Annotated in this window: 56 protein-coding genes and 1 pseudogene; 28 read left to right on the forward strand and 29 right to left on the reverse strand. The window is 72.1% G+C overall.

Going from position 1 to position 54504, the window contains the following annotated elements:
* Positions 1-229 (forward strand): annotated as a pseudogene (locus ABWI04_RS13905) (hypothetical protein); the annotation flags it as partial.
* A gap of 35 nt (positions 230-264) precedes the next feature.
* On the opposite strand, the gene ABWI04_RS13910 reads toward ABWI04_RS13905, so the two are convergent.
* The 3 genes from ABWI04_RS13910 to ABWI04_RS13920 all read right to left on the reverse strand — a co-directional run bounded on the left by ABWI04_RS13910 (position 265) and on the right by ABWI04_RS13920 (position 1950).
* Entirely contained in the window at positions 265-486 is a 222-nt protein-coding gene (locus tag ABWI04_RS13910; RefSeq protein ID WP_353832640.1) for a hypothetical protein, read from the reverse strand.
* A gap of 132 nt (positions 487-618) precedes the next feature.
* On the reverse strand, positions 619-1308 hold the full coding sequence (locus ABWI04_RS13915) for a hypothetical protein (RefSeq protein ID WP_345186057.1): 690 nt from the start codon (positions 1306-1308) through the stop codon (positions 619-621).
* A 102-nt stretch (positions 1309-1410) separates the two neighbouring features.
* Positions 1411-1950 (reverse strand): hypothetical protein, encoded by a 540-nt coding sequence (locus ABWI04_RS13920; protein WP_353832641.1) that lies wholly within the window; start codon positions 1948-1950, stop codon positions 1411-1413.
* A gap of 168 nt (positions 1951-2118) precedes the next feature.
* Here ABWI04_RS13920 and ABWI04_RS13925 point away from each other — a divergent pair, with 168 nt between their 5' ends.
* Positions 2119-2907: an ABC transporter ATP-binding protein gene (locus ABWI04_RS13925; RefSeq protein WP_353832642.1), complete on the forward strand. Its 789-nt coding sequence runs from the start codon at positions 2119-2121 to the stop codon at positions 2905-2907.
* Positions 2908-2934: 27 nt separating this feature from the next.
* Here ABWI04_RS13925 and ABWI04_RS13930 read toward each other — a convergent pair whose 3' ends face one another.
* From ABWI04_RS13930 to ABWI04_RS13970, 9 genes are all read right to left on the reverse strand, one after another.
* Complete coding sequence (locus tag ABWI04_RS13930; protein ID WP_353832643.1) at positions 2935-4296, reverse strand: AAA family ATPase; 1362 nt, start codon at positions 4294-4296, stop codon at positions 2935-2937.
* Complete coding sequence (locus tag ABWI04_RS13935; protein ID WP_345186048.1) at positions 4293-5765, reverse strand: hypothetical protein; 1473 nt, start codon at positions 5763-5765, stop codon at positions 4293-4295. The genes ABWI04_RS13930 and ABWI04_RS13935 overlap by 4 nt, the downstream gene beginning before the upstream one ends.
* Before the next feature lie 7 nt (positions 5766-5772).
* Entirely contained in the window at positions 5773-6867 is a 1095-nt protein-coding gene (locus ABWI04_RS13940) for a hypothetical protein (RefSeq protein ID WP_345186045.1), read from the reverse strand.
* A complete protein-coding gene (locus ABWI04_RS13945) occupies positions 6864-7703 on the reverse strand; it encodes a hypothetical protein (RefSeq protein ID WP_353832644.1) in 840 nt (279 codons plus the stop codon). Before ABWI04_RS13945 ends, ABWI04_RS13940 begins: the two co-directional genes overlap by 4 nt.
* A gap of 67 nt (positions 7704-7770) precedes the next feature.
* Complete coding sequence (locus ABWI04_RS13950; protein ID WP_345186040.1) at positions 7771-8373, reverse strand: class I SAM-dependent methyltransferase; 603 nt, start codon at positions 8371-8373, stop codon at positions 7771-7773.
* A gap of 13 nt (positions 8374-8386) precedes the next feature.
* On the reverse strand, positions 8387-8776 hold the full coding sequence (locus tag ABWI04_RS13955) for a VOC family protein (RefSeq protein ID WP_345186038.1): 390 nt from the start codon (positions 8774-8776) through the stop codon (positions 8387-8389).
* An 80-nt stretch (positions 8777-8856) separates the two neighbouring features.
* Complete coding sequence (locus ABWI04_RS13960) at positions 8857-9723, reverse strand: NAD(P)-dependent oxidoreductase (protein ID WP_353832645.1); 867 nt, start codon at positions 9721-9723, stop codon at positions 8857-8859.
* Between the two features lie 152 nt (positions 9724-9875).
* Entirely contained in the window at positions 9876-11006 is a 1131-nt protein-coding gene (locus ABWI04_RS13965) for a phosphotransferase enzyme family protein (protein ID WP_353832646.1), read from the reverse strand.
* A 105-nt stretch (positions 11007-11111) separates the two neighbouring features.
* Entirely contained in the window at positions 11112-11513 is a 402-nt protein-coding gene (locus ABWI04_RS13970; protein WP_345186030.1) for a nitroreductase family deazaflavin-dependent oxidoreductase, read from the reverse strand.
* Between the two features lie 91 nt (positions 11514-11604).
* Between ABWI04_RS13970 and paaI the strand changes: the two genes are divergently transcribed.
* Positions 11605-12045, forward strand: coding sequence for a hydroxyphenylacetyl-CoA thioesterase PaaI (gene paaI, locus ABWI04_RS13975; protein WP_378191194.1), 441 nt, complete (start codon positions 11605-11607; stop codon positions 12043-12045).
* Between the two features lie 10 nt (positions 12046-12055).
* Here paaI and ABWI04_RS13980 read toward each other — a convergent pair whose 3' ends face one another.
* Positions 12056-12922, reverse strand: a complete 867-nt coding sequence (locus ABWI04_RS13980) for a Sco1979 family transcriptional regulator (RefSeq protein ID WP_345186073.1) — start codon at positions 12920-12922, stop codon at positions 12056-12058.
* Between the two features lie 581 nt (positions 12923-13503).
* Here ABWI04_RS13980 and ABWI04_RS13985 point away from each other — a divergent pair.
* Positions 13504-13812 carry a hypothetical protein gene (locus ABWI04_RS13985; protein ID WP_345186027.1) on the forward strand — a complete coding sequence of 103 codons (309 nt, stop codon included), beginning with the start codon at positions 13504-13506 and terminating at the stop codon, positions 13810-13812.
* Between the two features lie 79 nt (positions 13813-13891).
* Here the strand turns inward: ABWI04_RS13985 and ABWI04_RS13990 are convergent, their stop codons facing one another.
* Genes ABWI04_RS13990 through ABWI04_RS14000 form a run of 3 tightly spaced genes read right to left on the reverse strand, consistent with a single transcriptional unit; the run spans position 13892 to position 16349 of the window.
* On the reverse strand, positions 13892-14674 hold the full coding sequence (locus ABWI04_RS13990) for an ABC transporter permease (protein ID WP_353832647.1): 783 nt from the start codon (positions 14672-14674) through the stop codon (positions 13892-13894).
* On the reverse strand, positions 14671-15447 hold the full coding sequence (locus ABWI04_RS13995) for an ABC transporter permease (RefSeq protein ID WP_353832648.1): 777 nt from the start codon (positions 15445-15447) through the stop codon (positions 14671-14673). The genes ABWI04_RS13990 and ABWI04_RS13995 overlap by 4 nt, the downstream gene beginning before the upstream one ends.
* Positions 15444-16349, reverse strand: a complete 906-nt coding sequence (locus ABWI04_RS14000) for an ABC transporter ATP-binding protein (RefSeq protein WP_345186019.1) — start codon at positions 16347-16349, stop codon at positions 15444-15446. Before ABWI04_RS14000 ends, ABWI04_RS13995 begins: the two co-directional genes overlap by 4 nt.
* Positions 16350-16507: 158 nt before the next feature.
* Between ABWI04_RS14000 and ABWI04_RS14005 the strand changes: the two genes are divergently transcribed.
* Both ABWI04_RS14005 and ABWI04_RS14010 read left to right on the forward strand, forming a co-directional pair.
* Positions 16508-17644 (forward strand): sensor histidine kinase, encoded by a 1137-nt coding sequence (locus ABWI04_RS14005; RefSeq protein ID WP_345186017.1) that lies wholly within the window; start codon positions 16508-16510, stop codon positions 17642-17644.
* Positions 17645-17652: 8 nt separating this feature from the next.
* Positions 17653-18309, forward strand: a complete 657-nt coding sequence (locus ABWI04_RS14010) for a response regulator (RefSeq protein WP_345186014.1) — start codon at positions 17653-17655, stop codon at positions 18307-18309.
* Between the two features lie 42 nt (positions 18310-18351).
* Here the strand turns inward: ABWI04_RS14010 and ABWI04_RS14015 are convergent, their stop codons facing one another.
* Positions 18352-19248 (reverse strand): TIGR03620 family F420-dependent LLM class oxidoreductase, encoded by an 897-nt coding sequence (locus ABWI04_RS14015; RefSeq protein WP_353832649.1) that lies wholly within the window; start codon positions 19246-19248, stop codon positions 18352-18354.
* Positions 19249-19335: 87 nt separating this feature from the next.
* Here ABWI04_RS14015 and ABWI04_RS14020 point away from each other — a divergent pair, with 87 nt between their 5' ends.
* Both ABWI04_RS14020 and ABWI04_RS14025 read left to right on the forward strand, forming a co-directional pair.
* A complete protein-coding gene (locus tag ABWI04_RS14020; protein WP_345186005.1) occupies positions 19336-20040 on the forward strand; it encodes a TetR/AcrR family transcriptional regulator in 705 nt (234 codons plus the stop codon).
* A 35-nt stretch (positions 20041-20075) separates the two neighbouring features.
* On the forward strand, positions 20076-20669 hold the full coding sequence (locus tag ABWI04_RS14025; protein ID WP_353832650.1) for a DUF4291 domain-containing protein: 594 nt from the start codon (positions 20076-20078) through the stop codon (positions 20667-20669).
* 58 nt (positions 20670-20727) lie between these two features.
* On the opposite strand, the gene ABWI04_RS14030 is transcribed toward ABWI04_RS14025, so the two are convergent.
* Complete coding sequence (locus ABWI04_RS14030; protein WP_353832651.1) at positions 20728-21411, reverse strand: alpha/beta fold hydrolase; 684 nt, start codon at positions 21409-21411, stop codon at positions 20728-20730.
* 159 nt (positions 21412-21570) lie between these two features.
* Here ABWI04_RS14030 and ABWI04_RS14035 point away from each other — a divergent pair, with 159 nt between their 5' ends.
* On the forward strand, positions 21571-21801 hold the full coding sequence (locus ABWI04_RS14035; protein ID WP_353832652.1) for a hypothetical protein: 231 nt from the start codon (positions 21571-21573) through the stop codon (positions 21799-21801).
* Positions 21802-22503: 702 nt separating this feature from the next.
* Positions 22504-23661, forward strand: a complete 1158-nt coding sequence (gene bioB, locus ABWI04_RS14040; protein ID WP_353832653.1) for a biotin synthase BioB — start codon at positions 22504-22506, stop codon at positions 23659-23661.
* A 966-nt stretch (positions 23662-24627) separates the two neighbouring features.
* On the opposite strand, the gene ABWI04_RS14045 is transcribed toward bioB, so the two are convergent.
* Complete coding sequence (locus ABWI04_RS14045; RefSeq protein WP_353832654.1) at positions 24628-25278, reverse strand: nucleoside triphosphate pyrophosphohydrolase; 651 nt, start codon at positions 25276-25278, stop codon at positions 24628-24630.
* 11 nt (positions 25279-25289) lie between these two features.
* Positions 25290-26204 carry a hypothetical protein gene (locus ABWI04_RS14050; RefSeq protein WP_353832655.1) on the reverse strand — a complete coding sequence of 305 codons (915 nt, stop codon included), beginning with the start codon at positions 26202-26204 and terminating at the stop codon, positions 25290-25292.
* 126 nt (positions 26205-26330) lie between these two features.
* Between ABWI04_RS14050 and ABWI04_RS14055 the strand changes: the two genes are divergently transcribed.
* The 5 genes from ABWI04_RS14055 to ABWI04_RS14075 all read left to right on the forward strand — a co-directional run bounded on the left by ABWI04_RS14055 (position 26331) and on the right by ABWI04_RS14075 (position 32288).
* Complete coding sequence (locus tag ABWI04_RS14055) at positions 26331-27269, forward strand: aldo/keto reductase (protein ID WP_353832656.1); 939 nt, start codon at positions 26331-26333, stop codon at positions 27267-27269.
* A gap of 89 nt (positions 27270-27358) precedes the next feature.
* Complete coding sequence (locus ABWI04_RS14060) at positions 27359-28261, forward strand: serine/threonine-protein kinase (protein ID WP_345185978.1); 903 nt, start codon at positions 27359-27361, stop codon at positions 28259-28261.
* A gap of 439 nt (positions 28262-28700) precedes the next feature.
* Positions 28701-29984, forward strand: coding sequence for a citrate synthase (locus ABWI04_RS14065; protein WP_353832657.1), 1284 nt, complete (start codon positions 28701-28703; stop codon positions 29982-29984).
* Between the two features lie 144 nt (positions 29985-30128).
* Complete coding sequence (locus ABWI04_RS14070; protein ID WP_353832658.1) at positions 30129-31352, forward strand: cytochrome P450; 1224 nt, start codon at positions 30129-30131, stop codon at positions 31350-31352.
* A gap of 153 nt (positions 31353-31505) precedes the next feature.
* Positions 31506-32288 carry a hypothetical protein gene (locus tag ABWI04_RS14075; protein WP_353832659.1) on the forward strand — a complete coding sequence of 261 codons (783 nt, stop codon included), beginning with the start codon at positions 31506-31508 and terminating at the stop codon, positions 32286-32288.
* Between the two features lie 133 nt (positions 32289-32421).
* Here the strand turns inward: ABWI04_RS14075 and ABWI04_RS14080 are convergent, their stop codons facing one another.
* Positions 32422-33216, reverse strand: coding sequence for a hypothetical protein (locus ABWI04_RS14080; protein WP_353832660.1), 795 nt, complete (start codon positions 33214-33216; stop codon positions 32422-32424).
* 1024 nt (positions 33217-34240) lie between these two features.
* Between ABWI04_RS14080 and ABWI04_RS14085 the strand changes: the two genes are divergently transcribed.
* Positions 34241-34477 carry a carboxymuconolactone decarboxylase family protein gene (locus ABWI04_RS14085; protein WP_353832661.1) on the forward strand — a complete coding sequence of 79 codons (237 nt, stop codon included), beginning with the start codon at positions 34241-34243 and terminating at the stop codon, positions 34475-34477.
* Positions 34474-34596, forward strand: coding sequence for a hypothetical protein (locus tag ABWI04_RS14090; protein ID WP_353832662.1), 123 nt, complete (start codon positions 34474-34476; stop codon positions 34594-34596). Before ABWI04_RS14085 ends, ABWI04_RS14090 begins: the two co-directional genes overlap by 4 nt.
* A 744-nt stretch (positions 34597-35340) precedes the next feature.
* On the opposite strand, the gene ABWI04_RS14100 is transcribed toward ABWI04_RS14090, so the two are convergent.
* Entirely contained in the window at positions 35341-36300 is a 960-nt protein-coding gene (locus ABWI04_RS14100) for a hypothetical protein (RefSeq protein ID WP_353832664.1), read from the reverse strand.
* 414 nt (positions 36301-36714) lie between these two features.
* On the opposite strand from ABWI04_RS14100, the gene ABWI04_RS14105 reads away from it, so the two are divergent.
* Positions 36715-36927 (forward strand): helix-turn-helix domain-containing protein, encoded by a 213-nt coding sequence (locus ABWI04_RS14105; protein ID WP_021594883.1) that lies wholly within the window; start codon positions 36715-36717, stop codon positions 36925-36927.
* An 82-nt stretch (positions 36928-37009) separates the two neighbouring features.
* Here the strand turns inward: ABWI04_RS14105 and ABWI04_RS14110 are convergent, their stop codons facing one another.
* Positions 37010-38392 (reverse strand): DUF2786 domain-containing protein, encoded by a 1383-nt coding sequence (locus tag ABWI04_RS14110; RefSeq protein WP_353832665.1) that lies wholly within the window; start codon positions 38390-38392, stop codon positions 37010-37012.
* Between the two features lie 361 nt (positions 38393-38753).
* Here ABWI04_RS14110 and ABWI04_RS14115 point away from each other — a divergent pair, with 361 nt between their 5' ends.
* Entirely contained in the window at positions 38754-39023 is a 270-nt protein-coding gene (locus ABWI04_RS14115; RefSeq protein WP_179834387.1) for a hypothetical protein, read from the forward strand.
* Positions 39024-39092: 69 nt separating this feature from the next.
* On the opposite strand, the gene ABWI04_RS14120 is transcribed toward ABWI04_RS14115, so the two are convergent.
* Positions 39093-40187, reverse strand: a complete 1095-nt coding sequence (locus tag ABWI04_RS14120) for a winged helix DNA-binding domain-containing protein (protein ID WP_353832666.1) — start codon at positions 40185-40187, stop codon at positions 39093-39095.
* 555 nt (positions 40188-40742) lie between these two features.
* Here ABWI04_RS14120 and ABWI04_RS14125 point away from each other — a divergent pair.
* Positions 40743-41252 (forward strand): hypothetical protein, encoded by a 510-nt coding sequence (locus ABWI04_RS14125; RefSeq protein ID WP_345171740.1) that lies wholly within the window; start codon positions 40743-40745, stop codon positions 41250-41252.
* Between the two features lie 781 nt (positions 41253-42033).
* Complete coding sequence (locus ABWI04_RS14130; protein ID WP_345171742.1) at positions 42034-42720, forward strand: RlpA-like double-psi beta-barrel domain-containing protein; 687 nt, start codon at positions 42034-42036, stop codon at positions 42718-42720.
* 311 nt (positions 42721-43031) lie between these two features.
* On the opposite strand, the gene ABWI04_RS14135 is transcribed toward ABWI04_RS14130, so the two are convergent.
* The 3 genes from ABWI04_RS14135 to ABWI04_RS14145 all read right to left on the reverse strand — a co-directional run bounded on the left by ABWI04_RS14135 (position 43032) and on the right by ABWI04_RS14145 (position 45782).
* A complete protein-coding gene (locus tag ABWI04_RS14135) occupies positions 43032-43970 on the reverse strand; it encodes a TIGR03621 family F420-dependent LLM class oxidoreductase (RefSeq protein WP_353832667.1) in 939 nt (312 codons plus the stop codon).
* A 186-nt stretch (positions 43971-44156) separates the two neighbouring features.
* Positions 44157-44663 (reverse strand): GNAT family N-acetyltransferase, encoded by a 507-nt coding sequence (locus tag ABWI04_RS14140; protein WP_353832668.1) that lies wholly within the window; start codon positions 44661-44663, stop codon positions 44157-44159.
* A gap of 54 nt (positions 44664-44717) precedes the next feature.
* Complete coding sequence (locus ABWI04_RS14145; protein WP_353832669.1) at positions 44718-45782, reverse strand: phosphotransferase family protein; 1065 nt, start codon at positions 45780-45782, stop codon at positions 44718-44720.
* 106 nt (positions 45783-45888) lie between these two features.
* On the opposite strand from ABWI04_RS14145, the gene ABWI04_RS14150 reads away from it, so the two are divergent.
* The 5 genes from ABWI04_RS14150 (at position 45889) to ABWI04_RS14170 (ending at position 51020) form a co-directional block, all read left to right on the forward strand.
* Positions 45889-47181: an acyl-CoA dehydrogenase family protein gene (locus tag ABWI04_RS14150; protein ID WP_345171752.1), complete on the forward strand. Its 1293-nt coding sequence runs from the start codon at positions 45889-45891 to the stop codon at positions 47179-47181.
* Positions 47174-47806: a TetR/AcrR family transcriptional regulator gene (locus ABWI04_RS14155; protein WP_353832670.1), complete on the forward strand. Its 633-nt coding sequence runs from the start codon at positions 47174-47176 to the stop codon at positions 47804-47806. The genes ABWI04_RS14150 and ABWI04_RS14155 overlap by 8 nt, the downstream gene beginning before the upstream one ends.
* 85 nt (positions 47807-47891) lie before the next feature.
* Positions 47892-48254, forward strand: coding sequence for a VOC family protein (locus ABWI04_RS14160; RefSeq protein ID WP_345171757.1), 363 nt, complete (start codon positions 47892-47894; stop codon positions 48252-48254).
* Positions 48255-48438: 184 nt separating this feature from the next.
* Positions 48439-49881 (forward strand): hypothetical protein, encoded by a 1443-nt coding sequence (locus tag ABWI04_RS14165; RefSeq protein ID WP_353832671.1) that lies wholly within the window; start codon positions 48439-48441, stop codon positions 49879-49881.
* Positions 49878-51020 (forward strand): ARPP-2 domain-containing protein, encoded by a 1143-nt coding sequence (locus tag ABWI04_RS14170; protein ID WP_353832672.1) that lies wholly within the window; start codon positions 49878-49880, stop codon positions 51018-51020. Before ABWI04_RS14165 ends, ABWI04_RS14170 begins: the two co-directional genes overlap by 4 nt.
* Here the strand turns inward: ABWI04_RS14170 and ABWI04_RS14175 are convergent.
* Positions 51013-51825 (reverse strand): PIG-L family deacetylase, encoded by an 813-nt coding sequence (locus ABWI04_RS14175; RefSeq protein ID WP_353832673.1) that lies wholly within the window; start codon positions 51823-51825, stop codon positions 51013-51015. The genes ABWI04_RS14170 and ABWI04_RS14175 overlap by 8 nt on opposite strands.
* 55 nt (positions 51826-51880) lie before the next feature.
* Positions 51881-52735, reverse strand: a complete 855-nt coding sequence (locus tag ABWI04_RS14180) for a class II glutamine amidotransferase (protein ID WP_345171768.1) — start codon at positions 52733-52735, stop codon at positions 51881-51883.
* A gap of 89 nt (positions 52736-52824) precedes the next feature.
* Here ABWI04_RS14180 and ABWI04_RS14185 point away from each other — a divergent pair, with 89 nt between their 5' ends.
* Together ABWI04_RS14185 and ABWI04_RS14190 are read left to right on the forward strand one after the other, a co-directional pair.
* Positions 52825-53325, forward strand: coding sequence for an HAD domain-containing protein (locus ABWI04_RS14185; protein WP_345171770.1), 501 nt, complete (start codon positions 52825-52827; stop codon positions 53323-53325).
* An 87-nt stretch (positions 53326-53412) separates the two neighbouring features.
* Complete coding sequence (locus ABWI04_RS14190; protein WP_353832674.1) at positions 53413-54423, forward strand: methyltransferase; 1011 nt, start codon at positions 53413-53415, stop codon at positions 54421-54423.
* The last annotated feature ends 81 nt before the right edge of the window (positions 54424-54504 follow it).

Here is a 54504-nt window from a genome sequence, read left to right on the forward strand (position 1 = left end):
CATGCCGCCGGGCCCGCCGCCGATCGGCGGCCCCTTCCCGGGCGGCGCCCCGGCCCGCCCCGGCGCGCCGGCGCCTCTCGGGGCCCCCGTCCCGAACCAGCCTCCCGTCCCGAACGGGACGCCCGCCTCGACCACCGGCGGCCACCTCGCCCCGGGCGGCAACCCCCCGAACCAGGTCCGCCCCCTCAACGGCGCGGACCGGGAAGACCCCCTGTTCACCGGCCCCTGACCGTCGACGCCCGGGCCGGCCGCGCCGTCCCGGGCTCAGCCGAGGCCGGCCACCAGAAGCAGAGCAAGCGCCAGCGCCGCCACCGAGGCGGACATCAGGACCTGGTCGCGCTCCTTCGCCGCGGTGCGCCGCGGCGCGGAGACCCTCCGGCGGCTCCGCCCCATGTCCACCGCGGCGCGGCGGGCGTGCTCCCAGTAAGCCCCCGTGTACACGGCCAGCGCCGCCAGCCCCACGATGAGTAACCCGTCTCCGCGCATCGATCGGCCTCCCGTTTTCCGCGGAAGCTCAGATTGAACAGCGGATCCGGCGCGCGTGACAGTGTCGGACGACACAATTCGCCGAAACAGGCGGACTCGGGCGGCTGCGCCGTCGGAACGTCAGCCGGACGGTCAGCGCCCGAACGTCTCGGGATCGACCTCGATCCAGATCTGCTCGGCGCGGCCCAGCAGCCGCCCGTCGGCCCCGTACAGGGCCGTCGCCGCGTGCATCTTGCGGCCCTCGCGGCTGCGCGCGAACCCCATCACCACGCACCGCTCGCCGGCGTCCGGCACGTCCATGACCTGCGCCGTCATCGTGCCGAGGACCGCCGGGCGGCCCGCGACGTCGAACGACCAGCCGCCGGGGCAGTCCAGCACGGCCCACACCAGCTCCCGCTCGGGCACCCGCTCGGGGATCCACGGCGCCGCGACGGTGCCCTCGGCGACGGGGCCCGGTTCGAGCCGCAGCCCGTCGCCGGGCTCGCGCTCCGGCCCGCAGACGAAGCAGCCGGGGAACGGGTGGTTCTCCGCCGCCCGGTACTTCTCCGCTGCCTTGAGCGCCTCCTCGAACGGGACGGCCGCGATGGGCGGCACCACGATCGCGCCGGCCAGCGCCTCGGCGACGAGCCGCTCGCCGTCCCACAGCCGCGCGCTGTGCCCGCGCTCGTCCTCCACCGTGACGGCGAGCTCGGTCTCCAGCGGCGGCGGCCGCCGCAGCGTCACGGTCACCGTGTCGATCGGCACCCGCCCTGCCAGGCGCCCCGCCACGTACCCGCCGTTCCCGGACCCCTCCGGCCCGTGGAACCGCCTCTCGATGATCATTTCTATGTCCCCCGTGCTCACGTACACCAAACCAAAACGGGACCGATCATATTGAGCCCCACCGACATCCCACCCCCCGGGGGTAGCCGGGCGCCGCGCGCGCTACACGGCCCGGGAAGGCTGCGGCCTGCCCGGACGGGTGGTGAAGAAGACCGAGAGGGAGCCCCGCAGCCGGGCGCGGACGGTGTCCTCGTCGACGGGGCCGTCCGCGGGGACGGGGGTCCGGTCGAGGGCGCGGGCGATGAGCAGGTCGACGTTGCGGTCGGCGACCAGGACCGAGCACGTGTCGCACCCGTACCAGGGATAGAGCATGTTGAGGACGGCCACGGCGGTGTCGTCGTCCGACAGGTGCGTGGTGTCGAGCTCGACCTCGAACATCTCGGTGTCGTCGGGATCGAGCGTCGGGTAGTAGAGCCACTGCGGCGCGGCGACGCCGCAGAAATCGCATACCCGGTCGAGCGGGGCGGGCTCTCCGACCGCGAGCTCCAGCTCGTGGTCCCACGGCTCCACCCGCCGGTTGTGGCGGTAGCCGACGCCGTCGAGCGTGCCCTCGCGGTTGTGCGTCACGTCGTGCACCTCGCCGCCGCAGCGGGCGCACATGAAGCCGAGGTCCTCCATGTCCCTCCCCGATCCCTGGGGCACCGGCTCTCACAGTATCCGGCCGGACGCCTCGCTCGTACCAGGCCGCGGCGTTCGGGTACGGTGATGACCCTTCACCGACGCATCCGCCCCGGCGACCCCGGTCTCCCGCGTCCGCACGCCGCACATCTCCCGCGTGCCCACATACCGTGCTCTCGAACGGGAGGTCCCGTGCCCGACGTCGTGCTGAACGCCGACAAGATCGATCTGGTGCGCGAGCGGCGGACGCTGCTCGACCGCGTCACGCTGACGGTGCTGCGCGGCGAGCACTGGGCGCTGATCGGCCCGAACGGGGCCGGCAAGAGCACGCTGCTCGGCGTCCTCGGCGCCTACGCCCACCCGACGCGCGGCACGGCGGAGATCCTCGGGCGCCGGCTCGGCCGCGTGGACGTCCAGGAGCTGCGCAGGCTGATCGGGCAGGTCAACCCGCGCCACCCCCTGGAGTCGGCGCGGACGGTCCGCGAGATCGTCCTGACCGGCGCGACGGGCACCATCGAGCTCGTCCCGCGCTGGACGCCCGCCGAGGGGGAGCTGCGCCGCGCGGACGAGCTGATCGCGCTGATGGGCCTCACGCACCGCACGGACGCGCGCTGGCCGAACCTCTCGCAGGGGGAGCGGGGACGCGCGCTGATCGCGCGGGCGCTGATGCCCGACCCGCCGCTGCTCCTGCTCGACGAGCCCGCCACGGGCCTGGACGTCGCCGCCCGGGAGCGGCTGCTCGCCGCCCTCGACCAGCTGCGCGCCGAGCGCCCCGACCTGACCACGGTGCTCGTCACGCACCATCTGGAGGAGCTGCCGGTCAGCACCAGCCACGCGCTCCTGCTGCGCGAGGGCCGGGTGCTCGCCTCCGGACCCTCCGGCGAGGTCCTCACGACCGAGCTGGTCAGCGCGTGCTTCGACCATCCGATCACCATCAGCCGGCACGACGGGCGCTGGGCCGCGACCGCCGGACGGGTCTGACCGGCCGTCGCGCACTCCCGGGGCCGGCTAGCCGCCGACGACGCGGTGCTTGGCCAGATGGGCCAGGACCGCCTGGTTCGCCTCCCACCCGTCCGGAAACTTGACCGGCACGCCGAGGTGCACCGGCTCGGCGGACGGATGCGCGTCCAGCAGCTCGGGGATGCCCGCGCGCGCCACCACGACGCACGCGTGGCGGTGCCGCGACGCCAGCACGCACAGCCGTCCCGACTCCAGGTGGAACGCGGTCGCGTCGCGGCGCCCCGACAGCGGGTGCAGCACGACCGTCACGTCGTACTCGCGGCCCTGGAGCCGGTTGGCGGTGTCGACGGTGATGCCCTCGCCGTGCGGGCCGAGCGCGGCGCGGATCGCGGTGACCTGGTCGCGGTGGGCCGCGCCGATCGCGACGCGCGCGGCGTCCACCGGTTCGGAGCCCAGCTCGGAGTGCGCGACGGGGCCGCGCTGCAGCAGCCGGACGGCGAGCGCCGCCGTCGCGCGCACGGCTTCGGAGTCGGTGCGCAGGGTGTGCCGGGCGGGCAGCTCGTAGAGGGCCCACCCGGTGGCCGCCGCCTCCTCCAGCGCGTGGTCGTAGGTGGTGCCCATGCCGCGCGCGGCGAACTCCAGCCTCCGGTCGCCCGGGCCCGTCCCGGCGCGGAACCCGGTGAACGGGTAGAACGCCTCCGACACCACCGGCGCCGCCGACGCGGGCAGCCGCCAGGACACCGGCAGCCGGTGGACGGGAAGCTCCGGGTTGTGCGCGAGCAGGACCGACACGGCGCTGCGCATCGGGTCCCAGGTCAGGCCCGCCCAGCGTTCGACCTCGACGGTGGAGAAGGGGTCGAGCTGGCCGGGGTCGCCGACGAACAGCGCCCGCTCGAACCGCCCGGCGATGCGCAGCAGCAGGTCCGAGCGCATCTGGTACGCCTCGTCGACGATCGCCCACGGCCACGACCCGTCCGAGAGCGTGGCCCACTTCGCGCCCGTCGCGATGACGACGGTGCGGTCGGCGAGGTCGTCGGCCTTCTGCGCCACCCGCACCGACGGGTGCGCCATGACCCGCTCGGACGGAACGTAGCCGGACGCCGACAGCCGCCCCAGCGTGATGCCGGGGTGCTTCGCGGCGATCCGGTCGATGAGGTCGTCGACCTGCTCGTTGGTCTGCGCCACGATCATCAGCCGCTCCCCGGCCTCGGCCAGGTGCGCGGCCGCGCGGACCACCAGCGTCGACTTGCCCGCTCCCGGCGGGGAGTCGACCACCACGCCGCGGTGCCCGCCGCCGAGGTCGGCCAGGACGCCGTCGACGACCCGCGCCGCGGCCTCGCCGGGTTCCAGGGGCGGCTCCGGGGCCCGCGCAGCCACCGGCGCCAGATGGCGGCCCGCGTGCCCGGTCACGACCATTCCTCTTCGGCGTCCTCGTCGGTCGGCACGTACTCGACGGGCGGCCCGCCGTGCGTCCACGGCGTGTCCTCCCGGTCGGGGAACCTCGCCACGCCGAACGAGCCCTCCGTCAGCGAGGTGAAGCACACCCGGTCGCCGACCTCGGGGACGGCGCCCGCCTCGGGGGTGAGCTTGCGGCCCATCCCGCCGGTCAGCTCCAGCAGCACGCCGCCGTCGTCCAACTCCACGATCCTCCCCTTGAGCGCCGGTCTGGCGGCGCTGCACACGGTCGTGCCGACGTCGAGCCGCACCGGGTCGCGCGTGCCGACCCGCAGCAGCGGGCGCAGCTTCGGCCGCTTGCCCGTCTCGTCCAGCCGGGTGGGGTCGCACTCGGTGACCGTTCCGCCGAACGCCTGGCCGGCCAGCCGGTGCTCGGCCATCACCAGGGGATCGTCGAACGCCCGCTGCGCGTCGTAGGCGTCCTGCGCGCGTTCGAGGTCGTGCAGCCGCCGCGCCGCCCGGACGGGCGGGTCGCGGCGCGCCTGAGGATACGCCTCGCCGAACGTCTGGTGGTAATAGGTGAAGGCGTCCCGGTCGCGCTCCCAGCGGCGCGGGACGCTCGCTCCCTCCGGCAGGGCCCGCAGCAGCTCGACGGCCCGCCACATCAGGTCCCAGGTCGGGGTGAGCTGGCTCGCGACCGCGGCGCGCAGCCGCTCCTCGGCCGCCGGGGCTCCGTTCGACCGGTCGTAGCCGGCGATCGCGGGGGCGAGGACCTCGTTGTCGAACGTCGGGTCGGTCGTCGGGCCCGCGGGCGGGCAGACGACGGGGTCCTCGGCGCGGGCCGCCGCGGCCGGCCCGTCGAGGCCGTCCGGCGGGTCGATCCAGCCCATCAGCGCGGCGAGGTTGCCGTCCTCCAGCGAGCTCTGGCCCGTCGCCCAGTGCAGCCGCAGCAGCTCGGTCGCCGCCCCCAGCAGCGACGACCCCGGATGGTCGTGGCGGTCGGCGAACCACGTCAGCCACCGGCCGAGCACCGGCACCGCGGGGTCGACCGCGTACGGGCCCTCGGTGCTGCGGAACCGCGTCGACCGGCCCACCATCCGCAGGAACGCGACGCCGCCCCGGTTCGGGACGAGCAGCTGCGGCGCGTCCCCGTACCGGATCCGCTCCTCGCCGTCCTTGCCGGGCGGCAGCTCCTCGACCGGGCCCCGGCTCGTCTCGATGTGGTTCAGGACGAGCTTGGCGAGGCTCGCCGCGAAGGCGAACCGCAGGTCGCGGTTGCGCGGCTGCGGGACCACGAGCAGGGTCGCGTCGTCGGGGTCGCTGCCGAGCATCACGGCCAGGGGCGCCGCCGCCTCCCCGGCGAGCTTCAACGGGACGAGCACGAGCGGGGCGCCGGAGACATGCCAGTGCCGCACGGTCGCGAGCGGCTGCGCGACCCCGGCGGCCGCCGCCTGCAACCGCGCGAGCGAGGACAGCGCACTCATGGGCGGATCACGCGGCCCCGTGCAGCGCCTCGTCGCGCAGCCGGGCCGCGGCGCGCAGCTGCTCGGCCGTCTCGGCCAGGTCGTCGGAGGGACGCAGCGACCCGTCCGCCAGCGCGAGTGCGGCGCCGATCGTGTCGATGCCGCCGAGGTCGTCGCGGACGGACCGGCCGAGCGCGCCCGTCGAGCCGCACGCCCGCGCCTCGTCCCGGCAGAACAGCGCCATCTCGCAGCCCGCCATGCACTCGGGCGCGTACCGCGCCTCGACGGCCCGCACGGACTCCGCGAGCGCGTCCCCGGGCGCGAACGTCAGGTCGTCCGGCAGCTCGGCGAGGATGTCGTCGACGCGGGTGAGGCGCGCGAGCTGCCGTTCCAGGACGGCGAGCTGGGGACGCACGTCCAGCGGCGTCGCGGTGGGCCGGTTCGAGAAGTTCTCCGGGCAGACGAGGAACACCTCGTGCGACACGCGCGCCGGGTCGTGCCCGAGCTCGGCCGCCAGGCGCCGCAGCGCCAGCACGTACACCGCCGACTGGCGGGCCGCCGCCGCGACCTGCTCCGGCTCGGCCTGCCCGTCCACGACCGCGAACGACTTGATCTCGATGACGTGCATCCGGCCTTCGAGCTGGAACGCGATCACGTCCGGCTCCAGGTAGGCGGGCCGCCCGGCGATCTCCAGCCGCAGCAGCGGATGGTCGAACAGCGTCCCCTCGCCGGTCTCCAGCGCGCGGGCGACCAGCCGCCGGGTGCGCGAGTGCCGCAGCTCCCGGCCCTCGTTGCCCGCGACCACCTCCAGGTCGTCGTAGGCGACCTCGGGGACGGCGAGGCCGAGCCGCTCGCGCAGCAGCGTCAGCAGCTCCGCGCAGCCGTCCGCCTTCACCTGCGCCTCGAACGCGTTCCCGCGCGTGATCGCGAACTGCGACTGGCCGAACGGCGCGGGGAAGCCCAGGGCCCGCGCGACCGCGTCCTTGTCGACGCCCGCCGCGTCCATCACCCCGCGGCGGGCGCAGCCCGGATTGGACGTGAGCGCGGCGATCGTGCGGGCGTCGTGGTTGCGCGGGGGCGCGTCGCCGCGCAGCCGGTCCAGGTCCGGCGCGGTGTCGGTCATCGGTCCGTCTCTCCGTTGATGGCGGGGCGCCGGCCGGGATCCCGCAGGGCCCGCAGCCGGGTGCCGAACAGCCGTTCGGCGTCGTCGAGCCGCTCCCGGGCGCGTGCCGCGGCCGACTCGCGCCGCCGCCGGTCCGAGGCGCGGTGCACGTCCAGCTCGGCCCGGGCGGCCTCGGCGAGCACGGCCGGATCGACTGTACCGACCGTACCGGTGGCCGCACCGGGAATGTTGGACGCGAAACGCCACAGCAGCCGCTGCACGTCCGGCGACGGCGACCCGCGTCCGGCGTGCTCGGCCAGGCGCAGCGCGCAGGTGAGGAAGTCGGTGCGCGGGCTGAGCGGCCCGACGACGCGCTGCTCCAGCGGCCACGTGCTCACGGTGAGCAGGCCGCGCGCGGGGGCGAGCAGGTCGGCGGTCAGCGCGGCGCACAGGTAGTAGGGGCGCGCGTACGGCGCGGTGCGGAAGGAGCGCTCCTCGTCGCGGCGCAGGCTCGTCAGGCTGCTCCCGGGGATCTCGCCGGGGAAGAACGCCGCGTACACCGATCCGATCAGCTTCGGCGCGGCGGGCGCCCCGAGCAGGGTGAGGGCCTGGTGGACCTGCTCCCGGACGGGCAGCAGGCCGCGCGGGCCGGCGTGCGCGTCGCGGCGGGCGCCGGGCCCGGTGGTCTCGCCGAGGACGGCGTCGTCCCACGCCGCCTCGCCCCGGCGCAGTTCGGCGCGCAGCTCGCGGGCCCGCACCCGGTCGCCGGCGGCCATGGCCCGGCGCACGGCGGCGCGCAGCTCGGTGATGCGCGCCTCCAGCTCGTCGGGGGTCGGGACGCCGGGGGGCCGGGACATGCGGCAGACAGTACAGGTACTTCCCGACACTTCCAGTGTTTTCCAGTTTTATGGGGTCCGGACGGGGTCAGCGCGGCCTGCGCCACACGAGGGAGTAGCGCCACAGCAGGTGCCTGCGGAACACGGCGCCGGGCAGCAGCCGCAGCGCCTCGTCCCGCACCTCGCCCCACGTCATGTCGGGGTCCATGACCGGGGCGTCGGGGTCGCCCGCGCGCCGGCGGTTGCGGAACCGGTGGAAGTAGTGCGCCGGGAGGCCGGCCGCCGCGTACGCCCGGTCGCGCGGCCCCTTGTTGCTCGCCAGACCGATGACCACCAGGGTGCCGCCCGGCCTGACGGCGCCGCGCATCGCCGTCAGGCCCTTGACGAAGTCCATGTGGTGGATGGCGGCGACGCTGCAGACGAAGTCGTAGAAGTCCTCCGGCAGGTCGTATTCGAGGAGGCCCGCCTCGACGAAGTCGACGTTGCCGACGCCCTCGCTCGACCGCGCCGCCTCGGCGACCATGTCCGGCGACCGGTCGAGCCCGGTGACGTGCACCGCGCGGGGCGCGAGGCGGCGCGCCAGCAGGCCGTCGCCGCAGCCGACGTCCAGCGCCTCGCCGCATCCGCGCGGCACGTTGCGCAGCACGACGCCGTGGTAGTGCGTGTTGTGGTTCCAGTAGTCGCCGGTCATCGTCACCGCCGGGTCAGGAGCGCGGGTCGCGGCGGAGGGGGTGCCCCTCCGGCACCTCCACAATAACGATCTTGACGCCGTCGGGGTCCTCGATCCACATCTCGACCAGTCCCCACGGCTCCTCGCGCGGCTCCCGCGTGACGCGGGCGCCGGCGGCCGCGAGCCGGTCGTGCTCGTCCCGGACGTCGCGGACCTGGAGCCAGAGCATCGGCGACGACCCGGTCCGGCCGCCGCCGTGCCCCGACACCTCCAGCAGGCCCGGACCGAGGAAGAACACCACGCCGGGGGAGTCGGCCGGACCGAACTCCCGGTACACGGCGAGTCCCAGCACGTCGCGGTAGAAGCGCTGAGTCAGCGCCGGGTCGGCGGGGCGAAGCAGGATGCGGCTGCTCAGTACGTCCATGGCACCATCCTGACCCCGGCGCCGCCCGGCGCGCGTACCGGCGCGCCCGCCCGCGCGAGTCGGCCCGGTGCCGGCCCGGTTCAGTCCGCGAAGCTCGCGCGGTAGGTGGCGGCCATGTCCTCGTCGCCGTGCCCCTGCTCGATCGCGCGCCGGAAGCGCTCGCCCGCCGCGTCGTTGACGTCGACGCGGACGCCCGCTGCCGCGGCCGAGTCGTGGATGAGCCGGGTGTTCTTCTCGGCGTTGCGGACCGCGAAGCTCGGCTCGAAGTCGCCGTCGAGCATCGCCTTCATCTTGACCTGCAGGTAGGGGCTGTCGAGCGGGCCGCCGGTGAGGACCTCGCCGAGCAGGGACGGGTCGAGCCCGAGGCCCTGCGCCAGCGCGACCGACTCGGCGACGACCGACGTCAGCGAGATGGCGTAGCTCACGGCGGCCAGCTTGAGCCGGGTGCCCGCGCCGCCCGCGCCGTCCTCGTCCAGCCACACCGTCTTGCCGCCGACCGCGCCGAAGACCGGCTCCAGAACCTTGCGCGCGTCCTGCGGCCCGGCCGCGAGGATGATGAGCTTGCCCTGCTCGGCGGGCTGCTTGGTGCCCTGAACGGGCGCGTCGACGAACGCCAGCCCGTGGCCGTCGGCGAACCGGGCCAGCCGGGGCACGTCCGCGACGCCGACCGTGCCCATCTGCGCCCAGACCTGCCCGGCGCTCAGCCCGGGGGCGGCCTCGTCCATCACCGCCAGGGCGGTCTCGGCGTCGTTCAGCATGGTGATGACGACGTCGGCGTCCCGCACGGCCTCGGCGGGGGCGGCCGCGACGGCGGCGCCGTCGGCGGCGAGCGGCTCCGCGCGGGCGGCCGTGCGGTTCCAGACGGCGACCCCGTGGCCGTTCCGCAGCAGGTTGCGGGCCATCGCGGCGCCCATGATCCCGGTGCCGAGCACTGCGACCTGAGTCATCTGCCCCTCCTTATGGACTGCTTATGGACTGTTCGATACATAATCGTGCGGGACGAGGCTCGCACATCGCGGTCCGATCCGCATCCGCAGGGTCCTTACCCGCCGGGAGGGCGGGATGCGCCGCCGCGCCGTCCGACCGGCGGGGCGGCCGGTCAGCCGTAGGCGGGGTTGTCGCCCGGCGCGTCGGCGTACACGGCGGTGTAGGGCACGGCGAAGGCGTCGAGGGTGCGGTCGAGATGCGCCGACCACCAGCTCACGAGCGTGGCGGGAGCGCGCTCGCCCGCGCCGTCCTCGCCGAGGTAGCGGTGCCGCAGCGGGGCGACGTCGCAGAGCCGCTCCCACCATTCGCGGTGCACGGCCGACTGGATCTGGCCGGCGTCCAGCGGGAAGGCGGAGCGGTGCCCGCGCACGAACGCCTGGACGCGGTCGAGATCGAGGCCGCGATCGTCCTCGCAGGCGAACAGCCGCGCCGCCGAGCGCACGACCTCTCCCGCGACCGGGCCCGTGGTGAGGCCGTCCCAGCCGAGCACGGCGGTGACGTTGCCCGACCCGCCGTAGCGGAGGTGCTCGGCATGGAACGAGCCGTGCAGGTGCCCGACCGTGCTCACCTCGATGTCGGGCGGCTGGTGCCCGGCGAACTCGGTGAGCAGGGCGCGGCGTTCCCGCAGGCGGCGCGCGGTCAGCGCGTCGAAGTCGGTGCCGTCCCCGTCCGGGACGTCGCGCAGCATCGCCTCGACGGCGGCGGCCGCGTCAGCGGCCCGCGGAGCCGGCACGAGCATGCTCTGCTGGACGGGCGGCGTGAGCTCGTCGAGCGCGGCGTGCAGGCGTCCGAGCAGCTCGCCGAGGGCCTCGCACTGGGTGAACGTCAGCTCCAGGCCGCCGCGGCCGCGGCCGCCGACCCACGGATACAGGACGTATCCGCGGCCGGCGGCCGTGACCAGCGTTCGGCCGTTCCGCGCCGGCACGGGCGCGTGGACCGGAAGGCCGGCCGCGTCGAGCGCGGCCGTGACGCCGTGCTGGAACAGCAGGCGGCGCCGGTCGGCGCCGGTGTGCTCCCTGAGGAAGAACGCCCCGCCCGCCGCGTCGACGCGCCAGCTCCGGCCGCCCGGCCCGGTCGCCAGCGGGGTCGCCGTGCCCGAAGCGCCGATCTCCCAGCGCTTCAGCAGCCGCGGTGGAAGCGGATCCGCGCCGGTGGCGCCGTCGTCCGCCGCCTGCCCGCCGTCGCCGGCCCGCTGTTCGGCGTCGGCCCTGTCTCTGGCGTCAGCACTCTGGGACGTCGGCACCTCGGCACCTCGGCTGCTTCGGACGGACGGCGGTCGAATGAGTGTTCTACGCCGACGCTACACGTCCCGGCCGCGGCGCGAAAGTGAACCGCGCCGCCCCGCGTCTCAGACGCGTTCGAGGACGACGACGGGGATGTCGCGGTCCGTCTTCTTCTGGTACTCGTCGTAGTCCGGCCACGTGGCGGCCATCTTCCGCCAGAGGGGCGGCTTCTCCTCGGGTGTCGCCGTGCGGGCCCGCGCGGTGAACTTGTCGCCCTTCACCTGCACCTTCACCTCGGGGGTGTCCTGCAGGTTGCGGTACCAGAGCGGCGGCTCGTCCGCTCCGCCCTTGGACGCCACGACGAGGTAGGCGTCGCCTTCCGTCTGGTAGATGAGCGGCGTCGTGTGCTCCTTGCCGCTGCGCCGTCCGGTGGTGGTGAGCAGGAGGGTGACGGTGCCGTTCCAGTCGTGTCCCTCCGCACCGTCGGTCGCCTGGTACCGCTCGACGTGTTCCTTGCCGTACAACATGGTTCTCTCCTCATTTCGCCCTGGCCATGGGGGCGCCCCTCTGTAACCCGCGGGTCGGGGCCGCCCTTCCCGGGATCACTACCCTGGCGTGGTGGATGATGCGGCGGAGGTGGCGCGGCGGTGCGCCGAGACGATGTACGCGCAGGACAAGGTGGCGCAGGACCTCGGCATGCGGATCACCGAGATCGCGCCGGGGCGGGCGCGGCTGCGGATGACGGTGGCCGAGACCATGGTGAACGGGCACGGGATCGCCCATGGCGGCTATCTGTTCCTGCTCGCCGACTCCGCCTTCGCCTACGCGTGCAACACCTATGACTCCGTGACGGTCGCGGCGTCCGCCGACGTGGTGTTCGTCGCGAGCGCGCGCGGCGGCGACGTCCTGGAGGCGACGGCGGTCGAACGCACCCGCTACGGGCGGAGCGGCGTCTACGACGTCACGGTGCGGCGCGTCCCCGGCGGGGAGGTCATCGCGGAGTTCCGCGGCGGGAGCCGGAGCCGGGACCAGCGCGTCATCGACGGCGGCGCGCCCTGAGGCGCACGGGTCACAGCTCGTTCAGGACGCGGGTGAGGTAGCGCGCCGTCTCGTCGGGGCGCTCGGCGGTGATGCACAGGTTGTTCATCGCGCGCATGTAGGTGTCGACGTCGGTCGGCTTGTCGAGGTAGAGCGCGCTGGTGAGCTGCTCCAGGTAGACGACGTCGGACAGGCCGGGCTCGGCGAAGCGCAGGATCGTGAACGGGCCGCCGGCGGCGGCGTGCCCTCCCGCGCCGAACGGCACGATCTGGAGGGTGACGTTGGGCAGTTCCGACACCTCGATCAGATGCCGGATCTGGTCGCGCATCACCTCGCGGCCGCCGAGCGGACGGCGCACGACCGCCTCGTCCAGCACGGCCCACAGCGTCGGCGCGTCCGGGGAGGTGAACCGCTCCTGCCGGGTGGTGCGGATCTGGACGCGGCGCTCGACCTCCTCGTCACTGGCGTCGGAGTATCCGAGCCGGATGACGGCGCGCGAGTAGTCCTCGGTCTGCAGGAGCCCGGGGACGAACTGCAACTCGTAGGTGCGCAGCAGGGAGGCGGCCTCCTCCAGCCCCAGATACACCTCGAACCAGCTCGGGAGGATGTCGCCGTACCGGTGCCACCAGCCGGGGGTGTTGGCCTCCTTGGCGAGCGCCAGCAGCGGGGCGCGCTCAGCGGGGTCGGAGACCCCGTAGAGGGTGAGCAGATCGGCGACGTCGCGCTCCTTGAAGCCGACCCTGCCCAGTTCCATTCGGCTGATCTTGGAGTGCGAACCGCGGATCTCGTAGCCCGCCTGCTCGGTGGAGATGCCGCGCGACTCGCGCAGCCGCCGCAACTGCGCGCCGAGGAGAATGCGCAGGACAGTGGGCCCGCCGCGGCGCGGATAATCGATCAGCCGTCCGGCCGGATCACCTTCGGCCGGAGGTGTTGGGGCAGCTGAATCCTGGGACAAGGGGTCACCAGCCAGTCGACGGGTCTGCTCGCGGGCGGAACGGCACCGCACTATGTTAGAGGATGCTCGGACGTTTTTGGGAAGTAGGAATACCGCCTTGCGGTCCGGGTGCGCCCGAACGGCGGTTGACGTGCGCGAAGCCGCAGCGGAGTCCCCGTGACCAGTGCTGTCGGTGGCGATGCGGCTGCGGAACGTTGCAGAGCCGTTGCATCGGAGTCGCCCCCGAGGTCATTTTCCCGGCACTGGGGCCGGCGGCGGAGCATGAATTGCGGATGGCTCTCCCGCAAAGGGGGCGTCCAATCCTGACAGGCTATTTCGCGGGCTGTCGTCGTCCTCGTGAATGTCCCCTGACCACTTATTTGGCCAACATTCCCCGGAGTATGTTCCGCGAGCCGGCCGGACGAGTGATGAAGCTCTCGTCCCGCGCGGGCGCGATTCCGGGCGCCCGCGGCGTTCACCCTTCAGAGCGGCGGTCGCGGCCGCCGTTCGACAGGCGAGTACGTCCCACGCAACTGGGAGGACCCATGAATGTGACCCGTGAACGACCGGAGATCCGGTTCCTGACCTCGGGCGACGTCTCGGCCCACGAGCGCGCGGCGGCCGAGCGCGCCGTCCGGGAGGCGCTGACCGGCATCGGCGGCGTCACGTCCGTCCAGGTCACGCTGAGCGTGGTGGCCGACCGGTCGCTGCCGCGCCCCGCCCTGGCCCAGGCCGTCGTCGAGCTCGACGGCCGGCGCGTGCGCGCGCAGGCCGCCGCGCCCCGCATCGACGAGGCCGTCGACATGCTCCGCGAGCGACTGGCGATCCGGGCGAGTTCCCTGCGGACCGGCTGAGACCTTCCTCCGCGCGAGTTCCCAGAAACGAGCGGCGGCGCCCCGCACGGGGACGCCGCCGTCGATGGCTTCGGGGCCCTCAGGCGTCGCGCCTGGCGAGGACGAGGGCGGCCAGGCCGAGCGGTACGAGCGCGTACGCGAGCAGCAGGCCGGTCGCCGCGCCGGGGGACAGCAGATCGCCGTAGACGGAGTTGTCCGCGCTGAGCCCCGCCATCTGGGCGGGCAGGCCGCCGGGCATGACCGAGCCGACGCGCTCGCTCCACGGCTGAGGCAGGTGGAAGACCAGCAGCGGCAGGACGTGCCACAGGAACACCACCGACACGAGCGTCCCCGCCGTGGACCGCAGGAGCACGCCGAGCGACAGCCCGAGCAGCGCGAACACGGGCACCGCCGTCCCCTCGATGAGGAAGCCGGGCAGGTCGTGGGCGACGGAGGCGTGCTGGTCCGGGAACGGGCGGTCGCCGATGACCAGCCGGGTGCCGAGGAACGAGCCGACCGTCGCGGCCTCCCCGGCGACCAGGGCGACCGTCCCGACCACCGCCGCCTTGGCCGCCGGCAGCGCGCGGCGCCGCGGCAGCACGGTGAGGGTCGTGCGGATCATCCCCGTGCGGTACTCGGACGTGACGGACAGCGCGCCGAGCACCGCCAGGCACAGCGACGCCGCCCACACACTGAGCTCCTGCAGCGGGCGCAGCAGGAGGTCGTCGCGGCGGTCGGCGGCGAGGCCGTCCCAGACGTGCGCCATCTGCACCGCGAGAAGCACGGTGAACCCGGTGAAGGCCGCCGTCGCGGCCAGCACCCAGTAGGTCGAGCGGATCGAGCGCAGCTTGCGCCATTCGGCGGCGACCGCGTGGGCGATCACGCGTCCCTCCGCGTGAACGAGAGGGCGCCGGCCGCGAGCGCGGCCACCGTGTACGCGACCAGCAGCGCGATCGCGGCGGCCGGCGCCAGCACGCCGTGGTCGGTCGACGAGCCGGGCGCACCCGCGATCTGGTTGGACAGGCTTCCGGGAAGCGCCGACCAGATCCGCTCGTCCCACGGCGACGGCAGCAACTGGGCCAGGGCGGGCGCCACGAACAGCACGGCCATGCCCGCGGTGATCGTCGCGGCGGTGGAGCGGAGGACGGCTCCCAGCCCGAAGGCGATCAGCGTGATCGCGGCGGTCGTCAGGCCGAGCCACAGCAGATGGACCGCGACGTCCGGCACCGGCCCCTGGAACGTGGCCACGGGACGATCGCCCACGATCGCGTTCCCGGCGGTGGTTCCGGCGGCGAGCGCCGCCAGTGACGCGGTGAGCACCGTCCCCGCCGCCACCGCGCCCTTGGCCGCGTACAAGGCCAGGCGGTTCGGCAGGACGGCGAGCGTCGTCCGGACCATGCCATGCGCGTACTCCGACGTGAGCGTCAGCGCCCCCAGCACCACCGCGCACACCGGTAGCGCCACGACCAAGGGCTGCTCCGCCGGGGCCGCCCTCGCCCTCGCCTTCTTCGCGGCCGGCAGGCCGTCCCAGTAGCGGGTCACGTACCAGGACCACAGAACACAGAGCAGCATGAACGCCGCGATCGTTCCGAGGACGGCGAAGGTCGAGCGGATGGTCCGGAGCTTGTACCACTCCGCGGCGAGCGCGTCGATCACGGCGCCACCGCCCCGAACTCGGTGCTCCCCGCCGTCAGCTCCATGTAGGCCTCCTCCAGAGAGGCGCTGTGCGGCGTCACCTCGTACAGCGGGATCCCGTGCGCCGCGGCCGTGTCGCCGATCGCGGCCACGTCCAGCCCGGTGACCGTGAGGGCCCCGCCCGGCACGGACTCGACCGAGCCCCCCGCCGCGGCGAGCACGCCGCTCAGCTCCGCCGGACGGGGCGAGCGGACCCGCACCCCGCGGCGGAACCGGTCCGCCAGCTCCCGCACCGACGTGTCCGCGATCAGGCGCCCGCGCCCGATGACGACCAGCCGGTCGGCCGTCAGCTCCATCTCGCTCATCAGATGGCTGGACACCAGGACCGTCCGGCCCTCGGCGGCCAGCGCCCGCATCAGCTCGCGGATCCAGCGCACGCCGTCGGGGTCCAGGCCGTTCACCGGCTCGTCGAACATCAGCACCCCCGGATCGCCCAGCAGCGCCGCGGCGATCCCGAGCCGCTGCCGCATCCCCAGCGAGAACCCGCCGACCCGCTTGCGCGCGACCCCGGCGAGCCCCACCTGCTCCAGGACCTCCGCCACCCGCCGCATCCCGATCCCGTTGCTGCGCGCCATCCAGCCGAGATGGTCGAACGCCCGGCGCCCGCCCTGCACCGCGCCCGCGTCCAGCAGCGCTCCCACCTCGCGCATCGGCCGCTTCAGCGCCGTGTACCGCTGCCCGCCGACCAGTGCTTCACCGGACGCCGGACGGTCCAGACCCAGCACGATCCGCATCGTCGTCGACTTGCCCGCCCCGTTCGGGCCGAGGAACCCCGTCACCGTCCCCGGCCTCACCGTGAACGACAGGCGGTCCACCGCGGTGGTGCCCCCGTAGCGCTTCGTCAGCTCGCGTATCTCGATCATGCCGTCGAGGGTCGTACGCGGCCGCCCCGCGCACATCGGAACGCGGGCGGGAACCGCGCGTGCGACCGTGCTCCGAGAACGTCCCGCCGCCTCCACCCCAGGTATGACGGACACCGGACCGAGGCGCGGGCGTCGCCCGTGCCGCTACCTTTCGTGACGTGGACGAATCCGAGCTGCGCTCCCCGCTCCCGCGGCTCAGCCGGCGCGGCCTCATCGGCCTCGACGCCGGGGCCGCGCTCCTCTACGCCCTCGTGCTCCTCGCGCTCCCGGCGGGCACCGGCGCCCCGCCGCTCCTCCTCGTCCCGCTCGTCGCCGCGGCGGCCCTGCCCCTCGCGGTTCGGCGCCTGTGGCCCGTCCCGGTCTTCGCCGCCGTCCTGTCCGCCTCGACCGCCGCGCTGATCCTCGGCCTGCCCTGGGACACCTACGCCGCCGCGGGGTTCGCCCTCTACCAGGTCGCGCTCACCCGGCGGCGACGCCGCTGGGTCCCCACGCTGCTCATCGGCGTCGTCAGCGCCGTGTTCATCTTCGCCGGAGCCGTCGCCGGTCCCGTCGGAGCGCAGGCCGAGATCCTCGGAAGGGTTCTGCTCGGCGCCTCCGTTCTGGGCGCGTCCTGGACGCTCGGCCGGCTCGTCCGCGAACGCCGCGCCCACGCCGCGCACGCCGCCCGCCGCCTCGCCGACGAGGCCGTCTCCGGCGAGCGGCTCCGCATCGCCCGCGAGCTCCACGACGTCGTCGCGCACAGCATGAGCCTCATCGCCGTGAAGGCCGGCGTCGCCGTCCACGTCGCCGAGGCCCGTCCCGAGGAGGCCCTCGACGCCCTCCGGGTCATCGAGACCACCAGCCGCGGCACGCTCGCCGAGATGCGCCAGCTCCTCGGCGTCCTGCGGACCGGCGCCGCCGACGCTGACCTCGCCCCGTCCCCGGGCCTCGCCGACCTGCCCGGCCTCGCCGAACGCGCCGCCATGGCCGGCGTCCACGTCGACCTGGACGTCGACGCCGGGGAGCTCCCCGACGGCGTCGCCCTCTCCGCCTACCGCATCGTCCAGGAGGCGGTCACCAACGTCGTCAAGCACGCGGCTCCCGCGCGCTGCCGCGTCCGCGTCCGCGCCGACGGGCTCCGCATGCGCATCGACGTCACCGACGACGGGCCCGGCTTCCGCGTCCTGCCGGGCGGCGGCGGGCACGGGCTCATCGGCATGCGCGAACGCGTCATGATGTACGGCGGCGACTTCACCGCCGGCCCGCGTCCCGAAGGCGGCTTCGCCGTGTCCGCCGCCTTCCCGTACGACTCCTAGGAACCCCGTTGGATCTGAGCGTCCTCGTCGCCGACGACCAGGCCCTGCTGCGCGGCAGCTTCCGCGTCCTGATCGACACCGCGCCCGGCCTGCGCACCGTCGGTGAGGCCGGCACCGGGGCCGAGGCCGTCGAGCTGGCCGCCCGGGAACGCCCGGACGTCGTCCTCATGGACGTCCGCATGCCCGAGATGGACGGCATCGAGGCCACCCAGCGCATCTGCGCGGACATCCCCGGCGTCCGCGTGCTGATCCTCACGACGTTCGACCTGGACACCTACGTGTACTCGGCGCTGCGGGCCGGGGCGAGCGGCTTCCTGCTGAAGGACACCCCGCCCGCCGACCTGCTGTCGGCGATCCGCGTCGTCGCGTCCGGCGAGTCGCTGCTGGCCCCGTCGGTGACCCGGCGGCTGATCGCCGAGTTCGTCCGCCGCCCCGGCCCGGCGCAGCCCCCGCCCGCCGCGCTGGACACCCTCACCGAGCGCGAGCGCGAGGTCCTCGCCCTCATCGCCCGAGGGCTGTCCAACACCGAACTCGCCGAGCACCTCCACCTGAGCCCCGCCACCGTGAAGACCCACATCGGACACCTGCTCGCCAAACTCCACGCCCGCGACCGGGCCCAGCTGGTCATCACCGCCTACGAAACCGGCCTCATCCGCCCCCGCTGACATCTGCCCGGACCAGGCCGGGCCCCGGTGCCGGCGTGGTGGTCACAGGAGTGCCGGGGCGAGGCGTTCGTACTGGTCGGCGGCCGAGGCCAGGTCGGGGGCGAACACCGTGACGCAGACATGGTCGGCTCCCGCGTCGAGGTGCTCCTGGATCCGCTTGGCCACGGCCGTCTCGTCGCCCCAGTTGAAGCACGCGTCGATGACCTCGTCGGACCCGCCGCCGGAGACCGCGCCGTCGTCGTAGCCGAGCGTCTTGAGCGAGCGGATATAGGGGGAGCCAGGGAGTTCCAGCATCCCGGTCCTTCTTGCGAGTGCGCGCGCCTTCACCGGATCCGCCTCAAGGATGGCGGTCTGCATGACGACGAGCAGCTTGCCCTCGCCGAGCCTTTCCCGGGCCTGCCTGGTGTGCTCGACGGGCATCGCGGCGGGGAGCGCTCCGTCCGCACGATCCCGGGCCAGCTCCTGCATCTTCGGGCCCAGGGCCGCGAGCAGCCGCGGAAAAGGCTTCTCGGGCACCGGGGCCGCCTCGACGGCCGCGTCCATGCCGTCGAGATACTCGCGCATTCGGTTCAGCGGACTGGACCACTTCTGCCCGCTCCGCTCCACGATCGCCCCCATGCTGACGCCCACACCCAGCGCGAGGCGCCCGGGGTAGGCGTCGGCCAGGACCGACGCGGCCCCCTGCATGGCGGCGGGATGCCGCGCCCACAGGTTCGCGATCGCCGAGCCGGCGACGATCCGCTCCGTCGCGGCGAGCATCACGCCCAGTTGCGTGAACACCTCCCGGCCGCCGATGCCCTCGTTCACCCATACCGCTCCGTAGCCCGCGCGCTCCACGCGCTGCGCCGCACGCCGCCACTCGTCGGCCGGCGCGATGGGCGTCACGAGCCCGACGCCGATCCTGCCGAGCCCGGCCCGCGCCGCGTCCACCGCCGTCATCGGTCCTCCTATAATCGGAACGAGCAACCCGCTTAGGACGTTACCGGAACGTCCGCCCCGTTTGTCAACCGACCAAGGAGGCGCCCGGTGAGCGGACGGCCCCAGCGCGCCGACGCGCGCCGGAACCGCGAACGCATCCTCGAAGCCGCCTTCGAGGCCTTCGCCGCGGACGGCCGCCTCGTCCCGCTCGACGACATCGCGCGCCGGGCGGGGGTCGGGGCCGGGACCGTGTACCGGCACTTCCCGACCAAGGAGGCCCTGTTCCAGGCGGTCGTCACGGACCGCATCGAGCGGATCGTGGACGAGGCGCAGGCCCTCGTCCGAGCGGAGGAGCCGGGGGAGGCCTTCTACGGCTTCCTCATGTGGGTCGTGGAGCGCGCGATGTTCAACCACGCCCTGTGCGACGCTCTGGCCGCGGACCTGCGAACGCTCGACGCCCGCGGCCTGGAGGAGCAGTTCGGCTCGGCGCTGGAGGAGCTTCTGCGGCGGGCGCAGTCCGCCGGCGAGGTCCGTCCGGACGTCGACGTCGACGACGTCCGCACCCTCATGGTCGGGGCCATGCTGATGGAACGCCGGCGGCGCCCCGAGGGCAGTCCCGGCCGCATGACGGCGCTGGCGTGCGACGCGCTCCGGCCCGTAACGAAAGGCGACGAAACGGCGTCCCCGGAGCGTAACGAAAGGCGGTGCGAGGTGTGCGGGAAGCCCCTCACCTCGGCGCCCACGGGCCGCCCCGCCCGCTTCTGCGGCACCGCCTGCCGCCAGAAGGCGCACCGCCGCCGGAAAACCGCTTGAGCCGCGGCGCGCCCCCGCGCCACGCTGGCCAGATCATGCCCGCACGCGAGATCCGCGCCCGCCACGACCGCGACTCGATCACCGTCTACCAGGCGTACTCACCGGAGATCGGCGTCCCGGCCGCCGAGCACGGCACGTTCGTCCCGCCGTTCTCCCGGAACCGCATGACCTGGATCAAACCGTCGTTCCTGTGGCTCATGGCCCGTAGCGACTGGGCGCGCAAACCCGGTCAGGAGACGATCCTCGCCGTCCGGATCAGCCGGGCCGGCTGGGAGGAGGCACTGGGGCTGGCCGTCCCGACCGATCCCGACCGCCGCGTCTTCCGGAGCTCCGAGGAATGGCGCCGCCGGTTCGCGGAGGCGGTCGTGCACGTCCAATGGGACCCCGAACGCTCCCTCGACGGCCGGAAACTCGAAGCGCGCAGCATCCAGATAGGCCTCAGCCGCCACATCGTCGACCGCTACGTCGACGATTGGATCCTCGGCATCGAAGACCTCACCCCGCTGGTCCGCAAGATCCACGGACTTCGCAAGGCCGGGCGCACCCCTCAGGCCAGAGCCCTGCTCCCCAAGGAACGCCCGTATGCCCTGACACCCGCCCTGGCGGCCCGCCTTGGGGCCTCCCAGTAGCCGATAGTGCTCCGCGCGTACCGTCAATTGGCAGAGGTGTCGGGGCAGGCGCTGCGCCTCATCGCGTGCGATAGGCATCCAGACGGTCGGCCAGTTCGCGCGGTCGGCTCAGAGCGACGAGGTGCCCTCCGGGCATCTCGTCCACGCTGATCCCGAGCCGATCAGCGACCACTCGCCGCTGGAACTCCAGCGGGAAGAGTCGGTCGTCGCGTGATTGCAGGAACACGGTCGGAGTGCTGGGCCACTTGTTTAGCGGCCACGGCTCCGCGAACGGGGTGGACGACTGCACGGTCTCCTGCGACAGCGCCACGGCCTTCACGTCGTCCGGCACGTCGTGGAAGAAGCACTCCTCGACGTCGAACTCCGCGGACGGTGTCCGTCCCTCCCGGACCGCCTGGTCGGACATCGCCTTCGCCTGCCCGGTGTTCCCCCACCAATCACCGCCCGTCTCGCCTGGCGACGGGACCATGGCGTTGAGCAGAACCAGAAGGTCGACGGGCACCCGCTCGCAGACGAGCGGCGCTGTGAACCCGCCCATCGACTGCGCCACCAGGATGACGTCCGTCCGATCCCCGATCGCCTCGACGACCGTGTCGGCGTACTCCGAGAGCCCCGCGGCGTCGTCCCCGGCCGGAAGCTCGACGGCTACGGCATCGTGCCCCCGAGCGCGCAGCTCCGGCACCAGCCGATGCCAGAACCAGGCCTGCCCGCCCGCGCCCGGGATGAGTGTGTACGTCGCCATGTTCATCGACCTCCGTAGTGCGGCGGCAGCGACACTAGCGAGCCGCACGGACATTCCCCTTCCCCCTCAAGCCCCGATCAAGGTCGGGGCGCCTGAATGCGAGAACCATCCCGGCGCGTCGCTCGCTTCGAACGTGTGTTCGTATTAGCTTGTCGTCCCGTGCTGATCGATGAACCGGTCTCGGCTGAGACCACGCCCACGGGCCGCCCCTCCCACATCACCGGCCCCCGAGGCCGCTACCACGTGCGCCGCGTCCTGGAGGAATGGCAGGCCCCGGGCCAGGCGAGGTTCTACCGCCTCCAGGTCGCGACACCCGACGGCCCCGCCATCGCCGAGGTCATCGCCCCGCACAGCCCGGGCCCCTGGACCCTCCACCAGGTATGGCCCTGACCCGTCACCCTTGCTCCCAATCAAGCCAACCCACCCGCACGCGGACGCCGTCCCCAAGCCGAGCACCCAACACCCCACCCAGCCGCACCTCCACCCGTCGGCCGAGGCTCCCTCAAGCCACCAGATGGGCTCTGACATCACAGGCCCGATACACGTCGCCTTCGCCATGGCACGGCGTCCGACCAGGCCGGTCCCGCTTGTGCGCAGGCGCCATCTCTGGCGTCGGCGTCCAGCGACACCCGTAAGTCGCGCTGTCCACTGGGGGCAGGTAGTTCCTCTAACCGTCGGGTGTGGTCGTGACGCTGCCGGGCTCGGTACCCGTTGTTCACCACGGTTCGGCCCTCCGGACAGGCCGTGGCCATCGGTGCGCGGATGCCGTATCCGGGGGCGGCGTCCAGCGACGCCCGTCCGCCGTGCTTCCTGCCCGGCGGTCGGGGTCCCCTTTCAGGGCGTCTCGCGGCACGACGCTGCCGACCTCAGCGATCCCGCTCCAGTCGGCCTGCAGCCTGTCCGCCCTCGGGTCGGGGCTTCGGACGGCCGGACGGCGATGACGTCCGGGCCACGGACGGGCATGGTGCCGACCGCCATGGCGGCGGGTGTGCCTGTGCCGGTCCCGCGCTGCCGTGATCGACAGATCTTCATCGACCTTCTTGTGCGAACCGGGCCTTGGCGGGGCGCACGCGGGAGGCGAAGATCGGCGCCATGGATCTGCTGGAGACTCTGGTCGGCAAGGGGCTGCGCCGTGAGCCGCTGTCCCGGGCCGAGGCGCTCGCGGTGCTGGAAACCTCCGATGACGAGTTGCTCGACGTGGTGGCCGCTGCCGGCAAGGTGCGCCGGCACTGGTTCGGGCGGCGGGTCAAGTTGAACTACCTGGTCAACCTGAAGTCGGGGCTCTGTCCTGAGGACTGCTCCTACTGCTCGCAGCGGCTGGGGTCCAAGGCGGGGGTCCTGACCTACACCTGGCTGAAGCCCGAAGAGGCGGCCGCGGCTGCGGAAGCGGGCGTCGCCGGCGGCGCCAAGCGCGTGTGCCTGGTGGCCAGCGGGCGCGGTCCGACCGACCGGGACGTGGAGAGGGTCGCCGGCATCATCTCGGCGATCAAGGAGCGCGACGAGGACGTGGAGATCTGCGCCTGTCTCGGCCTGCTGTCCGGCGCGCAGGCGGGGCGGCTCCACGAGGCCGGCGTTCATGCCTACAGCCACAACCTGAACACCGCCGAAGCCGCGTACGCGGACATCTGCACCACGCACGAGTTCAGCGACCGGGTCGACACCGTGCGGCAGACCAAGGAGGCAGGCCTGTCAGCCTGCTCGGGGCTGATCGCCGGCATGGGGGAGAGCGACGCGGACCTGGTGGACGTGGTGTTCGCCCTGCGCGACCTGGACGTGGACTCGGTCCCGGTGAACTTCCTGATCCCGTTCGAGGGGACGCCGATGGCCGAGAAGTGGGCCCTCACCCCGCAGCGGTGCCTGCGCATCCTGGCGATGGTGCGTTTCGTCTGCCCGGACGTGGAGGTGCGACTCGCCGGCGGCCGGGAGATCCATCTGCGGACGCTTCAGCCCCTCGCCCTGCACGTGGTCAACTCGATCTTCCTGGGCGACTACCTGACCAGCGAGGGCCAGGCCGGCAAGGCCGACCTCGACATGATCGCCGACGCGGGCTTCGAGGTCGAGGACACGGCCACCACCACACTGCCCGAACACCGAAGGCGCTCGAAGACCTCCGCATCCGATGACGAACCCGAACGCGAACACGCTCATGGCGGCGCCGTCCGTCCTCCACGCCCCTCCCCGCCTGCCCGAGCCGATCTGGTAACGGTGCGCCGCCGCGGAGCCGGCACCACTCTGCCCCCCAACGCCTGACCCTGTGCCGCCCCTTGGGGGCCAGCGCCGCGCCAGCCAGCCCGCACCCGATATCGACCTCCGTGTCGAACACCACGGCCGACCTCGACTCCCGGCCGTCCAACACTCCTAGGAGTGCAGCGTCGCCAGCCGCGCGGCGCACCTCAGCCGCCGCCCCTCCACCTCCTGCCGCGCGCCCCACCCACAACAACTGCAACTGGCGCCGACCACGCAAAACACGCGAGGCGGTCTAGTGACGAACTGCCTGATGAGGACCTGAACAAACCAGCCCCACACAGCCCAACCACCCGGCTCCCTGCGACCACGCCATCCCCCACCCAGCCAAAGGAACCACCAGCACCACCAGTCGAGCGGGCGCGGGCGGCGCTGGCTGGGGGAGGCGCGGGTGGCGCCAGCTGGGGGGCCGCGGGCGGTGTCGGTCGAGCGGGCGCGGGCGGGGGCGGTGCTGGCTGGGGAGGCGCGGGTGGCGCTCGCTGGGGAGGCCATGGGCGGTGCCCGTCGAGGTAGCCACTGGGGCGCGGGTCGGGGGTGCGGCGGGCGGCGTCTGTTGAGGGGGGCGAGTGCGTCGCTGGCCTGGTCGATGCGGTCGACCGGGTGGCGAACTTGATTGCCTGGGGCGGTGGGTTCGCGAGCCCCGGCGCGCGCTGAACCCACCGATTTCACACCAGTACTGCTGGTCCCCGAGGCTCGGCTGCTCGGCGCAGGCTTCTTGCCTTCGACCGGGTCGCCGCTCTGCGGTCCGTCCGTTCCTTGTGGCGTGGCGCCTCAGGCTACGAGGGGGTGTGTCTTCGTCTGGCGAGGGAGGCTCTCAGCGCCGTGAACCGTGCTTGGCGCCGACACGCCCGCGTCGGGAGCGGCGCCCCGGGGCATGACCCGGGCACGCCGTCTCGGCGGGCGCCCGGTACAAGGACGGAACACGGCGCACCGGGTTTGGAGGTGCCCTGGGTGTAGCTGATTGCTCGGAGGTCAGTGGGGGAGGCGAAGGACGAGGCGCTTGGAGAAGCCACCTCGGTCCGCCGCTTTGGCGGCGCGTCGCTCCTCCAGTTCCTCGGGGGAGAGGCCGTGGAGGGCGGCGAGGGCGTGAAGCACCTCCAGAAGGTCGGCGAGCTCCGCGGGGTCGTTGGACGCGATGTATTCGCCGGCCTCCTCGTAGAGCTTGTTGCGCAGCAACGCCCCTTGTTCCCCCGGGGCCGCGGTCCGTGTTTCCGGGGAACCGCCCGCGTCCCGGATGATCTCGGGGATCCGGTCGCGGACGAGCTTCTCGGATCGGCGCCCGTCCCCGGTCTGGTGCACGGTCCCGCCGTGGCGCCGATCCAGGGACTGGACCCACTTGAGGGCGACCGCCGCCGTCTGGATGAGTTCGTTGCGGAGACTTCGCGGATCGGACTCGGCCAGCGCCTCGTAGAACTCCTCGGTGAGGATGTGACGCCACGTCAGTTCGCCACGCGACCATGCCGCGGCGCATTCCTGCTTCGCCTCCTCGGCGGGTGCGATGAAGCCCGGGCCGGTTCCGTCAGGGAACTCCTGGACGCCCCACTTCCGGTCTTGGGCTTCCCGTTCTGCCGCCACGTCCGCCAGCGCCCTCGCGAGCGATCCCGGTGCCTGCTCGGTCTCCATGCCCGACGACGTTAGCCACTCGGATGGCCCGCCATGGCGTGGTCCGGTTCGCAGCTGAGCAGTTCATGGAGGATGGGCGGGAGCTCGTCCCACAGCCATTCGTTCAGCGTGCCCGGAAAGTCCGCGGGCGGGCGTACGGCCAGGCGGTGCGGCGTCACCTCGGTGATGCGTACGGCGAGAGGGCCGTCGTCCCACATGGACTCGCGGTTGCCCCAGAAACCGGAGAAATCGGCGCTCGTCAGCAGCAACTCCGCAGGCAGGGCATGCTCTCCCGGATGCCTGCCGAGTGGCAGCAGCCGTTGGGCGGTGGTGCGCAGGACGTTCAGCGCGGCCAGGTCGTGCGGGCAGGCGACGCCGGTGATCTGCAGTTCGGGCAGGCCGAACCGGCACAGCCCCCGGGTCGTGAGGTAGACGCAGGAGCAGCCGTCGATGTCGTCCTCGTCGGCGGTGCAGAGGCCGGAGTTCCGGTAGGGCGGCAGGGCGGCGCCGAGCCAGTCGTCGGCGAGGGTGAACTCGTCGAATCTTCCGAAGGGCACGACGGGCAGGACCTGGCTCGACAGTGGGTCCACCAGGACGCCGCAGACCGATTCGGCGACCGCCTTCGCCGCGGCCCGGGCGAGGTGAGGCCCTAACGGCAGGTCACCGGCCGGCAGGACGGACGTGACGGCGATGTGGTGCGTCGCCTGGCGGAGCCTTTCGGTGTCGTCGGCGTCCGCGCCGGTGATGCCGGAAAGGTCCCAGGGGGAGCTCGTGGCGGGGTGGCACGTGAGCGCGAGTCGGGGAGAGCCGAGCCTTTCCGAGATCGCCGCCGCGAAGGAGCCGGAGAACCTCCGGAGGATCGCCGCCGCCAGGTCGTCGGGGTTCCTGTCGGTCGCGACGACGAAATCGGCGGTCGTCTCTTCGGGGACCGTGATGGTGACGCGCATTGCAGCCTCCTCGTGGCAGGTGGACCGGCGTGCGAGGTCCAGCATCGGGGAGGCCGCCGGGCGGGCCGAGGCGAACGGGATTCTGTGGATAAAGGCAGCCGGGCTTCTGCGTGGAAGGCTGGGGGGATGGACGCGATACGTCGGCTCGGAGTCGGGCTCGCCGCGCTGGGGCGGCCGGCCTACATCAACGTGGGAAGCGCCGGGGAACTGCCGCCCGGACGGAGCGTGGAGGCGATGCGAAAGGCGACCTGGAGTGTCCTGGACGCTGCGTACGCGGCAGGCGTTCGGTGGGTGGACACTGCGCGCTCCTACGGCCGGGCAGAGGAGTTCCTTGGCGGCTGGCTAGAGGCACGTGCTCCCGAAGGGGTCCGTGTGTCGAGCAAGTGGGGCTACGCCTACGTGGGCGAGTGGAAGACCGACGCGAAGGTGCATGAGGTCAAGGAGCACAGCCTTGGCCGTTTCCAGACTCAGTACGAAGAGACGCGAAGACTTCTGGGCGGGCACCTGGCCGTTTATCAGGTGCATTCACTCACCGAGGAGAGTCCGCTGTTCCAGGACGTCCCCCTCCAGGAGGCTCTGGCCCAGTTGGCCGGTGAGGGGGTCCGCGTCGGGTTCTCGACGTCTGGACCACGGCAGGCGGACACGATCAGACGTGCCATGGGGTTGGAGGCGGCCGGTCAGAGGCTGTTCAGCACGGTCCAGTCGACGTGGAACATCCTGGAGACCTCCGCTGAGGACGCGCTGCGCGAGGCCCACGAAAACGGACTGCATGTGCTGCTGAAGGAAGTGCTGGCCAACGGCAGGCTCGCTGTGCAGCCGCCCGTGGAGGTGCAAGACGTCGCGTCCAAGCACCATGCGGGGCCGGACGCCGTGGCTCTGGCGACGGCGCTCAGCAAGCCTTGGGCTGGGACCGTCCTCATCGGCGCCGTGAGCCCGACCCAGTTGCAGGCGAACCTCGCGGCGACAGAGGTGCTCCTCGACGAGGGCGAGCTGGAGGAGTTGGCTGGGCTGAACGTCCCGGCGGAACGCTACTGGGCCGAACGGAGCGCGCTTTCCTGGGTGTGAGCGGTCGGACGAACCCCCGTGCCATGGCACGATTTGAGCACCCTCACCATGATCGGATCGCCGTGTCCCCGCAGCCCGAACCGCCCCAGATGATCGGCCCCTACCGCGTCGTCTCGCGGCTCGGTTCCGGTGGAATGGGCGAGGTGTTCCTCGGGGCGTCGCCCAGCAGGCGGCTGGTCGCCGTGAAGGTCATCCGGCCGGAACTGCTGGACGACCCCAAGTGGAGGGAACGGTTCCGCCGCGAGGTCACCTCGGCCCGCTCCGTGAGCGGTTTCTACACGGCGCCCGTCGTCGACGCCGATCCGGACGCGCCACAGCCGTGGCTGGCGACGCAGTACATCCGCGGTGTGAGCCTCTCCGCAGTCGTCCGGGAGAAGGGGCCGCTCCAGGAGCAGACGGCCTGCCGCCTGGGGGCCGGACTGGCGGAGGCGTTGATCGCGATCCATGGGGCGGGGATCGTTCACCGCGACCTGAAGCCGTCCAACGTCCTGCTCGCCTCTGATGGTCCTCGAGTCATCGACTTCGGAATCGCCCGGCTCTTGGACGCTCTTCCGCTGTCGCGTACGGAGATTCTGGGGACGCCCGCGTACATGTCACCGGAGCAGGCTCTCGGCGACCCCGTCCATCCGGAAAGCGACGTGTTCTCCCTGGGGTCGACGCTCGTCTACGCGGCGACCGGTGCGGCACCCTTCGGTGACGGGCGCAAGGTTCGAGGACGCATCGTCTACGGCGAGCCCGACCTCGCCCTCCTGCCGGCTCCCATGCTGGGGCTCGTCACGCGCTGTCTGTCGAAGGACCCAGGGGAACGTCCGACACCCGAGCAGATCCTCGTCGCCTTGAGCACGTTGCTGGACGCGCACTACGGCGAGGAGTGGCCACCACTGGACGTCGAGCAATTGATCGACGTCCGGGAACGGACGCTGGTGGAATTGACAGCGGACCAGCCCACCTTGCGTGAGCCGCGCCCTGAGGACGTGCACGGGCCGACATGACCTGCCGGCCATGGCGGCGGGGCTGAGATTCTTCTCACTTTCCCCGTCTGCACCGGCGCGGCGCCGGACGGCCGCCGTGGCATCCTCTCCCGGCGCGCGAGATCATGAGAACGCCTCACCGGCCGACCGGCCGGGACGACCGGTGGGGAGGGCGAATTCTGGTCGATCGCTGCTGACCGTCCAGCTTTCTGCCCAGGCCACTCGGACGAGGCGTTTCAGGCCAAATCGTCCCGTTTCGCTATGCGGGCGGGACGGTCGGGTCGCCGCGACCGCGAGTGCCGGTGGAGCGGGCATGGCGAGTCGCTGAACAGCTCGCGCGCCCGTGCGACCGGCCGGTCCGCCGTCAACGGGGACGGCCCGGATCAGCCCCTGTGATCACGTGGATACGATGAAACCGGAACGTCTACGCAGGTGTGGACGCAGTTGGGAGTGAGCGAGTATGTCGGATTTCGAGCTCGACCACGCGGGCGGCCGCATGCCTCTGGAGGTCAGCGAGGCGACCGAGGGTCCGTCGGGGCTGGTCGTCGGCAGTCTCCTCAAGGAGACGGGCCATGTCACGCTCGATCCGGGCTTCACCAACACGGCGTCCACCACGTCGGCCATCACCTACATCGACGGTGAGGCGGGGATCCTGCGCTACCGGGGCTACCCCATCGAGGAGCTGGCGGAGAAATCGTCCTTCCTCGAAGTGGCCTACCTGCTGATCTACGGCGAGCTGCCGACGGCCGACCAGCTGAGCGCGTTCACCGACAGCGTCCGCCACCACACGCTGCTGGACGAGAAGTTCCGCGCCTTCTTCTCCGCCTTCCCACGCCGCGCGCACCCGATGGCCGTACTGTCGTCCGCGGTCAGCGCCCTGTCGACGTTCTACCAGGACAGCCTCGACCCGTTCGACCCGGAGCAGGTCGACCGGTCGAGCATCCGGCTCATCGCGAAGCTCCCGACCATCGCGGCCTACGCCTACAAGACGTCCAACGGCCAGCCGCTGCTCTACCCCGACAACTCGCTCGGGTACGTGGAGAACTTCCTGCGCATGATGTTCGGCCTGCCCACGCAGCCGTACGAGATCGACCCGGAGATCGCGCGCGTGCTGGACATGCTGTTCGTCCTGCACGCCGACCACGAACAGAACTGCTCCACCTCCACCGTGCGACTGGTGGGCTCCAGCCAGGCGAACCTGTTCTCTTCGGTGTCCGCGGGCGTCGACGCTCTGTTCGGCCCCCTGCACGGTGGCGCCAACCAGGCCGTCCTGGAGATGCTTGAGCGCATCCACGACAACGGCGACGACATCGACTCGTTCGTCGAGCGCGTCAAGAAGAAGGAGCCCGGCGTCAAGCTCATGGGCTTCGGGCACCGCGTCTACCGCAACTACGACCCGCGCGCCGCCGTCGTGAAGAAGGCAACGGGCAAGGTCCTGGACGCGCTCGGCAAGTCCGACCCGCTGCTGGACCTGGCCATGCGCCTCGAAGAGGTCGCCCTCAGCGACGACTACTTCATCGAGCGCAAGCTGTACCCGAACGTGGACTTCTACACCGGCGTCATCTACAAGGCGATGGGCTTCCCGACGAACGCCTTCACGGTGCTGTTCGCCCTGGGCCGGCTCCCCGGCTGGATCGCCCAGTGGCGCGAGATGATGAACGACCCCTCCACAAAGATCGGGCGCCCGCGCCAGGTTTACGTGGGGCCGGGCGAGCGCCACTTCGTGGAGCTTTCCGCTCGCTAGCGGCGGTTCCCGGGCGCGGTCCCGGGACGGCGGGAGTGCGCGTGCGACGGGCGGGGTCCCACCCCGCCCGCCGCTTGATCATCTTCGGGAGCGCGGCCGGGTTAGCCTGGGGGGCGACGACTCCCCAGCGGAAGGCGCTCCCCCATGCCCTCCATCGCCGAGAGCAGCCTTGTCAGCCTGGATTTCTGGTCGAAGCCGCAGGACCGACGCGACGAACTGTTCGCCTCCCTGCGGGCCACGGAAGGGCCGGTCTTCTGCCCCGTACCGGACGAACCGGGGTTCTACGCGATCGTCCGCTACGAGGAGGTCGCCGAAGCGAGCCGGAACCCCCAGGTGTTCAGCTCGCAGCCGACCGCGGTCAGCCTGGTCGACCCGCCCCCTCAGGTCGCCGCCTACACCGGCTCCATGATCAGCATCGACGATCCCCGGCACGCGCGGCTCCGCCGGATCGTCTCCCGCTCGTTCACGCCGCGCCTCGTCCAGCGGGTCACGGGGGACGTCGCCGTCCTGGCCCGCCACATCGTGGACGAGCTGACCGAGCGAGGCCCGTGCGACTTCGTCGAGCACGTCGCCATGCCGATGCCCCTGCGGATCATCTGCTCGATGATGGGCATCCCGGAATCCGCGTACGACGACGTCATCGAGGCCACGAACGTCATCACCGCCATCGGCGACCCCGACTACGTCGGCCCTGACGGAGCCGAAAGGACGGTCGTCCTCAGGGAGAAGTTCTCCCTCCTGCACGCACTCATGGCCGATCTCGGCCGCCTGCGCCGCGAGAACCCCGCCGACGACCTCGTCACCGCGCTGACTCATGCGAACGTCGACGGGGAGGCCCTCGACGACACCGACCTGGGCCGCTTCTTCTCGCTGCTGGTCGTCGCGGGGAACGAGACGACGCGCAACGCGCTGTCGCACGCCGTGTGCCTGCTCACCGACAACCCTGAGCAGCGGGACGTCCTGCTGGGGGACCTGGACGTCCGGCTTCCGGCCGCCGTCGAGGAGATCGTCCGCTACTCCACCCCGGTGACGTGGATGCGCCGGACGCTGACCCGCGACCACGAGCTGGGCGGCCACGTCTACCGCGCCGGAGACCGGGTGGTCCTCTACTACAACTCGGCGAACAGGGACGAGAGCGTCTTCAAGGATTCGCACGCGTTCGACGTCACGCGCTCGCCCAACCCGCACTTCGGTTTCGGCGCCCCCGGACCGCACTTCTGCCTCGGCGCGCACCTGGCCCGCCGCGAGATCACGGTGCTGCTCCGCGAGCTGTACACGCGACTGCCCACCTTGCACGCCACCGCGCCGCCCGTCCGTCAGCGGGCGAGCTTCATCAATGGGATCAAGTCCCTGCCCTGCGCGTTCTGAATCCCACCGAAAGGTCTCGGCCTGCCGCAGGCGTCGCCGTCCCTCCCATGACGCGGCACCGGTTATCCACAGAAGCGCGTTCTAGTCGTTCCGGCGACGCCCGTGCCTGAGGCTGAGTCGCGTTCACGTCAACGCGACAAGAAAGGCCCGGCCATGCCAGAGATGACGCGCGCCGATCACAGCGCCAACCAGCTCGCCACGCTTCTCGGTCTCGCCCGATGGCAGATGCGCCTCGGCCTGGAGCACGGGCTGCTCCCGGAACCCGACCTGGAGGGGGACCGGTGGTCCGCCGCCCTCGCCGAGGGAGCCCGCGGCCGGAGCGAGGAGATCGTCGCACGGTTCGGCGACGAGCCCCCCATCGGCTCGGCGAAGGCCGCCGCGCGGCTGGCGTCCCGGGTGGGCCTCGACGTCGAGCGAGGGGACGTCGAGGTTCTGGTAGCCCAAGGCGACCTCGACGTCATCAGCACCTTCCGCGGATTTCCCGTCTACCTGCTTCGCGATCTGGACCGGCTCGATCCCGACTCCGTGCGCCGCGTGGCCGCCACCAGGAAGGGCCCGCTGACCGACACCGTCGACGCCGGCGGAGCGGCGACCATCCTCGGCTGGCACCGCAGGACCTTCGACCGGATAGCGGTCGAACGGGGCCTCGAGACGGACAGGCTCGGCCGTTACGCACTCTCCGACGTCCGGGCGCTGAGCGCGGACGAGGATCTGACCCGCCAAGTGGAGGAGGAGCAACGGAACCTGGCCCTCGCTCGAACACGCCGGTCCGAGGCCCGAGCCGAAGACGTGATCCGCGCCTGGATCCTGCGGTGCTCTGCCTTCCTGGACGGCGACGCCGACCAGCCCCCGGACACGGCGCCCGTAGGACGAGCGTTGAGAAGCCTCACGACGATCAGGGCTGATATTGCGAAACAACGAGAACCCATGCCCTAGAACCCGCCGAGAGACTGCCCCGCAAGGGAGAGCGCCCGGACGGGCAGGACAAAGCGATGAGGACCCGGGAGCGCTGCTCGTGCGATCTTCAAGGGCACCTCTCCATCGTGGGACGCGCGAAATGGGCGTCGGTCTAACCGCGTCGGGAGGTTGAGCGGCGACGGGTCGGTGGCTTCTGGGTGTCCTTCTGCTGGGCCAGCACCTTCAGGAGGCGGTCACGGGCTTCCGTGCGGGACATCGCCGGAAGGCGGGAAGGGAAGTTGGACGCTACGGCGGGAGGCGCCTCGACCAGCCCCTCGTCGTCGATCACGGCCTGGTCGCCCGTCCAGTGACCGAGCAGGACCGCGAACACGGCGTCCGGATGGTGGGTGAGGAGTGCCATGATCCGCTCGGCCTCCTGGGCGCAGTCGGCCACCAGCAGGAGACGACGCCCCTCAGTGACGCCGCTCCTCTCGCGGATGGCGAGTTCGGTTTCCAGGTACGCGAGCGCCGCGTCGAGGTTCCCCGGGATGAACAGCCCCGCCGGGTCGTCGTCGAGCAGCTCATCCTCGGCCAGCCCGAAGAGAGTGATGGCGTCGGGCCGCGGGACGACGACCAGTGAGTTGTCACCGTGTACGTCGAGCGCGGTCAGCGCCAGTACCCGCGCGGTGGACGTCGCACCTGGCCCCGTGAGCCCAGCGGGCGGCGTGGCGAAGGGGTTGACCGCAGGACGGTAGGTGAATCGCACGGGCTGCGGGTCCTGGGCGCTAGGCGCGGGCACGGGGGCAAGGCCGGCGGTAGCGGCGGTGTAGATGCGATGCCGGAACGGATAGCACATCGCTGCTGCGGCGGGGAGAAGCAGGCTGAGAAGCAGTACCGGTTGCAGCGAGGAAGGACGTGAATCGACCTCGTCGGCCTGTTCGCGCGGTCGGACCGGAGCGGAGGCCACGGATGTGCGCTTGGGGGTGCTCTGAGAGGGGCTGGGAGACGGGGACGCGCTTCTCGGACGGGCCGGCGCCGCAGGACGAGGAACAACGTTCTCGCGCGGGTGCGGCGATGGCACCTTGTGCTCCTTCTTCGGCTTCCGGTCGTAGCGCTCGCCCCAGCGAGGCAGATCTCGGCCGTGGCCCGAACGTCTCCGAGACCTCTCGTACATCGCCACCCATGCCTCCTTGCACTTGTGCGCGGCGTACCGGTCGCCGACGGCGTGGCGACAGACGGGCGGGACGGGCCTGCGCGGTTCCGGCTCGGTTCCGGCGGCCGCGTCGGACGGACCCGCCGCACCGATACTGATGGCGCCGGCCATGGCGGTACATCCCAGGAACCCGCACGTGCAGCGGAGCCATTCGCCGAAGGCGACGGCAAGTTTGGGATGTGCCAGGAAACGGTTCATCTTCGCCCCGGGGGATCGCGTCGGTCACCGTGTGAATGCCGATCGTAGCCACTTTGGCTACGGAGCGTTGAACATTGCCCACAGTCGGCTTCTGTGATCGGACCGAGCCGTTGCCGCCGCGCGAGTGACTGATATGTATGGCAGATTCCGGATCATCCCGAAATGTCGCTTCGCTGCCCCTAGCCCCGCCCGCCGGCCCGCCAAGGCGCTGAATTCCCGTGAATTCAAAGGGATGCGCGAGGAGGGGGATCGGTGATAAGACAGCCCCGAGCAACAACACCGTGCATGATCAGTGCCTGCTCGAACCTCCTGAGGAGCCCCCCGAAGTGGCATGCTCGGGTGACGACACGGTCCCAAAACTGTCACTCGCTGTCACTGAGACCAATGGCTGAACTCCTCCAGGTGGTCGCCACTCCCGACCCGGCCAGGAACGCAATGATCGCGCGTCCCGGACGAAGACGAAGTCGCGCGTATTCACCTTCACTCCAGGCCGGACCGGCCACATAGACAGGCGTCGCCGCGATCGACTTGCCGCCGCCCTTTGTTCGATTCCCCCCACCATCAACCCCCAAGGCCACCGATGCGCTTCTGCGCCAGCCAGCGCGGCGGCCTGTCGCTGCGCGATCGGCAGCTGCTCAACCTCGCCGTCCTCACCGCGATGGGCGGCGTGGATCCGCAGCTCGCCGGGCATGTGCGGACCTGCCTGCGGCTCGGCATGGCCCGCGAGGAGATCGTCGAGGCGCTCGTCCACCTCGCGCCCTACATCGGCGTCCCGAAGGCCCTGGCCGGCCTGCGCGTGGCGGCGGCGGAACTGTGAGGAGCAGCACGGTCCTCGGCGACATCGCCCCCGCCGACCTCGGCGTGTGCGACGCCCACGACCACCTCTTCATCCGCTCCCCCCGGCCGCCGGGCGAGGAACCCGACAACCCGCCCTAGCCGCCGCCCAGCCCCGCACCTTCGGGCCCAGCTCTGTGGCTTCGCCCAGGTCCGTGGTTTCGCCCAGGTCCGTGGTTTCGCCCAGGTCCGTGGTTTCGCCCAGGTCCGTGGTTTCGCCCAGGTCCGTGGTTTCGCCCAGCTCGGCGGCGGGGCGGTCGCCCAGTGGGCGCCCACGGGATGGGGCGCCGCATCGACGACCTCGCGGACGTCTCCCGCGCCACGGGCGTCCACGTCATCGCCGCCACCGGCCTGCACCAGGCCACCCACTGCGACGCCGACCGCTGTTCCCGGCGCTGCCGGTGCTGCGCGACGAGGGAGCGGTGGCGGCGGTGCGGGGCGCCCCGAAGCCGCCCTCCGCTGGAGAGCGTCCGGCTGCCAGCCCCACGCGAAGCCGACAATGCGGCCAGGTGCCGCGTTGATCATGAAACCGCCGCTGTGGTCCCAGCGCCGCGCCAATTGTCGTCGACACGAGCCCGTCGATGCCGCTGGCGCGCCGATGGCCGTGATCCGGATACCGTGCCGCGGTCGCAGCACTTAGTCCAGATTGCGGATTGGCGCGCTCGCTGCCGTGACCTTCACCGGCCCGCCCGGCGACGCCGCCACCATGTCGCGTGCCAGATGCGGCTCGCCCATCCCGGGACGGCTTCGAGGACGGCGTCTGCGGTGGGGGCGTGGGCTGGCGGCGGCTGCTCTTTTTCTGGGGCGCTTTTGGGAGGGTGCCGCTGAGGCTGCGTGCCGGTGGAGTCAGGCTGCTTCGGGGAGGGAGTGGGGTGTGGGGGGTTCTTGGGTGTCGTGGAGGCCCATTGGGAGGGTGTCGCCCCAGAGCCAGTCGTTGACCGTGCCTTCGAAGTGGGCGGGAGGGCCTACGGCGAGGAGGCGGGCGGTCAACGGGGAGAGCTGGACCTGGAAGGGGGACGGCGGAGTTAAAGGGACGCGGCGGGTTGTGCCCCAGAAGTCGTTGAAGTCGCTCTGGGCCAGGTCGAGGACGTCGGGGATCGTTCGGTCGCGGACGGCCGGGCCGGTGGCCAGCCAGGACCAGTGGTCGGTCAGGAGGCGGCGGGCCGTGGTGCGCAGGACGTTGAGGGCGGTGAGGTCGTGCGGGCAGGCGACGTCGGTGATCTGGAGTTCGGGGAGACCGAAGCGGCGCAGGCCGCGGGTGCGCAGGTGGAGGCAGGCGCAGCCGTTGACGCCTTCCGGATCGACGCCGGGGTCGGCGGCTGTGCAGCGGCCGTTGGCGCGGAACGGCGGTAGGACGTCGCCCAGCCACCGGTCGGCCAGAACGAAGCGCGTCCTCTCGTGGGCGGACGGCGTGAGGACGTGGCCCGTGACCAGGTCGGCGACTATTCCTCCGGTGGCTTCGGCGATGGCGTACGCGGCGGCGCGGGCCACCTGGACCGCTCTGGGCTGGTCGGTGATCGGGGCGAAGGCGGTGACGACGGCGAACTGCTCGGCGTCGTTGAAGGCGCGCGCGAGTTGCCGGTCCTCTGGTCGTGCCGCCTTGATCTGCCCCGGGTCCCAGCGGAGGTGGGTGAGGTCTTCACGGGCGACCTGGAGTTGGCGCGTGCCCAGGCGTCCGGCGATGTGGGAGAGATAGGGGCCGTCCGCGGTTCTGAGAAGGTCGGCGGGGCCGTCCGGGACGGTGGTGGCCGCCACGGCGAACCGCGACGTGGTGGTGGACGGGACCGGGAACGTGATCGTGGCCATGGGACTCCTCCTCGCCTTGCGGGACGTGCCCAGCTTGCGCGGCCGTCCGGGCGCCCGACAGGAGAACCGGGTTCTGTGGATAACCCGGCCGGCTGGGGCGGCTGTGAGAGCCGTGGGCGGGCGGGGTGGCGTGCGCGGTGGAGCGGGCCGGGCTCGTGGGGGAGGCGGGGTTCCGGTCTTGGGGCTGCCGGAGCGGGTGATCCGGCGGATCGGCCGGGAGGCACCGGTGACAGACACGTCTGTCTAGCTGCGACACGCCGTTCGCCATGGAAAAGACCAGCTTCGGCCGAATTCGCGGTGATTCGCGCGGCATCGACGGCGCAATCGGGGGGAATGTGTACGTTGGGGAGATCAACACTGCTGTGAGCTGCGGGGACGGGCCCCGCCGCCCAGCCTCGGAAACAGGAGGTCCCCGTGGCTCGAACACTGTCGAGGGGCACCCGTGTCACCGGTGCCGAACGCACCAGGCTCGCCGCCGAGCTCGCCCCGCGGTACGCGGCGGGCGAGAGCATCCGCGATCTGGCCGCCGAGACCGGCCGGTCGTACGGGTTCATCTACAACGTCCTGAAGGAGGCGGGAGTGCCGCTGCGCGGTCGGGGCGGCAACACCCGGCGCAAGAAGGACTGACCCGCTCCCAAGCCCAGCGAGACAAGGAAGAAGCGAGCACATGGCCGGACGTCCCCCTCGCCCCCCGGGGGGACCCCGCGCGCTACGGACCGCGGAACGCGCCGGTGACCTCGGAGCGCCCGTTCAGGCTGGCGAGGTCGGCGGCCGCCCGCCCGGCGACCCAGCCCTCATAGTTGGAGACCGAACCCGCCCGCCCCTTGGCGAGGTCGGGGAACATCGTGTCGACGGCCTGGTCGACGGCCTGGTCGCGCGCCGCCAGCACGGGAAGCAGATCCTTCCCGCCGGCGCCCGCGGCCGCCCTGTCCGCCGCTCCCCGCAGCCGCTCCCCGATGCGGACGGCGTAGGCGTTGAGGAACGCGTGGCGGAACGAACGCGTCCGTGACCGTCCCCGCGCGTCGCGTCTGGGACCCGCGTGCACCATGGCGGACGTCGCCTGGACCAGCAGGGACGTGAACAAGACCTCCACCGCGGCCAGATCGGCCGGGAACCCGAGGACGGTGGAGAACCCCAGCTCCCGATGCCAGATCGCGCGGCAGTGGTTGGCCTCGGCCACCACCGTCAGCAAGACCGCCTTGGGCGCGTCGTACGGACTGTCCACCGCGATGCGGCGTCCGTCCGGGCCGCTCATGTCGCCTGACTCCGCGGCGATCAGCGCATGGTCGATGCTGTGCCGGGTCATCAACTCCTGGGCACGTGTGCTGAGCGCCTCGGCTTCCTCGGGGAATTCGGTCGATTCGGCCTTGGCTAGGAGTGCGCGGACCCGTCCCAGAATCCGCTGATCAAGCTCAGCGCGCCTGCCGTCGCCGATCCCGGACTCCCCAGGAGACCCGCGACGGGCCCTCCTTGAACCGGACGTATCCCCTCCAGGTCGGGATGTCCCCGTGGGGCCCCGGGCGTTCCCTGCGTCAGAACGGCTCCCAGTTGAGGCGCCGTGGCCGGGCTTGCCGGGGGGCGGGGTGATCGGAGGAAGCCTTGGAAGGGTTTCCAGGAGGTGGATGAGTTCGATGGCGCAGGCGACGTAGGTCGCGCGTTCGGCGCCTTCGCGGCGGCACCAGTGGGACGGGTGGGAGCCGTCGTCCGGCCACCACACGTCGGCCTGGATGGCGGCCAGTTGCTCGGTCCAGCGATCGTCGACCGCGCCGGGGGAGTAGGTGCGCGCCTCGTGGGCGATCGCGTCGGTGGCCAGGCGTGCGTGGCGGGCCGTGTGCCGACGGGTCGTGAAGCGCACCAGGTCGGCCGGTTGCCAGCCGCGCTGCCAGGCGGAGGCGATTCCGTGCCGCAGCCGGTCGGTGAGGCAGCGGTCGGTGCCGGCCGCCCAGTCCGGGGTGCCGGGACGGTCGGCCAGCTCGCCCACGAGCCGCCGGAACGCGGCGCGGTCGCCGCGCGCGAGTGATCGCACCGCCTCGTCGGCGGCGAGGGCGGCCGAGGCCTCGAACGTCCGGCCGTACCGCCCGGTCTTCCGCACCGCCACTCCCGCCGTCCGACGTCGCCGGGGACGATTCTCCCATCCGGCGGCGACGAGGCTCGCCGCTGCCCGGCTGGAACGAGCAAAGCCTGCGCCGGGTAGCTCCTGCCGCAGGACGGGCGAACTCGTCCGAATCCTGTTCGGTCTCCGGGGCGGCGGACCGCGCCGAACCGGACTTGGACAAGGGGCGGATGGACCGCCGCCACATGCGGACATGACACTATGAGCGTGGACAACTTCGAATAGTGATCAATCCGATATCTTGAGTGATTGAAAGATCCACCAGAGTGGCGCAAGCTGTCCCAGACGTCTGGAATGCCCCGCCCGTTCCTTCCGACCGACCGCCGACAGGACACGACTGATGTTCGAGATCTGGGAGACGAGTGAGCCCGCGCGGCTCATCAGTGACGCGGGGAGCCTGAAGGTCGCACTGGAGAAGGTCGACACCATGTGCCGGCTCAGGCACGACCAGGCCGCGGCGCACGTGGGCGAGACCGGCGAGGGCTACCACTTCGAGATCAGGGACCACGACGGCAAGGCGCTGGCGCGGCTGAGCTACGTCCCGGACACCTCTCGCGCGTACCAGAGCGTCGTGGTCGAGGAGATGCGCGGTCAGGACGGCGCCGGCTAGCAGCAGCCTCTCCGACAGCCCCCGGCCGTCGTCCGGGGGCTGTCGCATGTGCGGCCGGAGGCGGGCTCGTCACTCCTCGACGGTGACGACCGCTTCCTTGGCGTCCGGCTCCATGAAGCGCAGCATCGCTTCGCCTTCGGCCTTCAGCTCCTTGACGGCCGTCCGGGGGAGAGCCTCGAACGGGCGCATCCGGAGCGTGGCGACCTTGCGCTTGTACTCCGTCTCCCAGATGCCGCGCGCGAACCCGTCCCAGAGGAAGACGGCGCGGACGCGCAGGTTCTTGGTCGTCAGCATGGGGCGGTGGTCGTCGGCTATGACCCGTCTGCGGTCGGAGTGTGCGAGGACGAGGCTGTCGAACTCGGGCAAGAACCGTGCGGGGGCGGGGACGGCCTCATCCGGGCGCGGTGCCTCCGGCAGGTCGAACAGAACCCGGCCTTTGTCGTCGGTGAAGGTGCGCAGCCTCGGGCGAAGGCGTTCCAGAGCCTCACCGGTCGAAGACAGGCCGGACCACGTCTGCGCGTCCGCGGCGGACGCCGGTCCGTAAGCGGCGAGGTAGCGCAGCATCAGTTCGTCGATGGCGTTCTCGGCGTCCGGCCCCGAATCCAGCCACGAGTCGGCGAGCGTGAAGCGCGACGTGCGCGGGAAGCCCCACCTGTCTTCGGTCGGCACCATGACCAGAGGGACGCACAACCGGACGGCATAGCCGAGAGCACGGTCGTTGACGTCGGGGAACTCTTGCTGGAGCAGTGCACGTATCTCATTGAACGTCAGTGGCTCTCTCTGCAAGAGAGAACGTGCGGCGGGGACCACCTTCTCCAGGTCGAGTCCCTTGGCGCGGTCGCCCAGCACACGCAGGCCACCGTCCAACATCGGCTGCATCGCGGTACGGAATGCCGTGTAGTCCGCGCTCGTCACCAGGTGCAGGGTGGCGCGCATCATGGTGGCGCGAACCAGCTCCCGGTCGTGCAAGGCAGAGTGCAGATCGGATGCCTGGAACCCTTCGATGCGCGTCCACAACCCCAGGAACGGCGGTTTGGGCTCCTGGGCCTGCATCCCGCACAGCCGCCCTACCGCCTCGGAAACGGGGATCGGCTCCCGTGCGAGCAGCATCTGCCGTGCCAGGGTGGCCCGGTTGAGGGCGCGGACGCTCAGGGTCTCTGTCATCCGTCCAGGATGCCGTGTTGACCGGTCTCCGTCGTATCGTGCCGGCCGAGCGTGAGCGTCAACCGCGACAAGGCAAGAGGACGGGGCCGCTGGCCCGCCCCCGAGCCTCCCTGCTTCATGGCCGGCGCGGACGCAGTGCCGATCATGATTGCCGGCTCCCCCTTCCGCGTCACGCGGCGACGCGATGGCCCTTGCGTGGTCGAGGCGTTCGCCGCCGCCGCCCCTGGGGTCGATCGATGCGCGGTGTGACGGAGATCTCCGCTGCTGAATCTTCCCCAGAATCCGAGGTGCCGCCTGCGTGGCCAGGGAAGTACGCACCGTGCAGGACGCCCTCTGTCGTCCCGGTGGGCGAGGGAGGCGACCGCGGGGATCCGCGCTGGTCAAAGCGTTGCGAAGGCCCGGTGTGCGCGTCTTGGCGTGATCGATAACGAGCGACCGACGCCAGGGTTACGGCGGGATTTTTCTTGAAATGCACGTGCATCAGCCCTTGCACCTGCACGCCATTCCTAGCAGGATTGCCCCGGACCCCCGCACGTGAACTCCCCGGAGATCGCGATGACCGCACACTTGAACGACAGTGACCGACAGGCGCTGCGGCTGGCCCAGGATCTCCGCGAGGAGATGCGGGCGGCTCTGCCGCAGTCGCCGGCCCCGCCCTCGGTGTCCCCGTTCGTCGATCAGACCGGGATGCCGAGCGTCCTGCTGAGGATGGACGCCGAGACGGCCCGCGCTCTCATGGCCGTGCTGGCCGAGCGTCGCGGCGTGGCGGCGGAGCAGCGCCGGGCCGACGGCTCGCATGTCCCGCCACCCGTCCCGCCGCCCGCGGCCCAGGCCGTTCCGGCGGCGCAGGGCCCCGTCGTGGCGGCTCTGCCTTACGGTGAGCCCGCCTACGGCCAGCCTCCGTATGCGGAGGCGCCCTATGCGGAGGCCCCGTACATGGAGTCGCCCTACGCGGGAGCTCCCTATGCGGAGGCGCCCTACGTTCCGCCGCAGCCGAGCCCCGCCGTGTTCACCGGCGGCACCGGCCCGACCCCGCTCGTGCCCTCGGTCTACCCGACGCACTGACGGCTGACGACGTCCCGCGCGGCTCGCGGCCGTGCGGGTCTGCGGATGCGCCGTGCGGGTGTACGGCGCCACGCGGCCCCGATCATGCGGGCCGCTTCCCTTTTGCGGTCATACGTACGCCGTGACGGATCCAGCGTGCACGTCTGCGGCCACGCGACTTCAGCGCCCATGAGGCCCGGGCTGTTCCCGCGCCCGGCGGCGGAGCGGTCCCGCCGGGCCGGAGCGCGGGCGGTCCAACCGAAGTAAAGATCTTTCTTGGTGTGGAACGGGCGCCTGGCGACTGGCCCTCAGCCCCGACGGGAAAGGCGTTCCGCCCCAGTTCGGGGTTAAAAGATCTACCTTCTCAAAGGTAAAGAAATCCCCCGTTTGGCGAAAGCACGGTAATGCCGTATATAGTCATCCCCAGGTCAGGGTCAAAGAAGCCTTGACCTGGCCAATCGCATAACCGCCGCTTCCCGCCCGCCAGGCGGGATCACTTTCGCCGAACGCAGCCGTACCATGCAGCGGCCGCGCACCGTGCTGGGCCCGTGAGCCCCCGGTCGGCATCCTTCCCGCTTCACCCGAACCCGTGTCATCACGCACGTCCGAGCCCGGTCGTGCGCGGCTGAGCGCGGGTGCGGTCCACCATGCCCGTGGATCGTTCCAAAGCGGGTCTCTTTCGCGGCGGCATCTCCCGAGTCTCGAGTCTCGGAGCCGTTCACCCCTGCCCGGAAACAGGCGCGTGACCTGCGTGTCCTTCCCGTGCCGAGCGGCAGCCCTGTACCCCGAACGAAGGATCCCCATGCAGCAGCGAGCGATCAACGTCATCCTGACCGGCGTCACCGGCACCGCCCTCGCGGGCATGATGGTGGCCGGTGTCGCCGCCGCGAGCGATGACTCCGCTCCCAAGAAGCAGTTCCTGCCGCAGCAGGCCGTGGCCGCGCAGGAGCACCAGACCCCCGAGCGGCCCGCCGACAAGGGCGCGCTGGGCGGGTTCACCGTGCCGAGGGCCCCCGTGAAGGCCGAGGCCGACACCAAGGCCGGCGCGAAGGCCGAGCCGAAGAAGGCCGCCAAGCCCGTGAAGAAGGGCCCGAAGGCCCTGCTCAGCGGCAAGACGACCGCGTCCTACTTCTGGGACGACGGGTCCGGAGTGAACGGCGACACCGGCGCCCCCGCCGGCGGCAAGCCGATGCAGAAGGGCCTGTTCGCCAGCCCCAGCTGGCCCATGCACACCAAGGTCAAGGTGACCTACAAGGGCCGCAGCATCACCGGCTTCGTCGGTGACCGCGGGCCCGGCGAGCCGTCCCACCGGGGCGTGATGCTCGACCTCGACACCTACACCTTCCGGTACCTGCTGGACGGCAAGAAGCCGGCGAGCAAGTACGACGCCGGCTCCGGCGAGGGCCACCTGAAGGGCGTCAAGTGGGAGGTCCTTTCCTGGGGCTCCGGCGCCGGGAAGAAGGGCAATCCCCGGCCTTTCGGCTCATGACATGAGGCCGGCGGACCATTCGTGAAACGGCTCACAGCGCGAATGTGAGCCCGGCCACGACCGGTTCGCAGGGCCTCTCCAAGACCCGGCGCAGGGCTGCCGGTGCATGGAAAACGGGGATTCCCCGGTATCGAAAGATCACCGGGGAATCCCCATTTTCAGCGTGCCCGCGTTCTCGCGCGCCAGCTCCCGCGCCAGCTGTGCCACCGCGTCGTGGTCCTCCAGGACGGGCGCCGTCGACGCCCTGGAGGGAGACCGGCTCACCGAGCCGGAGCTGAGCTTGCCATGAACGCCGGTTTCGCCGACCCCCTCTAGGCGGCCAGGAGGGGGATGACGGGAGCGAACGCCTCCATGGCCGCGTCCGGGACCTGGTAATAGGTGAACCCGAAGCGGTCGCGGCGGGCCAGCATCTGCTCGGCTATGTGCTCAGGCGGGCCCACGAACTGGGACGGCATGCCGAGGACGAGTTCGGTCGACGAGGCGCCCCAGCCGCGCGTCACCGCGACCTTCGCGGCGGCGCGGCGCGGGTCGGGGCCGAAGGCGGGCGTCACCATCATGCTCAGCTCGACGTCCCGGTCCCCGGCGGCCTCGCGGACCCAGTCGACCTTCCGGGCGATGGTGTCGGGAAGGCGCTCGGAGAGCTCGTCCGAGATCGTCCCCTCGGGCAGGGCGCGGGGAAGGATCCCGACGGTGTCGGCGTAGCGGCCGGCGATGCCGAGCATGCGCCGGCTGCCCGCGCCGACGACGAGGGGCGGGCGCTGCTCCGGACGGGGGAAGACCGTGAGGCCGTCGATCGTGTAGTGCTCGCCGGTGAACGAGGTCTTCTCGCCGCTCAGCAGGCCGCGCAGGATCCGCAGCGACTCCGCCAGCCGCCCGACCCGCGTCCCGGGCGGGTCGAAGGGCATCCCGGCGGCCGCGTACTCCTCGCGCAGCCAGCCCGCGCCGAGGCCCAGCTCGAACCTCCCGCCCGACAGGTGGTCGAGCGTCGCGGCCTCCTTGGCGAGCATGACCGGGTGCCGGAAGTCGTTGGACAGCACCATCGTGCCCAGCCGCAGTGTGCTCGTCGCCGCCGCGGCGGACGCCAGCGCCACCATGGGCGCGAGCTGTTCGCCGAACGGCTCGGCGACGAAGTGGTCCCGCAAGGTCAGGACGTCGTATCCCAGCTCTTCGGCGCGGCGGGCCGTGCCGGCCAGCTCCGCGCCCGAGCGGATCGACTCGCCCACCACGCCGAAGCGGAAGTTCCTGTGCATGTTCCGAGCGTGCCCCGTGGCAGGGCCGTCTGGCTGGCAGGAATGCGACATGAGGGTCGGACCGGCGGAACGAGGCGAGCGGCTCGGTCGCCGTCCGTGCGGCGTAAGGGCGTCACCGACTGCCCCGTTCGCGCCGGTCGTTTCCAGGCTGCGACGTGCCGCGCGGTTTTTCAAGCAGCGGGCGGCCTACCCGCCGACACGCTGGGACAGGACCCGTCCCGGCCAGTCGCCCACGGTGAAGGCGGCGTCCGTCTCGAAGCCGTTGCCCCGGTAGTACTCCACCAGCCGCCCGTCGCCGCCGCCGTAGCAGTCGACGCGCAGCAGGCCCACGCCCTTCGCCCTGGCCTCGTCCCTCGCCTTGGCGATCAGCGCGGCGCCCACCCCGTGCCCGGCGAACGCCCGGTCGGTGACCAGGAGGGTGATGTAGAGCTCCGGCTCGTCGACCGGGTCGACATAGTGCGGGGGGCCGGGCGCGACCGCCATGACGCCGGCGGGCCGCCCGTCGACCCGCGCCACCCAGATCTCGTCGTCGCGGGCGATCGCGGAGATCCGCTCGACGCGGCGCGGATCCTCCGACCAGGGCTCGCCGCCCCACTGGCCCGTGCGGCCGTTGGCGGCGAGCCACGCCACCGCCCCGTCCAGCATCGCCAGCATCATCGGCGCGTCGCCGGGCCCGCCCTTGTGGATCTCCATCGCACCTCCTCGTGAGGGAGATCCTGGCAGTTCACGATCGCCGGGGCGAGGGGCTCAGGAGCCGATGAAGCCGTGCGCGCGGGTGAAGAGGCCGAGCGTGATCGAGTGGAGGAGGTCGCCGGTCTCCCTGGGGGCCTTGCCCGCGAACGCGCGGGCGTGCGTGCCCTCCAGGACGATGCCGAGCTTGAAGCAGGCCAGCACCGCGTACCAGGTGATGGACGACAGGTCGCGCCCGGCGACGGCGTCCGCGCGCTCGGCGTAGACCTCGACCAGCTCCTCGGCGGTGGGCAGGCCGCCCGCGGCGCCGAGCGGCCCGGCGAGGGCGGCGCTCTGGTCGGCGCGGTCGGGCCAGGTGGCCAGCAGCCAGCCGAGGTCGAGCAGCGGGTCGCCGATGGTGCTCATCTCCCAGTCGACGATCGCGGCGACCTCCGGGCCGTCGAAGGAGTACATCAGGTTGGCCAGGTGGTAGTCGCCGTGCATGATCCCCGGGCGCCACGCCTTGGGTCGGCGCTCCTCCAGCCACCGCGCGACGTCGTCAAGCCCGGGGATGTCGGGCCCGGGATAGCCGTCCAGCGCGCTGTAGGAGTCGAGTTCGGACATCCAGCGGCCCACCTGCCGTTCCAGGAAGCCCTCGGGCTTGCCGAAGTCGCCGAGGCCGACCGCCTCGTGGTCCACGGCGCCCAGCGCGGCGAGCGCTCTCGCCGCGTTCAGTCCCATCTCGCGCCGGACGCCCGCGTCCTGCGCGTGCAGATCGGGCAGCGTGACCGACGCGTTGAAGCCGTCGACCGGGGTCATCAGGTAGAAGACGGCGCCGCCCATGACGGTCTCGTCCGGGCAGGCCGCGATGAGGCGCGGCGCGGGGACGTCGGTTCCGTCGAGGGCCCCCAGCACGCGGGCCTCGCGCCGCAGGACCTCGTTCGTCCTCGCGCGCAGGTGGCCCGGGCCGCGCCTGAGCACGTAGTCGCGTCCGCCCCGCCGGAACCGGACCAGCGTGTTCTGGGTGCCGCCCGCCAGCCGCTGGACGTCCTCGAACGGGCCGCCCGGCAGGCCCCGGCCCTCCATCCACCCGGCCAGGACGTCGAAGTCCACCAGGGCGCGGTCGATCTGCTCAGGCTGCACGGCGGTCCCTTTCCGTCGCTCGATGTACCGGAGAGTAACAGTCATGCACTTGCATTACTTACTGAGGTACACCGATTATCGGGGAAGACGACCGAGGAGGCTCGCCATGGCTTGGGACTTCGAGACCGACCCCGCCTACCAGGAACTTCTCGACTGGGCGGACGCCTTCGTCCGGGACGAGGTCGAACCCCTGGACCTGGTGCTCGGTGACCCCTACGACAAGTCCGACCCCCGCTACAAGCGGCTCGTGCGCCCCCTCCAGGACCGAGTGCGCGAGAAGGGCCTGTGGGCGTGCCACCTGGGTCCCGAACTGGGCGGCCAGGGGTACGGGCAGGTGAGGCTCGCGCTGCTGAACGAGATCCTGGGCCGCTCGCGCTGGGCGCCGTCCGTGTTCGGCTGCCAGGCGCCCGACTCCGGCAACGCCGAGATCATCGCCCATTTCGGCACGCCCGAGCAGAAGGAGCGCTACCTGCGCCCCCTGCTGGACGGCGAGATCTCCTCCTCGTACTCGATGACCGAGCCGCACGGGGGAGCCGACCCGACCCTGTTCACCACGCGCGCCGTCCGCGACGGCGACGGCTGGGTCGTCAACGGCGAGAAGTGGTTCTCCTCCAACGCCCGCCACGCGACCTTCCTGATCGTGATGGCCGTGACGAACCCGGACGTGTCCGCCTACGAGGGCATGTCGATGTTCATCGTCCCGGCCGACGCGCCCGGGCTGGTCACCGTCCGGAACGTGGGCGTCGGCGGCGAGCGCGAGGGCTCCCACGGCTACCTGCGCTACGAGGACGTCCGGGTGCCGGCGGAGAACCTCCTCGGCGACGAGGGCGGCGCGTTCGCGATCGCCCAGACCCGCCTCGGCGGCGGCCGCATCCACCACGCCATGCGGACGATCGCGCAGGTCCGCAAGGCGTTCGACATGATGTGCGAGCGCGCGGTCTCCCGGCGCACGCGCTTCGGCCCGCTCGCCAGGATGCAGATGACCCAGGAGAAGATCGCCGACAGCTGGATCGAGATCGAGCAGTTCCGGCTGCTCGTCCTGCGCACCGCCTGGCTCATCGACAAGCACCGGGACTACAAGGCCGTCCGCAAGGACATCGCGGCGGTGAAGGCCGCGATGCCGAAGGTCTACCACGACGTCGTCCAGCGCGCGATGCACCTGCACGGCGCGCTCGGCGTGTCGAACGAGATGCCGTTCGCCGCCATGATGATGGGGGCCGAGGCGATGGGCATCGCCGACGGCCCCACCGAGGTCCACAAGATCACCGTGGCCCGGCAGCTGCTGCGCGACGTCGAGCCCGTCGAGGGGCTGTGGCCGTCCGGCCACCTGCCCACCCGCCGGGAGGCCGCCCGCGAGCGGTACGCCGAGGCCCTGGAGCATGCGATCGGCAATGAGTGACACACGGGAACGACTGCTGGACGCCGCCGAGACCCTCTACGCCGCCCGCGGCGTGGACGCCGTCAGCCTCCGCGAGATCCTCCAGGAGGCCGGCGCCCGCAACGCCACGGCCGTCCAGTACCACTTCGGCGACCGCGCCGGGATCCTGCGCGCGATCTTCGCCCGGCATGCCCCCGAGGTCGAGGCCCGCCGGCACGCCCTGCTCGACGCCTACGAGGACGGCGAGCAGGGCGTCCGCCCCCTGGCCGCCGCCCTCGTCCGGCCCATGGCGGCCCGCCTGGCCGACGCGTCGGGGCGCTTCTACCTGCAGATCTGGGCGGACGTGCTGAACCGCCCGGAGCCCCTCGTCCCCATGGCGGTCCTGGACGACCCGCGCGACAGCCTCTGCCGGTGGCGGACCCTGGTGGAACCCCTCCTGGAGGAGGACGCGGCCCGGCTGCACCGCCGCTTCACCGCCATCCTGTACGCCGCGATCGAACTGGCCCGCCGCGCCCGCTCCGGCCCCCGCACCGACGACCGCCTGTTCACCAGCTACCTGATCGACGTCGTCGCGGCGATCCTCGGCGCTCCCGTCTCCCCGGAGACCCGCCGCCTCGCCGCCGAACGCGACGCCGCCCGCCGCTGATCGCCGGAAGGGCAGGTCACATTCGTCCAAGACGGGGGACTCCGCTTCCCGCAGACTGGGCATCCCAGACCCAGGGAGGGACGACATGACCAGCGAGATCCGCCGCACCTTCTACCCGCTGATCCGGGCGGCCGACCCGGCCAGGACGCTCGACTGGCTGGAGAAGGCGTTCGGCTTCGAGCCCGTGGACGTGCACAAGGACGACGAGGGCGCCATCGTGCACGCCGAGATGCGCTACGACACCGGCCTCATCATGTTCGGGCCCGCCTCGACCGCCACGGCCGCCGTCTACGTCGCCGTCGACGACCCCGACGCCCACCACGCCCGCGCGAAGGCCGCCGGGGCCGAGATCTTCCGCGAGCCGGCCGACCAGGACTACGGCTCCCGCGACTACGCGGCCCGCGACCCCGACGGCAACGAGTGGTACTTCGGCACCTACCGCCCCTGACTCCGCAAGGGGGCCGATCGCCCTCAACCCTCATGATTAATGAGGGGATTCGCGAGAAATGCGATGCTACGGTGCGGGGGCCGGCCGCGGGACTTCGGTGCGACTTCCGGAACTTGCCTATTAAGCGATGCTTCGCTGCTCGCGCCCCCATTCCCCGGCCGGCCTTCGACCGACCGGGGGAGTGATGAGCGAGACGTTCGCCGACCTCGTCGCGTGCGAGGACGTGCTGATGTTCGTGAACGCGGCGATCACGTCCACCGGGCAGCGGGAGTTCCACCACGGTTCGGGGGAGCAGCGGCTCAGCCTGGAGTTCCTGCACGAGTACATGCTGGAGAACTACCGCGACATGTACGCGGCGGTGCTCGCGCTGGACGTCAACGACCACAACGCGGCGATCATCATCCGCAATCTCCTGGTGCGCGCGGGCGACGTGGGGGTCGAGCGGCGGCGCGGCGAGGGGCGGCTGATCGCCCGGCGGCTGGAGACGCTGCCGCCGCAGCGGGTGTACCGGCTGTTCCGCGACCTGCGGCGGCTCGGCGTGAACAACCGGCGGACGCGCGCCGTCATCCGCGACTGGATGGCCGGGCGCCGCGACCCGGCCTTCGACTCCGTCAAGTACCGGACGGCGGTGAAGGACGCGGCGCGGCACGCGCATCTGCGGCTCCCGGGTGAGCAGGCGGCGTTCCTGTTCGCGCCGTCCGGCGTCAAGGCGTTCCAGACGCCCCTCTACGAGCAGTGGCGGCGGGCGCACTACGAGCAGGCCGCGATCTACGAGCTCCCGTACACGGTCGCGGAGGGCTTCGCGGCCAAGCACAAGATCCCCCGCGAGGTCTTCCTGGAGCGGATCCAGCACCGGATGACGCGGCTGGAGCGGTTGCGCCTGCAGGAGAGCGCGCGGGAGGCGAAGGTCGAGGCCGTGCGGGCCGACCTGGGCGAGATGCCGCTGACGAGGCTCGCCTCGTACGTGCTGGCGTTGCCGCTGGACGACCGGGCCCGGCGGCGAGCCGAGCTGACCCTGGCGCTGCGCACCGCCGCCCGGCGCGTGGCCGGGGCCGCGCGCGGCTCGTGGGGACGGGTCACGGCCGTTCTGGACGACAGCTACTCCTCGCTGGGCTCGGGGGAGAAGCGCAGGCGCCCGCTGGCGGTCGCGCTCGCCGCGCACTACCTGCTGGAGGCGCTCGCGAAGGAGTACACGCCGCTGTGGACGTCGGGACGCACCGACGCGCTGCTGATGTACCCGTCCGGCCCGACGCCGCTCGGCCATCGGATCATCGACGCGCTGGAGACGGCGCCCGAGCGGCTCCTCATCGTCTCCGACGGGTGGGACAACGCGCCGCCGGGACTGGCCGCGGACGTCCTGCGGGTCTGGCGGACGCGCCTGGACCCCGGGCACCGCCGCGCCCCGGGCCAGCGGGTCATGATCGTGCACCTGAACCCGGTGTACGACGCGGGCGGATTCGACGTGCGGCGGCTGGCGCCGGGGGTGCCGACCGCGGGCGTCCGGGACGCCGAGGACCTGCCGACGCTGGTCGAGCTGGCCCGGTTCGCCGAGGGGCGGGTCGGCCTGCCGAAGCTGCGGGCGCACCTGGCCGACCGGACCGCCCGCTTCCTCGGGGAGGGCGCATGACGACCGCGCTGGACGGCCTGGAGACGAGGCCCGCGCAGGTGTGGGGCTCGATCAGGCTCGTCCCCCTTGTCCGGGACGAGCCCGTGCCGCACCTGCGGCTGCACCGGAAGGCGTTCGAGGAGCCGGTGACCGTCGTGGACGTGGGTGACGCGGCCTATGTCTCGTTCGTGCCCCACGCCTTCGTCGCGACGTGGAGCGACGGCGACCAGGCGCAGGCCGCCTCGTACGGGGCGCGCCTCCTGGAGCGGGACACCCGGGCGGCCCCGCCGCGCATGCCCGTGCGGTTCACGCGGCGGATGGCGAGGAAGGCGGGCAAGGACCGGCTCCGGTTCCTTCCCCTGCACCTGGCCGTCGAGGGCTATCTGGCGCTGCACTTCGGCGGTCCGGAGATCGCCTGGGAGGAGTGGTCGCGCCGGGCGGTCGCGCACGGGCTGTCGCCGCGCTGCGAGGAGACCTACCTCGGCCGGCGGGTGGGCGGCCTGGAGGACGCGCTGAGGATCTTCGAGATCCATCCCGGGCAGTGCGGCGTGCTGGTGTACGTCGCCGACGCCCTGGCCAGCGCGTTCGTCGTGCCGCACCCCGACGACTACCGGGCGCTGCACCCGACGCTGGTCGAGGACCTCTTCGGTGAGCTGATCTACATGTACGGCCTGCTGGGCGCCCCGGCGCGCGACCTGTCGGCGCCGATCGACCCCGCCGGGATCAGGACCCTGGGCGATCTGCGCGCCGCGGTGGAGATCCGCGAGGCGGAGTGGGCCGCCTTCCACGACGAGGTCATGGCCGGGCGGCTCTTCGACGAGGACGGGTCGCGCCAGAGGGTGCAGTCGCTGCACGGGTTCGAGCTGGCGCGGTTCCTGCCCTCGTTCGCGCTGGGCCGGGAGAACCACATCGGGGAGATGATCACCGGCGGGGACGGCGAGATCGCCTACCTGAAGACGTTCCGACTCTCGGAGGCGCAGGTCAGGCGCGGGTACCTCCTCAAGCGGCTGGCCGAGCACGACTGGCGGCTGGGCGCCACCGCCGCCGCTCTCGGCACCGACCGCGCGGGCCTGGCGCTGCGCCTCGAACGGGCCGGGTTCGGCTACCTGCTGCGCCAGGACATCCTCGACCACTTCCGGGCGCAGCGCCGCGCTACCTGAGGCCCGCGAAGAGGTCGTCCTCCCGTGCCGGCGCCTCGATCCGGCTGAAGCGGCGGACGAACGCCTCCGACGAGAACGCCGCCTTCTGCATCTCCTCCGGCAGCTTCAGCAGGAAGATGTTCTCGCCCTGGCTGGCGTGCGCCAGCAGGGCGTCGCGCTTGGCCTCGAAATGGGCGGAGACCTCCAGCACGCTGGTGATCAGCTCGTCGGGGGTGCCGAAGTCCTCGGGCGGCTCGAAGCCGAGGTCCAGGCCCGCGGCCCGGGCGGCCTCGAACATCTGCTTGATCCCTGACCGGGGAATGGCCGTGTAGTAGAGCTTGTCGGGAATGCCGGTCTGCTCGGCGGCGGCGAGCGCGATCCGGTGGGCCTGGATGTGGTCGGGGTGCCCGTAGCCGCCGTTCTCGTCGTAGGTGACGACCACCTGCGGCCGGTAGCGCTCCATCAGCGCGGCGAGCCGGGTGGCGGACTCCTCCAGCGGGATGTTCGCGAACGCCGCCGGGTCGTCGTTGGTCGACCAGCCGTCCATGCCGGAGTCGCGGTAGCCGAGCAGCTCCAGGTGGCCGATGTCGAGCAGGGAGGCCGACTCGCGCAGCTCGGCGAGGCGGCGCCGCGCCACCTCCTCGGCGTCGTGCCCGGGCTCGCCGGGCTTCACGCCGCCGGAGTCGTCGCCCTGCTCCCCGTTCGTGCAGGTGACCAGGACGGTGCGAACGCCCTCGGCCGCGCTGCGGGCGAGCAGGCCGCCGGTTCCCAGCACCTCGTCGTCGGGGTGGGCGTGGACGGCCATCAGCGTGAGTTCTTGCGTCATTCGGGTCTCCTCGCAGGTTCGGCCGTCCACTCTATGTCCCGGGTGTGACAGTCGATCATGCTTGCGAGGTGGACTCGGCCCCCTTCAGGTCGGCGACCGTCAGCGGGTGCGCGGGCGCGTCGAACGGGAACACCGAGGAGGCCTCCATGCCGTCCAGCACGAGCAGCTCGCCGGGGTCCAGAAGCCGCCAGCCGGGGTCGTCGTCCAGGCGCTCGCTGGCGAGGACGCACGCGGGCGTCGGCTCGCGGTGCCTGGACACCTTCACCTGGCCCTCCTCGCGCCCCGCGCCGAGGTGGCGTTCCGCGCCCGGCTCGGTCAGGTGCGGGGTGGACACCCACAACTCGTGGGTGTCCGGGTAGCGCAGCGCCCACAGCCGCCCCGACTCGGCCAGCAGGATGTTCAACGCGAAGACCGGCAACTCGGCGGCGATACGCCGGACGGCCGCGATCAGCCCGGACGCGGTGTCGCCCTGCCGCCGGATCTCCGCGGTGATGTAGGCGAACACGTACTCCGAGTCGGTCTGCCCCTTGATCGGCGCCCGCTCGACGTCCGTGAGCCAGGAGCCGAGGACGTCGACGCCCCGCACCACCCCGTTGTGGGCGAACAGCCGGTCGTCCATGACGAAGGGGTGGGAGTTGTGGACGTCGGGCGCGCCGGTCGAGGCGTACCGGACATGGGAGATGAACGTGTGCGACACCACGTGCCGCGCCTCGGAGTTGAAGTCGGCGTCCTGGAACGCGGCGACGGGGGCGCGGTCGCGGACGGGCTCCCCGCCGAGCGAGAACCAGCCGAGACCCGTCCCGTCCGGCATCCGGCGGGACTGCGAGCGCAGGCTGTCGGGAGCGTCCAGCAGCCAGAAGGTGGCGCGGACGCGGGGTCCTCCCGTGGTCATCCCGAACAGGCGGCACATGCAGGGACGATGCCCGCTCGGCGGCGGCCTAAGACTCCGCGCGCCGAATCGCCTTCGACGGGCGGCCCGGGATGCCGTACGGTCCGTGTATGGGGTCGCCGGTGGTTCTGCTGGACGTTGACGGAGTGCTCAACCCGTTCGAGCGGCCGCACCGCGGCTTCCAGCGGCACGAGTGCTCCCCGAACGGGATGACGTACAAGCTGTGGCTCTATCCCGGGCACGGGGCTGCGCTTCTCCACCTGGCCGAGTCCACCGGCGCGGAGCTGGCCTGGGCGAGCTACTGGTGCGACAGCGCCAACGAGTGGATCGCTCCCCGCATCGGGCTTCCGGAACTGCCGTTCGTGCCGATCCCGCGGTTCCCCGGCATCACGGAGGGGCGCACGCTGGGCGCCTGGAAGGCCCGGCACGTCGCCGCGTGGGCGGAGGACCGGCCGTTCGTCTGGTTCGAGGACGAGCCGGACGCCACCGAGTGCATCGCGGGGGAGCCGGACGTCGCCGACCACCTGCTCGTGGAGATCGACCCGCTGACCGGCCTGACCGACGACCACGTCGAGGCCGCCGCGGCCTGGCTGCGCGCCCGCACCGGCTGATCGCGGGCGCGGGCGAGGTTCCAAACGTCCAATACATCCCTTCCGGGGGCCTCCTAGCGTCGTGGAGGACAAGGAAGGGAGTCGACCATGCCCAGATCACCACTGATGGACCTGGCCTTCGGGTTCATGCCGGCGCAGATGATCCACGTCGCCGCCGAGCTCGGGGTGGCGGACGCGTTCACCGAAGGCAGGCCGAGTTCGAGCACCGAGCTGGCGGAGGCGACCGGCGCCCACGCGCCGTCCCTGCACCGGCTGCTGCGCGGCCTCGCCGGCCTCGGCGTCGTGGAGCAGAAGGAGCCGGACCTGTTCGCGCTGACGGAGGAGGGGCGGCGGCTGCGCGCGGACGCCCCCGACTCGATCCGCTCGCTGATCAGGCTGTTCTGCGGCCCGCAGGTGTGGCGGACGTGGGGCGACATGGCCGAGACGGTCCGCACGGGCGAGTACGCGTGGGAGCGGGTGACGGGCAGCACGCCGTTCGAGTACTTCGCCTCGGACGCCGAACTGTCGGCGACGTTCAACCGGGCGATGGCCGAGCACACCCGCGACGTCGCCCCGGCGTTCATCGAGGCGCACGACTTCGCCCGCTACGGGACGGTCGCCGATCTCGGCGGCGGGGACGGCACGCTGCTCGCCGCGATCCTGCGAGCCCACCCCGGCCTGCGCGGCGTCCTGTTCGACCTGCCGACGGGGCTGGCCGACGCGTCCGGCCCCCTGGCCGACGTCGCCGACCGGGCCGAGATCGTGCCGGGCGACTTCTTCGAGGCCGTCCCCGCGGGCCCCGGCGCCTACGTGCTCAAGAGCGTCATCCATGACTGGGACGACGAGAAGGCCGCCGCGATCCTGCGGAACTGCCGGGCGGCGATGGGCCCGGACGACCGGGTGCTGCTCCTGGAGCAGGTCATGCCGGAGATGGTCGCGCCGGAGACGGCGGGCATCGTCCGCAACGACCTCAACATGCTCGTGGCGACCGGCGGGCGGGAACGCACCGAGACCGAGTTCCGGGAACTGCTGGACGGCGCGGGGCTCACGGCCGTCTCGCTGACCGGGCCGCTGCGTGAGACCGCGTACCACGTCATCGAGGCGGCGGTCGCGGACTAGCTCATGTCAGGGGCCGCTTACGGCGCGGGCGCGCGGCCGTGCAGGATGGGAGCGCCGCAAGCAACCCGACGAAGGAGTGTC

The sequence above is a fragment of the Actinomadura sp. NPDC000929 genome (genome assembly GCF_040492065.1).
In the GTDB taxonomy this organism is placed as follows: domain Bacteria; phylum Actinomycetota; class Actinomycetes; order Streptosporangiales; family Streptosporangiaceae; genus Spirillospora; species Spirillospora verrucosospora.

What these genes read in the sequence shown, in the direction of transcription:
- ABWI04_RS13910 (WP_353832640.1), bottom strand. Translation starts at nt 486, where the DNA reads ATGCGCGGAGACGGGTTACTCATCGTGGGGCTGGCGGCGCTGGCCGTG.
- ABWI04_RS13915 (WP_345186057.1), bottom strand. Translation starts at nt 1,308, where the DNA reads ATGATCATCGAGAGGCGGTTCCACGGGCCGGAGGGGTCCGGGAACGGC.
- ABWI04_RS13935 (WP_345186048.1), bottom strand. Translation starts at nt 5,765, where the DNA reads ATGAGTGCGCTGTCCTCGCTCGCGCGGTTGCAGGCGGCGGCCGCCGGG.
- ABWI04_RS13940 (WP_345186045.1), bottom strand. Translation starts at nt 6,867, where the DNA reads ATGACCGACACCGCGCCGGACCTGGACCGGCTGCGCGGCGACGCGCCC.
- ABWI04_RS13945 (WP_353832644.1), bottom strand. Translation starts at nt 7,703, where the DNA reads ATGTCCCGGCCCCCCGGCGTCCCGACCCCCGACGAGCTGGAGGCGCGC.
- ABWI04_RS13950 (WP_345186040.1), bottom strand. Translation starts at nt 8,373, where the DNA reads ATGACCGGCGACTACTGGAACCACAACACGCACTACCACGGCGTCGTG.
- ABWI04_RS13955 (WP_345186038.1), bottom strand. Translation starts at nt 8,776, where the DNA reads ATGGACGTACTGAGCAGCCGCATCCTGCTTCGCCCCGCCGACCCGGCG.
- ABWI04_RS13960 (WP_353832645.1), bottom strand. Translation starts at nt 9,723, where the DNA reads ATGACTCAGGTCGCAGTGCTCGGCACCGGGATCATGGGCGCCGCGATG.
- ABWI04_RS13970 (WP_345186030.1), bottom strand. Translation starts at nt 11,513, where the DNA reads ATGTTGTACGGCAAGGAACACGTCGAGCGGTACCAGGCGACCGACGGT.
- ABWI04_RS13985 (WP_345186027.1), top strand. Translation starts at nt 13,504, where the DNA reads ATGAATGTGACCCGTGAACGACCGGAGATCCGGTTCCTGACCTCGGGC.
- ABWI04_RS14000 (WP_345186019.1), bottom strand. Translation starts at nt 16,349, where the DNA reads ATGATCGAGATACGCGAGCTGACGAAGCGCTACGGGGGCACCACCGCG.
- ABWI04_RS14015 (WP_353832649.1), bottom strand. Translation starts at nt 19,248, where the DNA reads ATGACGGCGGTGGACGCGGCGCGGGCCGGGCTCGGCAGGATCGGCGTC.
- ABWI04_RS14025 (WP_353832650.1), top strand. Translation starts at nt 20,076, where the DNA reads ATGCCCGCACGCGAGATCCGCGCCCGCCACGACCGCGACTCGATCACC.
- ABWI04_RS14030 (WP_353832651.1), bottom strand. Translation starts at nt 21,411, where the DNA reads ATGGCGACGTACACACTCATCCCGGGCGCGGGCGGGCAGGCCTGGTTC.
- bioB (WP_353832653.1), top strand. Translation starts at nt 22,504, where the DNA reads ATGGATCTGCTGGAGACTCTGGTCGGCAAGGGGCTGCGCCGTGAGCCG.
- ABWI04_RS14045 (WP_353832654.1), bottom strand. Translation starts at nt 25,278, where the DNA reads ATGGAGACCGAGCAGGCACCGGGATCGCTCGCGAGGGCGCTGGCGGAC.
- ABWI04_RS14050 (WP_353832655.1), bottom strand. Translation starts at nt 26,204, where the DNA reads ATGCGCGTCACCATCACGGTCCCCGAAGAGACGACCGCCGATTTCGTC.
- ABWI04_RS14055 (WP_353832656.1), top strand. Translation starts at nt 26,331, where the DNA reads ATGGACGCGATACGTCGGCTCGGAGTCGGGCTCGCCGCGCTGGGGCGG.
- ABWI04_RS14060 (WP_345185978.1), top strand. Translation starts at nt 27,359, where the DNA reads ATGATCGGCCCCTACCGCGTCGTCTCGCGGCTCGGTTCCGGTGGAATG.
- ABWI04_RS14065 (WP_353832657.1), top strand. Translation starts at nt 28,701, where the DNA reads ATGTCGGATTTCGAGCTCGACCACGCGGGCGGCCGCATGCCTCTGGAG.
- ABWI04_RS14070 (WP_353832658.1), top strand. Translation starts at nt 30,129, where the DNA reads ATGCCCTCCATCGCCGAGAGCAGCCTTGTCAGCCTGGATTTCTGGTCG.
- ABWI04_RS14075 (WP_353832659.1), top strand. Translation starts at nt 31,506, where the DNA reads ATGCCAGAGATGACGCGCGCCGATCACAGCGCCAACCAGCTCGCCACG.
- ABWI04_RS14085 (WP_353832661.1), top strand. Translation starts at nt 34,241, where the DNA reads ATGCGCTTCTGCGCCAGCCAGCGCGGCGGCCTGTCGCTGCGCGATCGG.
- ABWI04_RS14100 (WP_353832664.1), bottom strand. Translation starts at nt 36,300, where the DNA reads ATGGCCACGATCACGTTCCCGGTCCCGTCCACCACCACGTCGCGGTTC.
- ABWI04_RS14115 (WP_179834387.1), top strand. Translation starts at nt 38,754, where the DNA reads ATGTTCGAGATCTGGGAGACGAGTGAGCCCGCGCGGCTCATCAGTGAC.
- ABWI04_RS14120 (WP_353832666.1), bottom strand. Translation starts at nt 40,187, where the DNA reads ATGACAGAGACCCTGAGCGTCCGCGCCCTCAACCGGGCCACCCTGGCA.
- ABWI04_RS14125 (WP_345171740.1), top strand. Translation starts at nt 40,743, where the DNA reads ATGACCGCACACTTGAACGACAGTGACCGACAGGCGCTGCGGCTGGCC.
- ABWI04_RS14130 (WP_345171742.1), top strand. Translation starts at nt 42,034, where the DNA reads ATGCAGCAGCGAGCGATCAACGTCATCCTGACCGGCGTCACCGGCACC.
- ABWI04_RS14135 (WP_353832667.1), bottom strand. Translation starts at nt 43,970, where the DNA reads ATGCACAGGAACTTCCGCTTCGGCGTGGTGGGCGAGTCGATCCGCTCG.
- ABWI04_RS14140 (WP_353832668.1), bottom strand. Translation starts at nt 44,663, where the DNA reads ATGGAGATCCACAAGGGCGGGCCCGGCGACGCGCCGATGATGCTGGCG.
- ABWI04_RS14150 (WP_345171752.1), top strand. Translation starts at nt 45,889, where the DNA reads ATGGCTTGGGACTTCGAGACCGACCCCGCCTACCAGGAACTTCTCGAC.
- ABWI04_RS14155 (WP_353832670.1), top strand. Translation starts at nt 47,174, where the DNA reads ATGAGTGACACACGGGAACGACTGCTGGACGCCGCCGAGACCCTCTAC.
- ABWI04_RS14160 (WP_345171757.1), top strand. Translation starts at nt 47,892, where the DNA reads ATGACCAGCGAGATCCGCCGCACCTTCTACCCGCTGATCCGGGCGGCC.
- ABWI04_RS14165 (WP_353832671.1), top strand. Translation starts at nt 48,439, where the DNA reads ATGAGCGAGACGTTCGCCGACCTCGTCGCGTGCGAGGACGTGCTGATG.
- ABWI04_RS14170 (WP_353832672.1), top strand. Translation starts at nt 49,878, where the DNA reads ATGACGACCGCGCTGGACGGCCTGGAGACGAGGCCCGCGCAGGTGTGG.
- ABWI04_RS14175 (WP_353832673.1), bottom strand. Translation starts at nt 51,825, where the DNA reads ATGACGCAAGAACTCACGCTGATGGCCGTCCACGCCCACCCCGACGAC.
- ABWI04_RS14180 (WP_345171768.1), bottom strand. Translation starts at nt 52,735, where the DNA reads ATGTGCCGCCTGTTCGGGATGACCACGGGAGGACCCCGCGTCCGCGCC.
- ABWI04_RS14185 (WP_345171770.1), top strand. Translation starts at nt 52,825, where the DNA reads ATGGGGTCGCCGGTGGTTCTGCTGGACGTTGACGGAGTGCTCAACCCG.
- ABWI04_RS14190 (WP_353832674.1), top strand. Translation starts at nt 53,413, where the DNA reads ATGCCCAGATCACCACTGATGGACCTGGCCTTCGGGTTCATGCCGGCG.